This window comes from Arthrobacter alkaliphilus (assembly GCF_021483235.1).
GTDB lineage: Bacteria > Actinomycetota > Actinomycetes > Actinomycetales > Micrococcaceae > Arthrobacter > Arthrobacter alkaliphilus.
In genome coordinates, this window is sequence record NZ_JAKEEC010000031.1 from 1 (window position 1) to 47,700 (window position 47,700).

Genomic DNA, 47,700 nt, shown 5'->3' on the forward strand with positions numbered 1-47,700 from the left:
ACCGCACCCTCCTCCAGGCAGACAGCGAACCGGCCCGGCTCGCCGGGTACGGGATCGTCCCGGCCGCGTGGGCCAGGAAGCTGCTGGCCGGGAACCCCGGTAACGCAGACACCCGGCCCAGCCGGACAGAGCCCGGTCAGACCGAATCCGGCCAGCCCCAGCCAAGACAACGCCGCGCAGGACCGGACCAGGCATACCAGCCAAGTCGACCGGGTGAAGACCAGCCACACCAGCCAGGCCGGTCAGGTCCAGACCAGACAGGACCGGACGAACCCGGCCAGCACGGTGGGGAGCAGGATTTCATGGTCTGGCTCCGGCGCCTCTTCACTGCCCCAAAAACCGGGGAACTCCTCGCAGCGGACTCAAGGGCACGGTTTTTCCCGCCCGGGATGCGGCGCTTCATCCAGGCCCGGGACGACACCTGCCGCACCCCCTACTGCGACGCGCCCATCCGGCATTTCGACCACATCATCCCCTGGCACCAAGGCGGCGCCACCAGCCTGGCCAACGGGGCAGGCCTGTGCGAAGCCTGCAACCACACCAAAGAACTCCCCGGCTGGACAACACAAACCCGCCCAACAAAAACCAGCACAGCACAAACCCACCCCGCCACACCGCACGTCCTCGAGATCCGCACCCCCACAGGACACCACTACCGCTCCACGGCCCCTTCCCTGCCCGGAACGCCTGGACTACCCGGAACATCCGGACTGCCCGGTACACCCGAAACACTAGGTATACCCCTGAACGGCGGCCCACCCGGCGGCCCGGCACCGGAAACCGTGGACCTGTACTACTGGAGCCACCGGCAGTACTGGGGGCGCCATCCGGACCTGCGTAAGCCTGCCTAGGTGCGTCTGCTGTTCCTGCCGTTCGGCGCATTTATCACGCGCGCCTCGCCAAAATCAGGCCCGCAGCAACCCCGTCGTCCGGTAAGGAATGACCTCGCGCAGGAACATGCTGGTGGAGGTCCGCACGATGCCCGGGCACAGCCGGATCTCTTCGGACACCCTGTACAGGTCGTCGGGGCTCGTGGCAACCACGCGGATGATGAGGTCGGTATCGCCAGCCGGCGCGTGGCATTCGAGCACTTCGGGAATGTCGCGCAGGGCGGCGATCGCCTCATTCAGCCGGCTCTGATCCAACTCCGCGCTCACCGCGGCCGCGACGCCGCGGCCCAGGGCGGAGGGCAGCACGCGGCTGCTGTGCGGACGCAAAGCGCCCGACGCCGACATGCGCTCAAGGCGCGACTGGACCGTTCCGCGCGCCAAGCCCAAGCGCTGGGCGAGGACCATGATCGGCACCCGGGGGTCGTCGTCGAGCGCTGCAAGGATCCGCTTGTCCGTTGAGTCCAGTTCCTGCATGACGGCCACCTTCTGCCTAGTCGTCGAAGATCGGCTGGTCAAAATGACCAGCCGATCCCCATTCTTCCGGACAATTGCTGCCGAGGACCACTGTGACCCTGCCGCTTTCCGCCGACGAGGACTACTATCGCGCTGGAACGCTTGTCCAAAGAGAGAGGGTAGTGATGACTGCATCAGAAGGCGCGAATTATGCACCTGCTCCTATGCCGCAGCCGGTAGTCGGGCCAGGCGAATTCGTGTTCGCGGCGGTATGTCTGGACCACGGCCACATCTACGGAATGAGCGAGGGGTTGATCGGAGCCGGAGCCACGCTTAAATGGGTCTTTGACCCCGATCAAGCCAAGGTTGAGGCCTTCAGGCAAAAGTTTCCCCAAGCCATGGCCGCTTCCAGCGAAGCGGAGGTACTCGAGGATCCCGAGGTGCGGTTGGTGGCCGGTGCAGCGGTACCCTCCGAACGTGCGGATCTGGGTCTCCGGGTAATGGCTGCCGGCAAAGACTATTTCACCGACAAAACGCCGCTGACCACCCTCGAGCAACTTGAGGCCGTCCGTGCGGCATGTGCCAGCACCGGCCGCAAGTATGCCGTGTACTACTCAGAGCGGCTTCACGTTGAGGCCGCGGTTCTGGCCGGACAATTAATTGAGCGCGGCGCCATCGGCAAGGTGCTTGAAGTAATCGGCCTCGGACCACACCGCATCGGCGGCTTGGATACGCGTCCTGACTGGTTCTATGAACGTGATAAGTTCGGCGGCATTCTCTGCGATATCGGTAGCCACAATTTCGAACAGATGCTCTACTTCACCGGGGCTTCAGACGCGGAGGTCGTCAGCGCCTCCGTGGCGAACTATGCGCATCCTGAGTACCCGGAGTTCGAGGACTTTGGGAATGCTCAAATCGTGATGGACAACTGCACCACCGGGTTCGTGCGGGTCGACTGGTTCACGCCTCACGGCCTGCGAACGTGGGGCGATGGCCGAACGATCATTCTCGGCACGGACGGCTACATCGAACTCCGTAAGTACATCAACATCGGCACCGACGAGGGCGGCGGCCATGTGTTCCTGGTCAACCGCGAGGGCGAACAGCATATCAATGCAACCGGCCGGGTGGGCTACCCGTTCTTCGGGGCTTTTGTACGCGACTGCTTGGACCGCACGGAAAACGCCATGACGCAGGAGCACGCCCTCAAAGCAGCAGAAATCAGCGTGAAGGCGCAGTTGGCGGCAAGAGTTCTTACGCCCGCCAGATGACGGGCTCTTGAGCCTGCGAAAGGAGATCAACCATGGCTGACGCATCAGGGGTCCTGCGCATCTCGCCGGTCATTCCGGTGGTGACCATCGACGATCCCGAGAACGCCGTACCGCTGGCCCGCGCACTGGTGGCTGGCGGCGTGAGGATCATTGAACTCACGCTTCGGACCGATTCCGCGCTCACAACACTGAAACTCATTGCCGAGGAAGTGCCGGAGATCCTGGCGGGCGCAGGCACCATCCTCACCCCGGGCCAAGCCGAAGCGGCCGTGCAGGCCGGAGCGCAATTCCTGGTCAGTCCCGGCTTCACCCCCGCCCTGCTCACCTCGATGCTGTCGCTGGATGTCCCGGTGCTCCCGGGGGTCGCCACCGCGGGGGAGGTCATGGCGGTCATGGAAGCCGGGCTGGACGCCATGAAATTCTTCCCCGCAGGGCCTGCGGGCGGACCTTCCTACCTGGCCGCCATTGGCGCACCGATCCCACACGTTCAGTTCTGCCCCACCGGCGGGGTCACCCAGGCCACGGCACCGGACTACCTCAAACTGCCCAACGTGGCCTGCGTGGGCGGCAGTTGGCTCACCCCGGCAGACGCCATCGCAGCCAAAGACTGGAATCGGATCAGCAGGCTGGCCGAGGAAGCAACCTCCAGGGTCCAATCGGCAAAGTGACCATTCGCTGTTCGTCTCCTGCTGAGCAATTGGTCAGATTGACTAGTCACGCCTGAGTCCGTTGCGCCAGCTGCAGTGTTCCTGCTCAAATTGTGGCAACAAGGGGAAAGGCTACCGCCGGAACCCGCAGGCTAAGGATTCCCCGGTACACCACCCGGCCACCCGAAATACCGTCCCGCAAGGACGCAGCCGCTGAATGACTCTTGTTCACAGCATTGTCTTTCCGCACCCGCCGGCGTCGCCATGAAGGGCGGCCGGCACCACCATAAGAGCCCCTGAGCCACCGAACGCGTTGCGGTAGCTGAGGGGCTCTTGTGCTGCCCGGGTTGTGCTCAAAGAGGTTGTGCTCAGAGAGGCTGAATCCACACGGCGACATAGTCGTACTCGTCTTGAGCGACGGCCGTCCGCTCGAGCTCCACCGGATCGCCGGCTTCGAGCGCCCTGTACCCGCCCGATTGCTGGATGACCGAGAAATGTCCAAAGCATTTCTTCCCATCAGGAAGAACAAGTTCCCCCCAACCTTCCTCGGCTTTCCAGAAGGAAACGGTCGCCGTGACTCGAGCTGAGCTCAACGTTGATCCTTTCTTTGGAAACTAAAAGTATGTAATTCCATAAGTAAAGTCCCAGGTGCGGTTAAGGCCAACGAGGTCTGCTGGATCCTGCAGGGACGCGCGGCGGCGCATAGTCTTGTGCCATGACTTCCGCTGGCCGTTTCGCACCGAGCCCCTCCGGCGAACTCCATGTGGGCAACCTGCGCACCGCAATCCTCGCATGGCTCTTCGCGCGTTCCACGGGCCGCGACTTCCTGCTGCGCGTGGAGGACCTCGACCGTGCGCGGGCCGGAGCCGAGGAAGTCCAGCTCCGCGACCTGGAAGCCATCGGCGTGACTTGGGACGGCGACATCGTGCGCCAAACGGGCCGTACCGCGCTATATACAGCGGCCATCGAGCGCCTGACCGATGCCGGGCTGACCTACGAATGCTTTTGCACCCGGCGCGAGATCCAGGACGCACCGTCCGCCCCGCACGCCCCGCAAGGCGCCTACCCGGGGACGTGCAGGAACCTGTCGACGGCGGAGCTTGAGATCCGCCGGGCGTCCCGGCCGGCTGCCATCCGGCTCCGCTCGGAAACGCGCGAATGGACTGTGGAGGACCGGTTGCACGGCTCTTACACAGGCGTCGTGGACGACTTTGTGCTCCGGCGGAACGACGGCGTCACTGCCTACAATTTGGCCGTAGTGGTCGATGACGCGAAGCAAGGCGTGGACCAGGTGGTCCGCGGAGACGATCTCCTGTCTTCCACACCCCGCCAGGCCTATCTGGCCTCCCTGTTGGGCCTGCCTATCCCGGAATATGCCCACGTCCCCCTGGTGCTGAATCGCGACGGCGCCAGGCTGGCCAAGCGCGACGGTGCGGTGACGCTCGGCGAGCTTGCCGCCGTCGGGTTCTCCGCCGGCAAGGTGCGGGACGTGATCCTGGAATCACTCGGGTTGCCGGGAGGGCCGCTCGGCGAGGCCTTGGGTAGATTTGATCCGGCCCACTTGCCACGCGGGCCTTGGATCTGGAACGGCATTCAGCAATCAACCCTTCGGAAAGGGGCCTAAGTGCTCGCCTATGTGCTGACCCGCTACGGCGGCGCCGACGCAATGGAGCTGCAGGAGGTTCCCAAACCGGTTGCCGGTCCTGGTGAGGTCCTGGTCAGGGTGTTTGCCGCAGGGCTCAACCCCGTGGACTATAAGCAGCGCGAGGGAGCGGTGCGGGTGATCACCAGGCCGAGGCTGCCATTGGTGGCCGGAAGCGAACTGGCCGGGATCGTGGAAGCTGTTGGCCCGGACGTCACCCGCTTCTCCACGGGAGACCGGGTGTTCGCCCGCGTGGACAAGACCCTGCTGGGCGCCTTTGCCGAACACGCGGCCGTCCATGAGGACCTCGTGGCCCTCATGCCACGCTCGCTCAGCTACACCGAGGCCGCGAGCCTTCCCTTGGCGGGCCTGACTGCGTTGCAAGCATTGCGCGATGAGCTCAAGGTCAGGCCCGGCACCAAACTGTTCATCTCCGGAGGCGCTGGAGGAGTGGGAACACTCGCGATCCAGCTGGCCAAGTACTTTGGCGCCGAGGTGACCACGACTGCATCTCCCCGTGGGGAAGGGCTGGTGCGGCGGCTCGGGGCTGACGCCGTCGTCGACTATACGAAGGAAAACCTGGCCGAAGCACTCAGCGGCTTCGACGCCGCGCTGGACCTCGTGGGCGGCGAGACGCTGGACCAGACATTCAAGATCCTCAAGCCGGGCTCGAAAGTGGTCAGCATCGCCGGGATGCCCGAACCGCAGACGGCCTTGAAAGACCTTGCTGCCCCGCCATGGATCACCGCTCTGTTCTGGGCTGCAAGCTTCGGCATCCGGAGCCGTGCCAGGGAAGCGAACGTCAAATACCGTTACCTGTTCATGCACCCCAGCGGCGAGGACCTGAAATTCCTGTCGCGCCTGGTTTCCGACGGGAAACTGCAACCCGTGGTGGACAGCAGCTATCCGCTCGAAAAGATCGCCGACGCCTTCGCCGCGCTGGAGCAGGGACGCGCCAAGGGCAAAATCGTGGTGACCATGGATGCCCGCGGCTAGGCTGTGCGGGTGGATGCACAGACGATTGCCCCTGGATTCGAACCGGTAGCCGAACTCTTCGGCCGTTTCCTCAGCGAGGACCCGCAATATTCAGCGCAGCTCGCGGCCTACCACCGCGGCGTCAAGGTATTGGACATCAGCGGCGGACCGCACAGCCGCCCGGATTCCGTCACCGGTGTGTTCTCCTGCTCCAAGGGGGTATCCGGGTTGGTCATCGCGCTGCTGGTCCAGGACGGCTTCCTGGACCTCGACGCCGAGGTGGTCAAATACTGGCCGGAGTTCGGCGCCGAAGGAAAGGCCTCGATCACCGTGGCCCAACTGCTCTCCCACCAGGCCGGGCTCTTGGGGGTCGAAGGCGGGTTCACCCTGGCGGAATACAACAACTCCGAGCTGGCCGCCGCCAAACTCGCGCAAATGCGACCGCTCTGGAAACCCGGAACCGCGTTCGGGTACCACGCCCTGACCATCGGTGTCTTCATGGAGGAGCTTTGCCGCAGGATCACCGGATCCACCCTCCAGGAAATCTACGAACAACGCATTCGTTTGGTCACGGGCGCCGATTTCTTCTTGGGGCTGCCTGAATCTGAGGAGCCGCGCTACGCCACCCTTCGCTGGGCCCTGGATCCTTCCCTTCCCTGGATTGATCCCGCGAGCCATTTCGGCCTCGCGGTGAACTCGACGGCGGGCGAGATCCTTGACCTGCCCAACATCCGCGAGGTGCGGGCCGCCGGCCTGAGTTCCGCCGCCGGGGTCGCCAGCGCCGAAGGCATGGCCCGCGTTTACGCCGCGGCACTCACCGGACTTGCTGCAGACGACGGCCGTCCCGCCGTCGCTCCCCTCCTTAGCGAGGAGACGATCCGGGCCGTGTCGTCCGAGCAGGTCTTTGGTATCGACAGGGTCTCCGGAGAGACCAGCTGCTTTGGAACCGTGTTCATGAGATCGCATGCGCGCTCGCCCTACGGCAGCTACCGCGCGTTCGGTCACGACGGCGCCAGCGCATCTTTGGGGTTTGCTGACCCTGTGTATGAGCTCGCTTTCGGGTACGTGCCGCAGCAGGCAGAGCCGGGCGGTGTCGGCTGCCGCAACCTTGAATTGAGCACCGCTGTGCGGAAGGCAGTAGCCGGGCAGTAGGAATTATCGAAAGGGTAACGCGCCGCTTTCAGCATGGCCCGCCTATCAATGGCCGGGATTCTGCATATTGCGCAGGACCGCGGCGCGTCCCTCCCGTCTAAAGCCTGGCGTTAGACGCGGGATCGTCCTTGTAGGAAGTGGAAGATCAGGACGATCACGGCAATGACCAAAAGCAGGTGAATGAACCCGCCGCCGATATTGCCAATAAAGCCGAGAAGCCAGAGAACAGCGATAATGATGGCTATCCAAAGCAACATGACGGTCTCCCTTTTGTTTACGAATGGAAATGCTGATTCCACGCTCCGCAGGTCTGCGACCTGCGCAGATATCGTTGGTGCCCTCACTTTATGCCACGATCGGGTTCCTGTTAACGGGTAAGCAATAAGCGATAGTTGAATTCCATTTCACTAGTCCCGGTCGGGGAACTTATCCGCTCATCAATCGCTGCCGGTGCCTGAGTTCCTTTGCCCAGTTTCTCGTCTGCGACTGCCCTAAAGGTGAGGCGCCGGCGTCGAGCTCTGCGATGAGCGGACCCGATGCCTTGAGCGCGAGTCCCAAAACTCCTTCCGCGGCGCGCTCCGTCAGCCCCAGATTGCGGGCCCAAGCGAGGAAGTGCTTCCTCGAGATACCGCTCTTCTTGCCGCCAATGCCGAGCGCGAGCGTCTTGTCGCCGTAGACCACTGTGGAGGGGATGTCGTAGACAGGGGCGATCGTGTACTCGCCCTGCGGCTACTGAACCATGGACACGTTCTTGGCATGGAGATCGCCGTTGCCGCTGAGCCAAGCGAAAGCCAGCTGGATCGCCAAGTTCCGCAAGGCCGGCAAAGGTGCGGCACAATGCGCCGCGAGAGCCAGGCAGACTTCGTCGAACGGCACGCTGTACTTATCGGCCGGATATAGTCCGAGCACCTGGGCGCCATCCTCGACGGCGAGCCGCACCGCCGCGGCATCCGCTCCGGTGAGGCGATCGAAACGCTCCACGAGCAGCCCGGGCCGCCCGCCGACGTCGTGCACCAACTGCACGGAACTCACCGGGATCCGCAGCCTGCGCGCAAAGCGGAACATCAGGAACTCGTTTTCCACTACGAACGGGAATTCGGGGGCATTGAGTTTGAGGATGTAGCGCTTGCCTGCCTGCGCCACCGGGAGCGAAATCATCCCCGCCGACAACTTGTCCTGCACTCCCGCCAACGCCACAGGATCGATGAGGCCTGAATCGCCAAGCAGCGCATCGAAGTCGAGCGGCAGCTTCGAATCGAGCACGACGGCGGACCCTCCCTCCGTGGGCGGCTCGCCGTGGGGAACCGTCTGGACATCGCCCACGGCATCCCCGCCCGCCCCCATGAGAAGGGCGAGCTCGTCGTCGGCGCTGGCCTTGACCGCGCGGCGCAGGGAGTTCAGGCGGCGGCCTTCCGGGAGGAGACCGGTGAAGTATGGCGGAACCGCGCCGCTCGGGGTGAAGACCGCTTCGGTTGTCAGCGGGAGCGTCGTGGCGACGGCAGGACGGCCCGATTCGAGGTACCGGGGCAGGTAGCTGAACTTGGTGCCGCCTTCATGGCGCTCGATGCGGGCGGCCAGGATCCCTCGCTTGTACACGTCGGCGATGCGATGGAATGTCATGGCTGGCTGTAGGCCTTGCCCGCGGACTGCACTGCGAGTTCGAGGCCCAGCGTCCCAAGCACGGCGAGTAGGGGTTCCAATTGGACCGTGGTTTTCCCTTGCTCCACGAAACGCACGAACCGCTCCGAGACGCCGGCGAGGTCGGCGAGGTCGGACTGGCTCAGGCTGAGGGAGCCGCGGCGGGCGCGAACCGTGGCGCCGAGGGACTCGGTGAATTCCTTGGGGGACATGTCCATCCTTCCTCGTGCCCGGAGAGCATGCGCGCGCTTCGGGGGATACGCGAGCCGTGAGTGTGATCGGTACGTTCGTGCCGGTTTCTTCATTTTGCGCCTCGAACGGGCGAGGATCAAGTGCCCGAGGCGGGAAATCGGTACGTTCGTGCCGGCGGGCTCGCAGCCGACATCGTGGGTGCGGGCCGTCAGCTGCGCTCCGGCACGCCGGTTTGGGGCCACCACCCACGAATTCGGCTAGCTGCGGACAATGGCGGGGTTCCGCTTGGCCCACCACAGCAGGCCGATGTATGTCAGGTCGAACACGCTGCACAGGGCTCCGACGCCGAAGATGAAGAACGAATTTCCCAGGATCCCGAAGCTGATGGTCGGCGCCAGGGTACCGATCCACTTCGCCACCGCGATCACCATGGATTGGCCCCGCAGTCCGCGGCGGGCAACGAACATGGCGATGAACAGGCCGGACATGAGGAGATTCTGCAGGAAGGCCGCGTACTTTGAGGCCGGATCCCAATCGAACTCGGCGATGAAGAGCCATTGCACGGTGAAGGACGCAAGGAGCAGGAGGACTGACCATCCAACGAACAGCGGGCGCGTAACGAAGCCGGGGAGCTCCCGCCTGCCGAAGCGAAGGAAGGTGTACACGATCACCATGTCCGCCAAAGCCCAGGCAATGTTGATGATGCCCTGCACGGAGAGCCTCGTGCTGAGCGAGTGGAGCGCGTAAATGACCTCCCACGCGATGTTCAGGCCCAGGGCCGCCGCCGGGATCGCGTAGCTCTTGTCCCGGAAGCCGACCAAGATCGCACAGACGTAGACGGTGGTCCAGGCGACTCCACTCAGGATCGTCAGGAACAGATTCAAGGTTCTTCCTTCCGCGTTGCCCTTAGACTCGGCCCAGGACGTCGATGTCTTCGAGGAAGTCCTGGTGCACTTCCTCGCTGACAGTGGTGCGGGTGTCGGCGATTGCGTCGAGGTAGTCCTGGGTGACCGGCCCCTTCCGAGCATCCGACGCCGGTGCGGAGCCCCCGGAGGGTGACGCCCCGACGTCGTAAACTGCCTTCTCCAGGGCACGCTGCGAGGCGCTTCGCGCCGCGTACTCAATATCCGCGGGCGAGAAGCCTTCCGTGCGCGAGACCAGCAAGTCCACATCCACGGAGTCCACCACGCTCGCCGGGATGAATCGCTGCCACATGGCCTCGCGGGCGTGGACGTCGGGCAGGCCGATCGGTATGACGTAGTCGAAGCGGCCGTGGCGCAGGAACGCCGAATCCAGTGCGCGGATGAAGTTCGTGGCGCACACCAGGAGGCGGCCGGGCTGTTCGCGGAAGGCCGGGATGATCTTGAGGAGCTCGTTGGTGACGCCCTGCAGCGGCGACGGCGGCTCGCCCGACCGCTGGGCGGCGATCTCCTCCACCTCGTCGATGAAGACGACGGCGTGCTCCAGTTCGGCGATCTCCAGGAACGTCTCGCGCAGGGCGCCCGCCAGGCCCTTAGGATCCGAGGCAAGCCGGGACGGGAAGACCTCCACGAACGGCCACTCGAGCCGGGAAGCGATCGCCTTCGCGAAGGTCGTCTTACCGGTCCCCGGAGGGCCGAAGAGCACGACGGCGCGCGGCGGCACCACGCCGAATTGATCGGCAAGGTCGGCCTCGGCCAGGGGCAGAACCAAGCGACGCTCCAGCAGTTCCTTCTCGCGCCGCATCCCGGCGACGTTCTCCCACAGGTCCCGGGCCAGGATGCGGCCGCCGAGCTGGCTCAACGGCTCCAGCTCCTGGCGCTGCACCGGGATGGTCCGCTCAAAATAATGCAGGTTTTGCTTGAGCTGGAAGCCGCGGCCCAGGAACGCTTCGACGCGGGTCTCGGACTCGGGCATGAGCGCCGAGAGCTTGTTCAGGCCGAGCGGAGCCATCCGGTTTTCGACGGCGGCCAGCAGCGAGGTGCCGATCCCGCGTCCGCGGAACTCGGGCAGTGTAGCCAGGAACACAATCCAGCCTTGGTCATGAGCCGCGCGTCCGACGGCGGCACCCACCACCTGATCGCCCTGCACCGCCACGACGGCGTGGTCCTTCTCGCACGACGCGAGGACCTCGGAGAGCGCATAGACCGGATCGACATTGTCTGCCTTGAGCGACTCCCACAGATGGAGGATCCCGTCCATGTCGGACGAATGGAAGTCCCTGATGCGCCAATTGCTCATGCCCGCTCCTTGCTGGATCGCCATCGATTGCCTGCTGTTGAGCATAGGCGAACCGGTGAGGGAGCGGGGGTTGCGCGGGCGTTGCGTTACGCGGCTACCCCGCTTACGCGGCTACCCCGCTTACGCGGCTACCCCGCTTACGCGGCTACCCCGCTTACGCGGCTACCCCGCTTACGCGGCTACCCCGCTTACGCGGCTACCCCGCTTACGCGGCTACCCCGCTTACGCGGCTACCCCGCTTACGCGGCTACCCCGCTTACGCGGCTACCCCGCTTACGCGGCTACCCCGCTTACGCGGCTACCCCGCTTACGCGGCTACCCCGCTTACGCGGCTACCCCGCTTACGCGGCTACCCCGCTTACGCGGCTACCCCGCTTACGCGGCTACCCCGCTTACGCGGCTACCCCGCTTACGCGGCTACCCCGCTTACGCGGCTACCCCGCTTACGCGGCTACCCCGCTTACGCGGCTACCCCGCTTACGCGGCTACCCCGCTTACGCGGCTACCCCGCTTACGCGGCTACCCCGCTTACGCGGCTACCCCGCTTACGCGGCTACCCCGCTTACGCGGCTACCCCGCTTACGCGGCTACCCCGCTTACGCGGCTACCCCGCTTACGCGGCTACCCCGCTTACGCGGCTACCCCGCTTACGCGGCTACCCCGCTTACGCGGCTACCCCGCTTACGCGGCTACCCCGCTTACGCGGCTACCCCGCTTACGCGGCTACCCCGCTTACGCGGCTACCCCGCTTACGCGGCTACCCCGCTTACGCGGCTACCCCGCTTACGCGGCTACCCCGCTTACGCGGCTACCCCGCTTACGCGGCTACCCCGCTTACGCGGCTACCCCGCTTACGCGGCTACCCCGCTTACGCGGCTACCCCGCTTACGCGGCTACCCCGCTTACGCGGCTACCCCGCTTACGCGGCTACCCCGCTTACGCGGCTACCCCGCGGCCGCGGCGAGCGAACCCGTCCGGGCTTCGTGGAACTCCTGCCGCTGCCGGCCGAGTCCATCGACCTCGAGCTCCACCACGTCGCCCGACTGGATATACGGGAAACGACCGGACAGTGCCACGCCTTCCGGGGTGCCCGTGAGGATCACATCGCCGGGCTCCAGGACCATGAACTGGCTGAGGTGGTGGACGATGGTGCGGACATCGAAGATCATGTCCGAGGTGTTGGACGATTGGCGGATCTCGCCGTTCACCCAGGTCCGCAGGCCGAGGTTGCCGGCGTCGAGCTGGTCGGCCGGAACCAGCCACGGGCCAAGGGGCGTGGACTTCGGCAGGGACTTGCCTTTGGTCCATTGGCCAGCTGCACCCGGCAGTTGGTAGTCGCGCTCGGAGAGGTCGTTGGCCACCACATAGCCCGCAATGCACTCCGCAGCCTCGTCCGTGCCTGAAAGGTATGACGCTTCCCGGGCGATGACGATTCCGAGTTCGACCTCCCAGTCGTACTTTTCCGACGACGGCGGGATGGGCGCCGCGTCGAACGGGCCACTGACCGTGTTGCTTGGCTTCAGGAACACCACGGGTGCTTCCGGCGGCGTTGCTCCGGACTCGGCCGCGTGTGCGGTGTAGTTGAGGCCGATGCATACAACGTTGCCGGGGCGGGCGATGGGCGAACCGATCCGGAGGCCTTCGACCGAAATCCGGGGAAGATCGCCGGCAGCAAGGGCTTCCCGGGTGCGGGCGATGCCGTCCGCCGCGAGGAACTCTCCGTTGACGTCCTTCGTCAGCGGGACAAGGCTGAAGTACTTTTCTGCCTGGCCGGCGTCCTGGGTGATGACCACCGGCTTTTCATTGCCGGGAGTGCCCAGCCGGGCGAATTTCATGTTCATGTATTCCTCCGTGCTTTGGCTCTGGCGTCCGAACTCTAGTCTGCTGTCGTCCTCCATAATCCGGAAATGTGACCCAGCCACTACGCAAACACCGACGGCGGCGCCTGGGTTCCATGCAAACGGAACCCAGGCGCCGCCGTCGGGCACTTGGTACTGAAGGGCTAGATCCTGTCCTCGGCGCCGGCACGAGGCAGGTTGGCCACTACCGGCGAGCTGCCGGTGTAACCGTCCCGGGCTGCGGCGATTTCATGGATTTGCTTGCGGCACATGTACCAACCCACCACAATGAGTGCGCAGGCGATGGCTGTGACCAACATGGTGAGCGGGGAATCGATGAACACCATTACCAAGACGCCGACGAGGAACAACAGCGAAAGGTAACCCGTGTAGGGTGCGCCGAACATCCGGAAAGACGGGCGCTTCAGCCAGCCCTTGTCCGCCCATCGCTTGAGCTGGAGTTGGCAAAGGACGATCGTGGCCCACGTGACGATGATGCCTACGGAAGCGACGTTCAGGACGATCTCGAAAGCGTCGGACGGTACGAGGTAGTTCAGCGGCACGCCCAGCAGGGAAACGCCGGCCGTGATGGCGATACCGCCGTAGGGAACGCCTGCCTTGTTCATGCGCTGTGCGAACTTCGGAGCGGAACCAGCCACGGACATCGAGCGCAGGATGCGGCCCGTGGAGTAAAGCCCGGCATTGAGGGAGGACAGGGCAGCGGTCAGGACCACGAGGTTCATGATGACGTCCACGCCCTGCACGCCGATGTGGCCGAAGAACGTCACGAACGGGCTGACACCCTTGACGTAGGAGGTGTACGGGAGCAGCAGCGCCAACAGGATGACGGAACCGACGTAGAACACGGCGATGCGGACCACCACGGAGTTGATGGCCTTGGGCATGATCTTCTCGGGGTTCTCCGTTTCGCCCGCCGCGGTACCCACGAGCTCGATCGAGGCGTAGGCGAACAGAACACCCTGCATGAGGATGATCATGGGCAGGATCCCGTTGGGGAAGACGCCGCCGTGGTCCGTGAGGAGGCTGAAGCCGACCTCCTGGCCCGGTACCGGCGTGCCGAAGATGACGAAGTAGGTACCGACGAACAGGAAGGCCACCAGCGCGGCCACCTTGATGAGCGCGAAGTAGAACTCCATCTCACCGAAGACCTTGACCGAGACCAGGTTCAGGCCAAGCACCACCAGGAGCGCGATCAGCGCCCAGGCCCACTGCGGCACGACGCCGATCCACGGGACATATTTGCCGAAGAAGTTCATGTAGAGCGCCGCGGCCGTGGTGTCCACGATGGTGGTGGTTGCCCAGTTGATCCAGTAGAACCAGCCGGAGACAAACGCAGCCTTCTCACCGAAGAACTCGCGGGCGTAGGAGACGAAGGAGCCCGACGACGGGCGGTGCAGGACGAGTTCGCCAAGGGCGCGCAGGATCAAGAAGGCAAAGAAGCCGCAGACCGCGTACGCGATGACGAGGGAGGGGCCCGCTGCGTTGAGGCGGCCGCCGGCGCCCAGGAACAAGCCCGTACCGATCGCACCGCCGATTGCGATCATCTGGATCTGGCGCGGCTTCAGGCTCTTGTGGTAGCCCTTGTCCTCGGCGTGGAGGAGCGTTTCGGTGGAGTGCGCCTGGGGAGGGACCGTATGGTCGGTGATGGGTGCATTGGTCATGGGAATCCTTAGGGGTGTCCTGTTGGGGAGGGGTCCGGATCTCGCCGTCCGGCTTTTTCGTCCGGGCGTGCAGGCCCGACGGTGGCAGGTTGGTGCCGCCGTCGTCGGACCTTCTGCCCGGCTCAGCCTAGTTGCTGAGGTTGGCCAGCCGTTCCGGGCGGAGGAGCTCATCGAGCTGCTCCGAGGTCAGCAGGCCGTGTTCGAGAACGAGTTCGGCAACGCCGCGTCCGCTTGCCAGCGCTTCCTGGGCGATGGCGGTGGCGGAGGCATAGCCGATGTGCGGGTTGAGGGCGGTCACGAGTCCGATTGACTGCTCAACGGTCAGGCGTAGCCGCTCGGTGTTCGCGGTGATGCCGCGGATGCAGCGTGACGTGAGTGTGCGGCACGCGGCTTCCAAATGGGAGATGCTCTTGTGGAGGCTGTGGACAATGATTGGCTCGAAGGCGTTCAGCTGGAGCTGTCCCGCCTCCGCGGCCATAGTGACTGTGACGTCGTTGCCGATGACCTCATAGGCCACCTGGCTGACCACTTCCGGAATTACCGGGTTGATCTTGCCTGGCATGATGGACGATCCCGACTGCACGGCCGGCAGGTTGATTTCGCCCAATCCCGCCCGCGGCCCGGAGGACAGCAAGCGGAGGTCGTTGCAAATCTTGGAAAGCTTGACGGCGACGCGCTTGAGCACGCCGGAGAGGTGCACGAACGCGCCAACGTCCTGGGTCGCCTCGATGAGGTCGACCGAGGTGACGAGGGGCAAGCCGGTGATCTCGGCCAAGTGCCTGCAGGCTGCTGAAGCGTATCCAACGGGGGCGTTCAGTCCGGTCCCGATGGCGGTGGCGCCGAGGTTGATCTCGTGGATGAGCAGCTGGGACTCGGCCAGCCGGGCCCGGTCCTCGCCCACAGTCACCGCATAGCCGCCGAATTCCTGGCCGAGGGTCATGGGGACGGCGTCCTGCAGCTGCGTGCGGCCCATCTTGACCACCGTGCGGAATTCCTGGCCCTTCTCCGCGAAGGCGACCTGGAGTTCCTGAAGAGCATCCAGAAGGCCCTGGACCGAGAAAATGGTGGCCAGGTTGACGGCGGTGGGGTAGACGTCGTTGGTGGACTGGCTCAAGTTGACGTGGTCGTTCGGGTGCAGCCTGGCGTAGTCACCCTTGGGGTGGCCGAGGATTTCCAGGGCCCGGTTGGCAATCACCTCGTTGGCGTTCATGTTGGAGCTGGTCCCGGCGCCGCCTTGGATAACGTCCACCATGAACTGCTCGTGGAGCTTGCCGTCCAGGATGTCCTGGCAGGCCTGCTCGATGGCGTCCGCACGTTCGTCGTCCAAGAGGCCAAGTTCGCGGTTGGTGTGGGCCGCGGCGAGCTTGACTGCGGCGAGGCCGTTGACGAGGTTGGCGTTGCTGGACAAGGGCTGGCCGCTGATGGGGAAGTTTTCGATGGCACGCAGCGTATGCACGCCCCAGTAGGCATCCGCGGGGACGTCGCGGTCACCGAGGAGATCGTGTTCCGAGCGGAACTCGGTCATTGTCGTGGAGGGCACGGCAGTAGTCATTGCTGGTCCTTTGGTCTTCGGTGCTGGTTTGGCTGCGTCAGTTGGATGCGAGGAAGTCCGCGGCGCGGAGCACGCCAACAGGGTGGCCGCCGCCCAGCACGGGCGCGCTGGCAAGGGCGGCGAGCTGCCCGGCGTCGAGCCCCAATTCCTCAAGGACGCTGACGGTGACAGGCATGCGGGCGCGGTCGCCGCCGTCGGAGATCTTGATGGCGACGCCGGTGCCGTTCCGCAGGCCGACGAGCTGCAGGCCCTCGAAGCCGTCCTTGGCGAGCAGCCCTGGAACCGTACGCATGATCGCCGTGACGTCGCGCCCCTCGCCGGCCACCATCTCGGGGTAAGCGCGCATCGCGTGTGCCACCTGGCCTTCCGCGTCCGTGTTGTCCGCCGCCGCCAAGCGGCCATAGGCCCGGGCAATGCCATGCAGGCTGTGGGCGAAGAGCGGGGTGCCGCAACCGTCGGTGCTTACCGCGATCGCGTCTTCGCCCGTGAGTTCGGTAATGGTGTCCTTGACGAGGACTTGGAGCGGATGTTCGGGATCCAGGTAACCCTGCACGGGCCAGCCGTTGATCACGCACGTGGCGGCCATCGAAGCGTGCTTGCCGGAGCAATTCTGCGCCAGCTGGGTTGGTTTGCCGCCGCTGCGGAGCCATTCTTCGCGTTCGGCGATGCCGTAAGGAAGGTCAGTGCTGTTTTCCAGCGCGCTCTTGTCCAGTCCGTGCATGTCGAGAATGCGTGCGGCGCCGTCGAGGTGCATTGCTGCTCCGGAGTGGCTCGCTGCGGTGAGGGCGAGGAGGTTCTCCGGAAGCTTGAGTCCAGCGCGGATCATGGCGACAGCCTGCAGCGGCTTGAGGGCGGACCGCGGGTAGAACGCGGCGTCGGGCTCGCCCGCTTGGAGGAGTGTTTCGCCGTCGGGCCCGACGGCGATCAGGGAGCCGTAGTGGACGCTCTCGACCAGGCCGTCGCGGGTTTGTTCGGCGAGGGGGACGTGGCGCGGAGTGGGCGGCGTCCCAACCGGGGCGGCCGCGGCGCTTTCGGGCAGAGCATTGTGCGTTGCATGCGGGGTGGGCATGTCTTCCTTCAGTTGGTGGATCATTTGCTGAGGATGGTGTCCAACGCAACGCTGACGGCGCTGAGATGGTCGGCCATGGCAGCTTCGGCGGCGCGGGCGTCACCGGCTTCGATGGCCGCGACGATGCGGAGGTGTTCATCGTCTGAAACATGTTGGCGGTCGGCCACCATGTTCAAGGTTTCGGATTGATGCGCCAAGGCTTCCCGGATGTCTGCGACAACGCTTTCGAAGACCTTGTTGCCACTTGCCCGGGCAATGGCAGAATGGAGACTGGCGTCGAGGCCGACCCAGGTCTCAGGGTCGGTCTCGGCTGCCATTGAATCCACGATTTCCTTGAGGTGTTCCAGTTCTTCCGGGCTGCGGCGTTTCGCGGCCAGACCGGCAGCCGGGACTTCGATGTGAGGCCGTGCCTCGTTGAGGTCGCGTGCCGAGTACTGACCGAGCGTGAGGTCATTGGCCACCCGGTCCGCGACAACGAACGTTCCTTTGCCGGTCTTGGTGACCGTCAGCCCGAGCGCAGTGCATGAACGGAGCGCCTCACGGATCACCGAACGGCTTACCCCGTACCGGGCGGCCAGGGCGGCCTCGGAGCTGAGCTTGGCGCCGACTTCCACGTTCCCGCCTTCGATGTCCTGGCGGATGGCACCGAACACCGCTTCCGCGGCGCTGAAGCGGGCGAGTGGCCGGGCAGGCTGTCCGGCTGTCCGGCTGTCTGACAGGTTCACGCTATGAATATGGCACGGGTCACAAGGCAGTGTCAAGATTCGGCCGGCTTGTTGCCGGAGCATAATTGCTCCCATGACCAACCGTCGTCCGCGCGGGGGATGGGATTCAGCGAAGCAGAGTGCACCGCCTATCACGGTGGAGGTGCCGGTCCTCGGCGTCGGGGCAGGACCCTTGGACTACGAGGACTTGGCACGGTACGTGTTTGCCTTGCGCAGGCCGCAGGGATTGCACATGACGCTGTTGCACCTGGGCGCCCTGGATGACTTTTGCCGTGATGTGGCCGATTGGACCAAAGGCAACACCAGCACGGAGTCTGCCCTGTCCATGACTGTCGGGTGGCTTGACGCCCTTCCGGTGCTGGAGGCATTCTCCGGGAGTGCGGAACGGCTGATCGTCCTGGGCAGGGGCGGAGTGTGCGGGCTCGAAATAGACGTGCCCGCCTCTGTGCGCGACTACCAGGTCTCCCTCGTGCGTGCGCTTCATGACCTTCTGGATGAACTGCTTGTCGATAACATCGACGATTTCATCCTCAGTTCCCCTGCCCTTGGATTCCGCTCGCCCCGCTGGATACCCCACGTGGCTGTGGGGAGGCCGATGCACCGGGGCAGCGGACCGTGGGAGATTGGAACACTGGCGGTTGCGTTCGGCGGGTCGCGAATCAGGAACCGCAGGCTTTTCCCGCAATTGCCGTAGGGGATGGGATCCCCTTCCCCCGCAGACTCGCCGGGCTATATGGTCGACACGATGGTCTGAGAACCCTGAGGCCACACGAGCGGCGTGGTGGAGGATTACCCCTTGGTCAAGATCCGCATGATTGTGCCCGCAAATGTGCGTCATCGCTCAGGGGGAAATATCTACAACGAAAAGCTGGCTGAAGCCCTGCGCGGCCTGGGCGCGGAGGTCTCGGCGAGCAAGGTCGACGGCGGCTGGCCCGCGGGAACTGCCGCAGACCGCGACCGCTTTGCCGATGCACTTGCCGGAGGCGACCAGGCCATCTGCATTGTCGACGGCCTGATTGCCTCGAGTGCACCCTCGGAAATCGAGGCCGCAACCGCTGCCGGGCGCCGGGTCTGGGTGCTGCTCCACATGGCACCATCAGGGGAGGACCAAGTCGAAGTGAAAGCGCTCGCCGCCGCGACAGGTCTTCTCTGTACGGGTTCCCGTACGGCCGCGGCAGCCAGGAGCCTCGGGCTGGGCAATGTGCATCTGGCCGCTCCGGGAGTGGATCGCCCATCGAAAGCACAGCGAAGTCCGCGGGACCGTGGAGCGGCACCGCATTTCATCATGGTGGGCGCCCTGCTCCCCAATAAGGACCAGATCTTCTTTGTCGACGCGCTGGCCCGCATCAAAGACTTGGCCTGGACTGCGGCGCTTGTCGGCTCGACAAAAGCGGACCCGCCCTACTCCGCAGCCGTTAAGGAGCGCGTCGCCCGGAATGGCTTGGAAGGACGGGTGGAAATAGCAGATGAGCTTTCCGGGCCGGCCTTGGAGGCGCAATGGCTCCGTGCCGATCTCAGCCTGTTGATCTCACATGCGGAGTCCTTCGGCATGGTGGTCCAGGAGTCCTTGGCCCACGGCATACCGGTAGTTGTCCGCAAGGGAAGCGGCGCCATCGAAGCGCTCGGAACCCACGGTGCCGGTGAAGCCGTCGATCTCAGCGCCGGAGTCGGATCGTTGGAGGCCGTCCTTCGGAGGTGGCTGGGCGACGCCGGCCTGCGGGAAAGGTGGCGGGCAGGAGCTGAGGCGGCCAGCAGGGCGTTGCCGCAATGGGAAGACACGGCACAGGAAGTCCTGGGCGCCGTCGTGCCCTCCTGATTCGCCCGCCCCTTTAAGGACCCCCTACAGGTGCTGGATACCCGCCCGCTGCATCGCGTCCCGGTAGGTTTCGATGTTCTTTGCAAGGAGTTCCTGCTGCTTCGCCTCGGACAGGGCAAACGCCCGTCCGCCGAGTGCGCTGGCCTTGTAGACCTTGATCCCGTGCTGCCGGAGCGGCGAGTGGTAGGTCTTCTCGAAAAGTGCCAGGAACGCGGCGGCCTCCGCACCGTGGGCGACGACGGCGGAGACCCGCTTGTTGATCTTGAGGAACTGGCGGAACGGGCGGAGCCCGTCGGTCTTTTCCTGCGCGCTCAGTGCCGGCGGCAGCTCGGCGTCGCGAACCCAGGGGTAGCAGTTCCACGGCATGACGTAGCGGGGGTCCAACTCGGCTGTGTCATAGATCAGCTGGGCACGCCGGGCGGCGTCGTCGTCGTTGAGGTGCGATACGAAACCCGAGGCGGGGGCCCGGCCGGGGCTGGTCTGGAGGGTGATGATCCGGCACTCATCTTCGTCATGCACCGGATCGATGTAAGGCACAGTGGAACCGGGCCGTTTAGCCATCAATTCGTCGCATAACTGCGTTACGGCAGCAATGTTGGGCTCCTGAAGCAAGGCCCTTTTTTCTTCCCAGTCAATGGTCACGTTCTCTCCTTCGGCAGCGCGGCGTCCAGAATCGGCGTCGCTTGCCACTTTACGCCGTCGCCTTCGGCGTCGCTCACGCTCCGAGTGTCGGGCCGGCTAGAGTCCCTTGAGCTTCTGCATGTCGCGCCGGTCCTTCTTCGTGGGCCGTCCCGCGCCGCGGTCGCGCTGGGGCAGTCCAAGGGCGGGCGCGGCGGGGCGCTCCGGAGTGTGGTCGGTGAAGCAATGGGAAGCTGCTTCGGCCCCGACCCTTTTCGCGATGAGCCTCCGGACCTCGAGGATGCGCTCGAATCCGGGCTGCCGCACCCGGATTGTGTCACCGACAATCACGGATTGCGACGCTTTGACTGGGTTGCCGTTGATTCGCACATGCCCCGCCCGGCAAGCGGTCGTGGCCGCTGAGCGGGTCTTGTACGCGCGGATAGCCCAGAGCCAGGCGTCAATGCGCACATTGGCGGTCTTTGTTGCTTGGGCGGAAGGCGGAGGGCTAGACATGATTGCGAACGATTATAGTCGGCGCGCTGCCTCGTCCGTCGTCCGCAAAGCCGGTTACCGGCGTCGAAGTTCCGCGTACTCGAGGTGGGGGACCACCGAACCTGCGTCGCGCTCGAGGAAATTGGTGCCGGGCGCCACGATCTCGTCAATGGCATCCAGCACGGCTTCGTTGAGGACGACGTCCGCGGCCTTGAGGTAGTCGACCAGATGGTCCTCTGTGCGTGGACCGATAATCACGCTGCTCACGGCCGGATGGTTCAGGGCGAAGCCGACGGCAAGCTGGATAAGGGTGAGTCCGTGCCGTTCGGCCACGCGGCCCAAGGCATCGGCCGCCAGGAGCTTGTTCCGGTTGAACGGTGCCGAGACGTCGAAGCGCCCGGGAACGGCTGACGCGCGGGAGCTGGCGGGCTGGGGGACTCCCACTCGGTAGCGTCCGGAGAGCCAGCCGCCGTCGAGCGGTCCATAGCTGAGCACGCCGAGGTTGTACTGCTGCGTGATGGCAAAGACGTCGCGTTCATTCGCGCGGACCACCAAGGAATAAGGGACCTGGTCCACCACCGGCGGTATGAGGTGGTTCGTCGTGGCAATCCACTGTGCCTCCACAAGCTGCGACGGCGTGAACACCGAGGTTCCGTAGTAGAGGATCTTGCCCTGCCGGATGAGGTCATTGAGGGCGGTGATTGTTTCCAGGACATCGGTGTTGTAGTCCGGGCGGTGCGCTTGGTAAAGATCGATCCTGTCCGTCTGCAGGCGGTTGAGGCTTCCTTCCACGGCTTTCATGATCCAGCGCCGGGAATTGCCTGCATGCGCGGGATTCGGCCCCATTTGTCCGTGGAACTTGGTGGAGAGGAAAACGTCATCCCGCCTGCCATGGAGGGCCCGGCCAACAATTGCCTCCGACTCACCCTGGGAATAGATGTCCGCGGTGTCGATACTTGTGATGCCTGCATCGAGGGCAGCATGGATTATGCGGACGCTTTCTTCGGCCCCAGTGGGTGCCGAACCCGTTCCGAGGTTGAGGGTTCCCAGCGTGAGGGGGCTGATCAGGGCGCCTGTGCGTCCCAGGGTTCTAAGCTCGCTGAGGCTCATCTCCGGCTTCCTCCGTGAAGAATCGAGGCTGTGCAATGGATTGACACGACGCTACACAGGTCTGGGCCGGGGCACTCGAAAAACGTACAAATTCTTCGCTTTTCGTATTGCGGGGTAATAAACACAGCGCAGGACAAATTAAGAATTGACTCAAATCGACACCCGAATACACAAATATTGCCGATATCGGCGTCCAGTGAATTAGTAGGAGGGCAGGGACCAAACTACAGAGAAAGGAACCCGCCATGACCCACGTTACGGTGGATGGAGCCGCCTCGATCAAGCAGGCGTTCGCGCAGTTTCCCTCAGGCGTGGCGGCCTTCAGTGCCATGGTCGGCTTCGCGCCGGAGGCTCTGGTGGCGTCGAGCTTCACAGTGGGAGTATCGCTCGAACCACCCTTGGTGATGTTTGCGGTGCAGAACTCCTCCACCACATGGCCCAAGCTCCGGCTCGCCCCTCGGCTGGGGGTTTCCATTTTGGCGCAAGGCCAGGAAGCCGTGTGCCTGCAGCTCTCCTCGCGCACCCAGGACCGGTTCGCGGGCCTTGCGACCTCGACGAGCGACACCGGCGCTGTGTCGATCGACGGCGCGGCTCTGGTCCTTGAATGCGAAGTGGTCTCCGAAACACCCGCCGGCGACCACGCGATCGTTGTCCTCGAAGTGAAGTCCGTTGAGATCAACCACAACGCTGAGCCCCTCATCTACCACGGGGCCGGGTTCAGGCAACTGGCCGCATAACCTTGACCCCCGGCCAGGACCGACTAGGCGCGGGGGCGGGCCCCGGCAGAGGCCGTCACGCGGGCGGGAGATACAGCCTTGCCGCCATGTGCCTCCGCGGCCCGTTCAGCTTCGCGTGCTGCTGCCCGGGCATCAGCCTCGGCGACGGCGGCGGCCCACTCGCTGTTCAGGACGGGAGGATCCTGCTTCACCGCAACCACAAAGGGATGTTCCTTCGCCTGGGTTGTGGCCACGGCCGTTGCTGTGGCTGCGATTCCGGCCTTGACCTCGCCGGGCTTCGGCCAGGTCCGCGGGTCCACCAGCGCCTTCCAAGGCACGTTCCGTAGGGCAGACAACGACGCCGACCACAGCACCTTGGTGGTTCCGACGATCCCAAGACGCGGTTTCGCGGGCGCGAAGCCTGTGCCGGACAACCCGTCTGGGTCCTCCGTCGATTCGGAATCCGACGCCGGGACCGGGGCGCGTCGAGGCCTCGGGGGCAGGTGCACAACCGGCACGGCATCGCGTTTCGGGAAGATCCCGAACATCGCGAGCAGGATGATCCACAGCAGTTTCGCGACGCCGGCCAGCACCAAGGTGACCACCATCAGGAAGCCCAAGACGATGGACATCAGCAAAGCCACCCCGAGGGTTCCAAAAAAAGTCAGGTTGAGGCCAAGTGTTGTTGGATCCTCCACGTAGCCTCCTCAAGAGCCAGAGTTGTGGGGTGGACGCCGCAACCTCAGGTCTGCGGGCATGTCATCTAGCCTAAGGGCGGATTGTTAATGAATCATCCGCCAAACTCCGGCTCGCCGAGGTTGTTTCAAAGCTGTTATCTGCTGTGACAGAATTTGTTGCCTGGCACACTTCTCTTCACGATAGGGCTTCAATGCCACTCGATCCGGCCCCCCTGCGACTAGGCGCTTGCCCATGTTTGTCCGGAGAGCAGTACACCGAGTGCTGCGCACGCTTCCATCGAGGGGACGCCGACGCGCCAACAGCCGAGCAACTCATGCGTTCGCGCTACTCGGCCTTTGTTCTCCTGGACAGCGATTACCTGCTCCGCACCTGGCACCCCGACACCAGGCCTGACGCGCTGGACCTGGACCCCCACATTGAATGGCGCAGGCTGGACATCCTCGCCACGCGCCGAGGCGGCCCCCTGGACACCGAAGGGACGGTGGAGTTCGCGGCGCACTACCGTTCCGACGGCGAACGCGGAGTCCAGCGTGAAAACAGCCGCTTCCGGCGCATCGACCGGCGCTGGTACTACCTCGACGGCGACGTCGGCTAGACGCGCCCCCGCCGGCCGGCAGCAGGCCTCAGCGGTACTTCCGGCGCAGGTTCTCCTTCGGGGATGCGCCCGGGCTGGCGTTGGCGATCCATGGACCCGTTCCCTCGGATTGGTCAAGGATTCCGGCCTCAAGCCAGGCATAGTCGCCCGCGAGCACATTCGCGGACAACTCATGGTCGATGTCGTCGGTGTTCCGCCACAACTGCTCGAAGTATCCGTCCACGCGAATCCTGGCCTGCTCGCAGTAGGCTTCGGCGAGTTCGTAAGCCGCCGCACCCTGCTCCGGCGCCGTACGCAGCAGCATCTCGGCCCGTGAGCAGCACGCCGCCATGGCAAACAACTCGGCCCCGATGTCCACGATCCTGCCCAGGAAAGCTTGCTTGTATTCGAGCCTCGCCTGCCAACGGCCCATGCCGTAGAACGTCTGCCGGGCGAGCCGGCGCGAAGCCCGCTCCGCATACCTCAACTGTTTGGCGAGGCGCCCGAACTCACCGTAGGACCGGGGATCCATACCCGCTCCGGCCACCAGCTTGGGCAGCCATTTGGCGTAGAAACCTGAGGCGCCGACGGCGGCACGGGCCTTCGCCTGCAGGCTGGCGTCGGCGGAGGCGAGCTCTCCCGCCGCCGCAAGGTGGGCATCCACGGCTTCCCGGGCAATCAGCAGGCGCATGATTTCGGACGAGCCCTCGAAGATCCGGTTGATGCGCATGTCCCTCAGCAGCTGCTCGGCGGCCACCGCCCGTTCCCCGCGTGCCTCCAGCGAATCCGCCGTCTCGAAGCCGCGGCCGCCTCGGATCTGAACCAGCTCATCAGCCACCGTATAGCTCAGCTCAGTGGACCAAAGCTTGGCCAGGGCGGCCTCGATCCGCACATCCTTCTGGCCGGCATCAGCCAGCTCGGCAGACAGTTCAAAGACAGCTTCAAGGGCAAAGGTGGTGGCCGCGATGAAGGCGATCTTCTTGCCGACGGCCTCATGTTTTCCGATCGGACGGCCCCACTGGGTGCGGGCGTTGGACCATTCGCGGGCGATCTTCAACGACCACTTGCCCGCAGCCACGCACAGGGCCGGGATGGAGAGGCGTCCCGTGTTGAGCGTGGTGAGCGCGATCTTGAGCCCTTGGCCCTCGCGGCCCAGCCGGTTGGCTGCCGGTACGCGGACTTGGTGGAACCGCGTCACGCCGTTCTCGATGCCGCGCAGGCCCATGAAGGCATTACGGTTCTCGACCGTGATGCCGGGGGAGTCCATTTCCACGACGAACGCCGTAATCCCGCCCTTGAGCGCCGTGCCGTCGGCGGCCGCACGGGCAGGAACAACCGCCATGACCACAACCAGTTCGGCGATCACGCCGTTGGTGGTCCAAAGTTTGACGCCGTCCAAAACGTACGACTCGCCGTCGTCGCTTGGCACCGCGGTGCAGCCCATCCGGGCGGGGTCGCTGCCGACGTCGGGCTCTGTCAGCAGGAACGCCGTGATGGCTCCGGCCGCGCAACGCGGCAAGTACTCCCGCTTTTGCTCGGGTGTGCCGAACACTTTGACCGGCTCCGGTACGCCGATGGACTGGTGGGCCGAAAGCAATGCGCCAAGGCTCGGATGGACTGATCCCACCAGCGCCAGAGCCCGGCCGTAGTAGGCCAGCGACAGGCCGAGGCCGCCGTACTCCCGGGGAATCTTCATGCCGAAAGCGCCCAACTCGGCGAGGCCGGCGAGGTATTCGTCCGGGATCTTGGCATCGCGTTCGATGGTGCCGCCGGACATGGTGGCGCAGAATTCCGTCAGCTTCGCCATGAACTCTTCGCCACGCTCGACGTCGTCGGCCCGTGCCTGGGGCCACGGATGGATCAGCCCCAGATCGAAATTTCCCAAGTACAGTCCCTTGGCGAAGCTCGGACGACTCCATTCAGTATCCCGGGCGGCCTCGGCGACGGCGCGTGCTTCCGCGGCCGAAACGTCGCTGCTCCTGTTGTCAGTGGCGGAGGTCATAGGAGGACTCCTCTTGCCGGTTGTACCGGTTCGAGCCCTGGATCCGCCTCGGGTGGTGGACCCTTCAGCTGTCCCTCAATGCTACTCGCGGGTAGGTACCTGTGCTAGGGGCGGTTTGGGACGGGAATTCGACTGGCAGTTCCACTTTTCCGGCCTGGTGGACCAGCTGGTCCCACGCAAAATTGATGCCGTGAACCAGGCCGCCCAGGACGTTCTTCACGGTGTACCAGGCCAAGCTGCCGGCTCCGAGCAACGCAAGCGCGGCCATCGCGGCCAGCGCGATGAAGGTTGCCAGAACCAGGCCAAGGATTAGTGTTCCCGCGAAGACGTAAGTGCTGGTGTCTAAGGTCGTCAAGTCGAACTGCATTGGGTCCCCTCCGCAACGCTGCTGCCAAAACCGACGCCGTAGCGTCGGCGTCGTTGGTGTCGACATTAGGGGCGGTGCTGACCGTTCAGCCAGCCGCGACACCGGCGCCGCGACTGTTGATATCTGATCGAAACCGTACCGGGAGGTAGATCACGGAAGGGTTGCGGTGCACCCTGCGTTAACCTTGTACGGGGCAGTTTTCGGGATTTCCGCTGCCAGCAGGTTCCGCGGCGGCTGAAGGAGAGTAAGTGTCCCGCTCAGCAATGTCCTCGGCCGAAGCTATCAGTGCGCGGCTCAGGGACCTCGAACTCCTGACCAAGGGGCCCGCGTGGGCCCTTACGCGCTCGGCACCCTGGGTCATTGCGGTGCTCCAGGCATCCTTCACCCGCACAAGGCCGCAGCTTCCGCTCGAAGAGTTCCACGCCGACGTCGACGCTTTCCTTGAGCAGCTCCGTCGCCAGGAGCCCGGGCTGGGCGGACAGGCGAGCGGGAAGGCCTTCGCTGACGAGTGGACGCGCAAGCAGTTCCTGACCCGCCGCAGCCAGTCCGGCCAGATCGTCTACGAAATCACCGAAGCCGCCGCCCGGGTCCTGGCGTTCCTGGACAGCCTGTCCAGCGACCGTTCCACCCTCAACGGTTCCCGGCTCGGAACCCTGCTCGGCGACGTCGAGAAACTCGCCAACGAGACGAACCCGGACCAAAGCGCCCGGCTGGAATCCCTCGAGGAGGAGATCCAGGAGCGTCGGCAGCTGATCGAAGACATCAGTTCCGGCGACTTTGACGGTCTTTTGGATGATGAAGAAGCCGTCGAAGCGGCCGGGAACATCCTGGACCTCGCGGCGAGCCTGCCGGCCGATTACAAGAAGATGCGCGACCGCATCGAGGAACTGGTAGGCGAGCTCCGCAACCAGATCATCGAAGAGTCGCTCAGCAAGGGTGCCACCATGGCGCAGGTCCTTGAGGCGGATAAACGCTTGCGGCAGAGCCCCGAAGGCCGTACTTTCCGCTCCTTTACGGCCTTCCTTGAGGACCCGCAGCAACAGTTGCGCTTCCGTTCGGCGATCGGCGACGTGCTGAGCCGCCAATTCGCGGATGACCTCAGCCACGAGGACCGGGAAACCCTCAAGAACCTCGTGGCGGAACTGCGCGCGCAGCACAGCCAGATACAGCGCATCTACGGCCGCCTTTCGGAGAGCCTCAACAACTACATCCAGAGCGATGATATCCGCCAGTCCGTCCGGCTCCGGCAGGTCCTGCGCGAAGCCGAACAGGCCATCCGGTCCATGCCGTACGAGCGCGACCGTCCCGGCCTGGTCCGGGGACCGGTGCTGTTCAATGCAGGATTCGAGTCCCTCGCCATGGTCAAGCTCTTCGATCCGGACGAGTTCGCGGCGCCGCCGAAGCTCGCCGAACCCATTGCCTTCAGTGATTCGGACCGGGTCCGTTCGCTGCGCTCCGCGAAGGCAAGGCCCGGCGTCGTCCGCTCTGCCATGGCCGGCGCCGCCACACTGGCGGACGCCTGGGCGAACGTCCCCGAGGAAGACCGGCACATCAACACCGTCCGGGCCCTCCTGTCCGAAGCGCTGCACGCTGGTGCTGCATTCGACCGGGCCGCCTGGGAAAACATTGACTTCGAACAGATCGATGGCAGCACACGCACCGCGTACCTGCCGCTCGTGACGCTGACTCCCAGTGACGCTAAGGATTCCGATGACTGACGCCCACCCCACCGAGCATGCCCCCTCTTCGGAGCAAGGAGTGGGCATAACGCATCATGTCCACTCCGAGCCCTCCTTGGTTGGACATGCGGATTCGTGGACCGGAGCGGAAGACGGACATGCTCGTCCTGAGGTGCCGACGGATGGACATGTCCCTTCGGATCCGTTCCGCGTCACGCCACGCGACACCTTCGTTGACGGCGCGGCGTTGTTCCCGGGCGACACGGGCGTGCTGCCCATGAAGGTCCGCCAGGCCCTGGTCCGGCTTCTCAAAGGCCCGTATATCGACGGCGGCCGCGACGAAAAGCTCTGGACCACCCTTCTGGACAACCAAGTGATTCTCCGCAGCCGGCTCTCCGAGCTGTTCCTGAGCATGCAACTGGACCATGAGCGAAAGATCGCGGTGCTCCGTCCCGTCGATCCCGAAGCCATCGGAGGAAGCACCCGCTCGAGCATCCTTCGTCAGCAACGGGCGTTGAGCAGGGTCGAAACCATCGTGCTTCTGCGCCTGAGGCTCCTCCTCGACCGCCACGTCACAGCCCAGACAGACCCCGTGATCACCCGCGAAGAAATCGCCGAACTCGTGGCGCATTACCAGCCGTCCGGCCAACAGGACGCCCTCCGCGACGCCGACGTCGTCAACCGCACCATCACCAAGCTCCTGGCCCGCCAGCTCCTCCTGCCCACCGGGATCGAGGACACCTTCGCGATCTCCAAGGCCCTCCCGCTGGCCCTCCCGTTCGAAAACATCGGCGACATCCCAGCCCAGATCGAAGCCCTGGTCGCCGTAACCACCGACGAATCGGGCACGGAACCCCTCATCGAACTCACGGAAAACGACGACGACGGCGACGCCGACCGCAGCGACGACGCCGAGGAGGCGGATGCCGCCGTCGTGATCGACGGGCGAGGTGACGGCACACCCGCCGAAGCAGCCGATGCCGCCCAGGGAGTGGCATCGGGCCTGTCGGAGCCGCGCGCTGAGCTGATCGAAGATCAGCTGCGCGGCGGAGGGGCGGGGGCGGCATCGGCTGCGGAGGCAAAGGCAACCACAAAGAACGCAACCACAACCACAACTGACGAGACCAAGGAGGCAACCAGGTGACCATTGCGACGATGCTTCCGATCGGGGAGCTCACCAACCCGGGCCAGATGCGCCTCGCCTTGGTCCAGGTGGTCAACTGGGGCACGTTCCATGGCGCCCACACCATGCACGTGGACCGCAACGGCACGCTGCTCACGGGCAATTCGGGCGTCGGCAAGTCCACGTTGTTCGATGCGATGCTCCGGGTGTTCGATGCCCGTCCGCGTTCCAACGAGGCCGCGGCGCAACGGGCCGGCGGGGCTGTGGAGGATAAGAGGACCACGTTCACGTACATGCGTGGAAAGGTTGGCGACAAGGCCGTGGGTGAGGGCTCGGCGAGTGCCTTCCAGCGTCCCGGTGCCACATGGTCGGCCGTCGCGCTGACGTTCGACAACGCTGTCGGCACCAAGGTGACCATATCGGCACTCTTCGACCTGCCGAAGAACGGCACGGAGTCCAGCGTCGGCCGGTTCTATGTGATTGACAACAAGCCCCTGGATCTCGGCGCGATTGAGGGGATCGCGGAGAAGCGCTTCACCAAGGGTGCGCTGGAGACCATCTTCCCGGACGCCCAGATCTTCGACGTCCACAAGGCCTTCGCGGAGCGTTTCCGCCGGCTCCTCGGTATCAACTCGGACCAGGCGCTCCCGCTTTTGCGTGTGATCCAGGCCGGCAAGGGGCTGGGCGGCAGCGTCAACACCTTCTTCCGCGACCAGGTGCTCGACGCGCCCGCGACGCTGGCTGCTGCTGACGACGTCGTCGAGGAATTCAGCAACCTCATGTCCATCAGGCAGCGGCTGGAGGACGTTCGCCAGCAGCGCGACCAGCTCGCCCCGGTGCCCGGGATGAACAAGGAATACGCCCAGTCGTTGCTGGAGGCCAACCGGCTCCGGGAGCTCAGCGGCGAGGAATTCGACGCGTACAAGCAGCAGCTCTCGGTCACGGTCCATGCCAAGACCCTGGCCCGATTCAAGGACCTTGCCCAGGCGAAGGCAAAGGAGCTCAGCGCGGAGCGAAGCGTCCGGGACGCGCTCGCCAAGGAGCTTCGGCAGCTCGAATCGGATTACAACAACCAGGGTGGTAACGCGATTTCGGCGATCGAGCAGTCGCTCGAAAATGCCCGGGTCGGCCTCAAGCTCCGCCAGCAGGTGGAGGAGTCGGCCCGCCAAGCATTGGCCGACGCCGGCCTCAACCTTGAGTGGACGGCTGAGGGTTGGGAGCAGGCGCACGAACAGGCGGCGAGCCGTACCGCCGAGCTCAAGGACGATTCCGAAGCACTGCGGGAACTCCGCTTCGAAGCTTTCGACGGCCACGCCACCAAGAAACGCGAACTCGCCGCTGCCCAGCAGGAACTCGTCTCGCTGAAGACGCGCAAGTCCCTGCTGCCGCCGTCGAGCATTGAAAACCGCGCCGCGATCGCCGCTGCCACCGGCGTCGCGGAGGACCGCATGCCGTTTGGAGGCGAGCTCATAGACCTCGCCGAGGGTGAGGAACAGTGGCGCCCCGCGGCCGAGCGCGCCCTGCGGAACCTCGCCACCACTCTGCTGGTTCCCGGCGAGCACTTCGCCGCCGTCACGCGCTACCTGAATGACAACACAGTCCGCGGCGCCCTGCGTGCGGTGGATGTCTCCAAGCCGCTCCCGGGCGGGGCTTTGGCTGTGGAGGACGTGTCCGACGGCGACTTGCTGACTAAGTTGGACATCCTCACGGTGGGTGCGAACGCCGATGCCGGCCAGTGGATCCGCGAGCGGATCGCCGTCGATTTCGCCTACCCGTGCGTGGAAGATCCTGACGAACTCGCGAAGCTGGACAAAGGCCTGAGCCTGGGTGGCGTCGTCAAGCGCAACCGTCACACCGTGGAGAAGGACGATCGCTTCACGAGCAGGCAGGACTACGTCCTGGGGTTCGATAATGCTTCCAAGCTGGAGCTCGTGGCAGCCCGCGTGGGCGAGCTCGAAAACGAACTTCTGAAAGCCGCGGAACTGGCCCAAAGCCGCGAGGATTCCCACCAAGGCATGACCCGCCAGCTCGAAGCCCTGCGCCGCATCGCCGACGACGAGCGTGGCTGGGAACAGGTCTCTGCAGCAGTGGCGGCCGAGGAACTCGCGAAGATCGAGCAGCGACTCAAGGATGCCCTGGCGGCCCAGGCCGACTTGGAACCCTTGCGTGCGAACATAGAGGCAGTGCGCGAAAAGCACCAGTCCTCCACAGGGTCGGCGGCGGTTTTGCAGAGCGAATACAAGACGCTCGACCAGCAGATGACCACGGCTGACGCCCTCCTCGATGCCGCACGAAAGCGCCTCGACCAGGCGCCGCCGTCGGAAACGACCGTTGCTGCCCTTGAGCCTTACTTCAGCGCATTCGGCGAGGTGGGTGAGCTCCACGAACTCGACACCCTGGCTGCCGAAGTCCGGAGCAAGCTGTTGGCGGAACTGCATGCCACCGAGTCGCGCGGGCAGGCGTTGGCCGAGCGGTTGACGCGCATGTTCGAAGGATTCGTGCGCGAGTGGGGCACGGCGATTTCCGCGGACCATGGGACCTCGATTGGCGCGGCTGGCGAGTTCGAATCCCGATACCACCAGATCGTCAACGAGGGCTTGCCGGCCCAGGAAGCTGAATTCCGGCAGTTCTTCAACCAGCGCACGCACGAGTCATTCAGCACGCTCCTGCACTTGCTCGATGAGGAACGCCGCGCCATCACCAGCCGCATCCTGCCCCTCAACGGCATCCTGTCCGAGGTCAATTTCCACGAGGGCAGCTTCCTGGAACTCGACATCAAACAGACGCTGCCCGCCACCGCGAAGCAGTTCAAGGACGCCATCCAGAACGCGTTGAAGACCCGGCATTCACGTCCGTCCCGCGCTGTCTCGAGTGCCGGCGTCGCGCCCGTGGCGGACGACGACGTCGAACTCACCAACCGCTACAAGTCCCTCGAGACCCTCGTCAAGCGGCTGGGCTCGCAAACCCCCGAGGACCGCCGGTGGCGCGCCGAGGTGCTGGATGTCCGCGGTCACCTGTTCATCCAGTGCAAGGAGCACCGATCCGTCGCCGGGCCGCGCGGGGGCAAGAAGACCGAGGTGTACATGCATGCCGACACGGGTTCCATGTCCGGTGGCGAGCGGCAGCGTTTCACGGCGTTCATCATGGCTGCGGCGCTCAGCTACCAACTGGGCATTGCCGAGCAAGGTTTCACGACGTATGGAACGGTGATGATGGACGAGGCCTTCGTGCTCGCCTCGGAGGAGTTCGCCGGAGCGGGCATCAAAGCGCTCCACGAGTTCGGTTTCCAGCTGTTGCTGGCCGCCCCCGAGAACGTCATCGACCTATCCCGGCATCTCGGCTCCGTTACAGAAATCCTGCGCGACAAACGAACCAACCGCTCCGGCGTGCTCACGGCCCCCGTGATCGGCGGATCCGGCGTGCCCGGCGCCTGGCGTTCAGAGGCCAACCCCGTGGACATCGTGCTCCGCTAGCCCGGATGCCCGGACACTTGTGGCGGGTTTTTCCCGGACGCCCGGTCACTTGTGGCGTGTTTCCCCCGGACGCCCGGTCACTTGTGGCGTGTTTCCAAGGAACGCCCGCTCACCTGACGTGAGCGGGCGTGCTCCCGCGAGGGGCTACTTTCCCTGGACCCGCCCAAGAAACTGGGCGGTCCGCGACTGCAGCCCGGCGATTTGGCGAACAACGACGGCGGCCGGGTCCGGATTGATTTCGTTGACCGGCGGCTCCTTGCGGACGTTGGCACAGCAGCCGAAGTCGGCGCAGATCAACGTCCCCACGGTGTTGCCGTCGCGACCTGACTGGCCTGCGCGCTTCGCGACCCAAAGATAGACATCGTCTTTGGAAAACACGTCGCGGCACAGTTCGCAAAGGACCGACCGCTTCTTGCCGGAGCCTCCCTCAGGCGCGCGGAGCATGACGCCGGTGAGGGAACCATTGTTCGGAAGGACGAGGTAGCCCCGCAGCGGCATCTTCTCGTCGCGCCAGCCAAGGAATTCGAGGTTGTCCCAATCGAGGGAATCGAAATCCTTCGGGAGGTTGAGTTTGGCGGCCTCCGAGCGGCTCGCATTGATGAATGAGGAACGGATTTGTTGAGCGGTGATTTTCTGCACGGCGAAGTTCTTTCAGATCGAGTGGGCTCCGAAGAGAGGACGCGGGCGTCTGGCGATCCGAGGGCACGGCAAAGGGACCTCTGCTTGCTTCAAGTGCAGGGGCGGTGGGCTTAGTTTCCCCGACCGCCGAGCGGGATGGCCGACGCAAAGGGCGCTGCAAAGCAGGCCGATACGGCCACCTCGCCAACCATGGCAGCGCCAACGTGTGCAGTGCGCATGCTCATCCTCTCGATCTTCGCCGATTTCGCGGCCCTGGCGCGGTCCGTTGAATCAACCGGCTCCGCCATCTTTGCAAACCCTGTCCTCGGTGTCCAAACCTTTGACTGGAAGGGCCATGCGTGAGCTGTCGCCGCGTGGCCAAGCGATGCGAAATTAATTACGCGCCATAAACGTTTCGTAATTGTCCAAAAGGTAGGCTAACCTAACTTAGGTTCGCATCACTTACCTAAGGAGTCCCGTGGCTTCCCGCCCCTCACGCCGTGCCCTGCTAAAGACCGCAGGTGCAGCGACCGCAGCCGTTGCCGCCGTCGCACTGTCCCTCACCGCTTGCTCCACCGGTTCGACCACCGGCTCCACCACGGCCGGTTCAGCGACGACGTCGGCGACAAGTGGCCAGTTCCCGGTCACCATCAAAAACGTCTTCGGTGAAACCACCATCAAGTCGCAACCACGCCGCGTAGTGACCGTCTCGTGGGTCAACGACGACGTTGCCTTGGCCCTCGGCGTCGTGCCCGTCGGAGTGCCGAAGAATGCCTGGGGCAACAACGACAAGGGCTCCACCCCATGGAAGGACGCCGCGCTTGAGAAGCTGGGCGCCGGCTTTGGGACTTCAAAGGCGCCGGTCCAGTTTTCCGAGACAGACGGCATCAACTTCACCGAGGTGGCAAAGCTGGCACCGGACGTCATCCTCGCTGCCTACTCCGGCCTGAAGGAAGCCGACTACAAGAAGCTCTCCGAAATTGCCCCCGTGGTTGCCCAGCCGGAACTCGCCTACGGCACGCCGTGGCAAGAAGCTACCACGATCATCGGCAAGGCCCTGGGCAAGGAATCCGAGGCCAAGAAGCTCGTTTCTGATACCGAAGCAACCATTAAGAACAAGGTTGCCGCGTTCCCACAGCTCTCCGGCAAGTCCTTCATCTACGGCAACCTCGAGCCTGCCAAGGGCGACGGCGTCAACGTCTACACTGCCAACGACAACCGTCCGCGTTTCCTGTCCGAAATCGGCATGAAGCTTGCCCCCGTCGTTGAGAACGCCACCAAGGGCTCCAAGGAGTTCTACGTCCCGTGGTCAGCCGAAAACGCGAACGAGCTTTCCTCGGACGTCTTCGTAACGTGGGTGCCGGACGCGAAGACCACGGACCAGATTAAGCAGGACCCCCTGTTGGGCCAGATCCCCGCGATCAAGAAGGGGGCCTTGGTTGCCGGCTCCGACAACACACTCACCCTGGCGATCTCCGCATCCTCGCCACTGAGTCTGCCGTGGGCGTTAGACACGTTCCTGCCTCAGCTGGCCAAGGGCGCCGACGCGGCCGCCAAGTAGCGCTACCCCACCATGGCACAGAGTACGACGGCGGCGGGTCCACTTTCCGCGCGTGGAACAGGGCGCGAACTGGCAGCTCATGACCGCAAAAGCGATCCAAAGGGGCATCAACTGCCAGTTCGCGCGTACCGATGCGCCGCCTGGCTGATGGTCGCCGTCGTCGTGCTTGCGCTCGTTGCCGGTGCCTCCCTCGCGATAGGCGCACGGGGCATGTCCATCGAAACTGTGTGGCAGTCCCTCACCCAGTTCAACCCTGACGACGGCAACCACGCCGTGGTCCGCGCGCGCATCCCACGTACGGTCCTGGGTTTGGTGGTTGGGGCTGCCCTTGGCCTTGCGGGTGCCGCGATGCAGGGAGTCTCCCGCAACCCCCTGGCGGACCCGGGCATCATGGGCGTCAACGCCGGGGCGGCACTGGCGGTGGTCGCCGGGATCCACCTTTTCGGTATCTCGGGGGCGAGCGGCTTCATCTGGTTCGCTTTCGCGGGCGCCGCCGCGGCTGCCGCCGTCGTCTATCTGATTGCGTCGATGGGAAGGGACGGCGCGACGCCGGTGAAACTCGCCTTGGCGGGCGCCGCGTTAAGCGCCGGACTCTACTCGTTGATGAACGTCATCCTGGTTTCGAGCCAGGACACCCTGGACCGCTTCCGCTTCTGGCAAGTGGGCGGCATCGCTGGCAACGACTGGTCCGTCCTCGTCGCCGGACTGCCGTTCCTGCTGATTGGGGCGACGATCGTCCTGGTAAGCGGCCGGATCCTCAACAGCCTAGCCCTCGGCGACGACATGGCCCGCGGGCTCGGACACAATGTGCCCTTGGCGAGGGGCGTGACCGCTCTTGGAATCGTGCTGCTGTGCGGATCGGCCACGGCGATGGCCGGTCCCATTGGGTTCATCGGCCTCGTGGTTCCGCACGCAGTGCGCTTCTTCACCGGCCCGGACTATCGCTGGATCCTGCCGTTCTCGATGGTTCTCGCACCGGCACTTCTCCTGGTTTCGGACCTGGCCGGCCGGGTGGTGCTTCTTCCGGGCGAAGTCCCCGCGGGCATCATGACGGCAATCGTCGGTGCTCCCGTCTTCGTGTGGCTCGTCCGCCGAGGCAAGGGGACGTCGCTGTGAGCCCAACTCCCTGGCGGAGACTGAACCGGACCGCACTTCTTGGCGCCGGCGTCGTTGTCCTCTTTGCGGTGGCAGTGCTCCTGGGCAGCTACACCGTCACCATCCCCGACTTCGTCAAAATCCTCGCTGCCCACCTGACGGGCGGCGAGAAGATCCCGGGCGCAAGCTTCATCGTCATGGAGAACAAACTGCCCAGGGCCGTGCTGGGGATCCTGATCGGTGTGGCGTTCGGCCTCTCGGGCGGGCTCTTCCAGACGATGCTCCGCAATCCGCTCGCGAGCCCGGACATCATCGGCATCAGCTATGGGGCGAGTGCGGCGGCAGTCTTGGCCATCGTCGTCTTCGGGGCGTCCGGCGCCGTGGTGTCGGCTGCCGCGCTTGCCGGCGCGATCGGCGTCGCACTCGTCATCTACGTCATTTCGCGAGGTGACGGCCCGGGCAGTCGGCGCGGGAACGCGGCAGGCAACCGGCTGATCCTCGCCGGCGTCGGCGTCGCGGCGGCACTGGGCGCGGTGGTGAACTTCCTCCTGACCCGCGCTGATATTCGGACAGCTTCCGAGGCGCTCATCTGGCTCAACGGTTCGTTGAATTCGGCCAGTTGGGAACGCGTGGGCATCCTCCTCGCCTCGCTCGCAGTGATTGTTCCCGCGTTGGCCCTTCTCGCCGGACCCCTGCGAATGCTCGAACTCGGCGACGACGCTGCCGCCGGGCTGGGGATCCGGGTGAACGTGGTGCGATTCGGCCTGGTGATCGCCGCCGTCGCGCTTGCAGCAGTGGCGACGGCGGCGGCGGGACCTGTTGCCTTCGTCGCCTTCCTTGCCGGTCCGATCGCCCGGCGGATTGTCGGGCGACCGAACCTCCCGGCGTCGGCTTTCACGGGAGCCTTGATCGTCCTCGCGGCCGACTACTTCGCGTACAACGTTGCCCCGATTGTCCTGGCCGGCACAGTCCTGCCGCTCGGCGTCATTACCGGCGCCCTAGGTGCCCCATTCCTGCTGTGGCTACTGGTTACGTCCCACCGAAAGGAAGCTTGACATGGCACAACTGAGCGCAGGCAGCCTGACGCTCCAATATGAGCAGCGGCGGGTCGTAGAAGGACTCTCGACGCAGATTCCCGAAGGCAACGTAACTATGATCGTCGGCGCCAACGCCTGCGGGAAATCCACGCTGCTGCGAGGGCTGTCCAGGCTCCTGAAGCCGAGCGCGGGCGTCGTCACGCTGGATGGCAAGGACATCCACTCCCGCCCGGCCCGCGAACTCGCCCGAACTCTCGGCCTGCTTCCGCAGCACCCCGTTGCGCCGGATGGCATCACCGTGCGCGAACTCGTGGGCCGCGGGCGCTATCCCCACCAAGGATTCTTCCGAAGCTGGCGGACCGGCGACAAATCGGAGCATGACCTGGCCGTCCAACGCGCGCTTGAGACCACGTCAACGCTTGAGCTCGCTGAACGGAACGTCGACGAACTGTCCGGCGGACAGCGCCAGAGGGTGTGGATTGCCATGGCGCTCGCGCAGGAAACCGAGGTGCTGCTCCTCGACGAGCCCACCACCTACCTTGACCTGGCACATCAAGTGGAAGTGCTGGACCTGCTAACCGACCTCAACCGCAGCCGGGGAACCACGGTTGCCATCGTGTTGCACGACCTCAACCTGGCAGCCCGATATGCGGACCATGTCATCGCCATGAAAGCCGGGGCAATCGTTGCCGAGGGTCCAGCTGAAGTCGTGGTCACCGAGGATCTGGTCCGCGAGGTTTTCGGCCTCGAGTCCCGGGTGGTTCCCGATCCGCTGTCCGGCACGCCGCTCGTTCTCCCGATAGGACGGCACCACACTGCAGCCCCGCCTTCCGACATCGAATTGGAGTTTGTCCCATGAACGCCGACACCACCGTGCAGAACGCAACCACGGAGCCAATGACCCTCGCGTTCGATGTCACGGTCACCGCAGTCCAGGATCTGAGCCCCAATTTCCGCCGCATCACCTTCGGAGGCTACTGCCTGCGGGGATTCGGCGTGTCAGGGAGAACCTTGGACCTGCGCATCAAACTCATGATTCCCTCGCTCGACTCCCACGGACGCCCCCTGCCGTTGCCCTCCTTTAACACCGGCGACGCAGGGTGGTACCAGGAGTGGTTGGCGATGGACCCGTCGGTCCGTGGTTCGATGCGGACCTACACCGTGCGAAACGAGAGGCTTGACTCCGTCTACCCTGAGATCGACGTCGATTTCGTGATGCACTTCGATGACGGTGCGGTTGAGACGACAGCCGGCCCCGCAGTCAACTGGGCGCTGGCGGCGAAACCGGGGGATTCCATCACCATCATCGGCCCCAACAACCGTGCAGCCCACTGCATCACCGCTGAAACATACTCCGGCATCGAATGGCGTCCCGGCCTGGCACAGAGGGTCCTGCTTGCCGGCGACGAAACGGCGGTTCCCGCCATCGGCGCGATCTTGGAGTCCTTATCTGCGGGAATCACGGGTCATGCCTTTCTTGAAGTACCCGAGGCCGGCGATTTCCAAGACCTGGCCACCGACGCCGACGTCGAAATCACCTGGCTCGCACGCGGCGCATCCCTCGGCCGGTCCCGGCCTCACGGCGAGCTGCTGAAGCAGGCAGTCCGCGGAGCTGTTCCTGTGCCCGGATGGGTGGGCATCACCCCGCTCGACGGTGCAGCCGGCCCCGAACCGGAGGAGGTGAACGTGGACGAGGATCTCCTCTGGGAGACGCCGCTGCGCATGGATGCCGCAGCCATCGAGGCGAGCCGTAACCCGAACCTTCCCGCGGGCGCTTTGCCGTTCTACGCCTGGATCGCGGGCGAAGCAGGGGTGGTCAAGGACCTGCGCCGGTACCTGGTCCGTGATGTGGGGATCGACCGGAAGCAAGTAGCGTTCATGGGCTACTGGCGCAAGGGGAAAGCTGAACTCTAGCCCGCCCCCGGGCGTCGAATTAACCTGGGCTTTGCCGGCGGGCAACCGGGCGGGGCTACTCTGGCGTCGTGGCTGGGAACCTGCTTCATGCTGACCAGAGCGGACGACGGCGGTTTGTTGCCTTGGGCGATTCCTTCACCGAGGGCGTGGGGGACCGGAACGAGGCCCTACCGAACGGTGTCCGGGGCTGGGCCGACCGCGTCGCCGAGAAACTGGCGAAGGCCGAACCTGGCTGGGAATACGCCAATCTTGCCGTGCGGAGCAAGCGGCTCCGGCAGGTCATCGACGAGCAACTGGACCGTGCCCTGGCCATGGAACCGACGCTCATCACGCTGTATGCCGGCGGTAACGACATCCTGGATTTCGGCACGGACATGGACGTGCTCATGGCTGAGTACGAGGGACTCGTGGCCCGCCTCGCAGCCACGGGAGCCACGTTGGTCTTGTTCACGGGGTACGACGTCAAGGTCTCGGTGGTGCTGGAACCCTTGAAGAGGCGGAATGCCCTCTACAACGAACGAGTCCGCGAGCTGGCCGCCAAATACGGGGCCGTGCTGGTGGACTATTGGTGCCTTGACGCTTACCACGACCGACGCATGTGGGCCGCCGACCGTCTCCATATGTCCAAAGCCGGACACAAATACATGGCGTCGCAGGTCCTGGACCACCTCGGGGTCCCGCACAAGTTCTCGCCCAAGGACTGGGAACCGCCGCAGCGCCTCAAGCTGCGCGACTGGGAACGCCGTCAGCGCCGGTGGGTGAACGACTGGGTGTTGCCCTTGTTCGGCCGGAAGCTTCGGGGCGTCACGCTCGGGGACGCCCTTGGCCCACGCTGGCCGGAACCCGTGAAGGTCCCGCGGAAAGCCGGGCTGCGAAAAGTTGCGGAACGCCAAGCCGCTGCGGCTGCCTCGGCTGAGGCCGGCGCTGAGTCCGGCGCCAACGCCGGTGGTAAAGCTCAAGGCGAAGCTCAATACAACGGGGGGACATGATCATGGCCACGGAGACACCGCTGCGATTTGTCGCCGTCGGAGATTCTTTCACCGAAGGCGTCGGCGACACTGACCTCCGCCTCCCCAACGACTGCCGCGGCTGGGCAGACCGCGTGGCCGAGGAACTGGCGAGGCACCGGCCGGAGACGCGCTACGCCAACCTGGCCATCCGCGGCCGCCGGCTGAAGCAGATCGTCGCCGAACAACTCGAGCCGGCGCTCATGATGGCTCCCACGCTGGTCAGTTTCCACGCCGGCGGCAACGATCTCCTGGGCGCGCGGCTGGACATGCGCACCCTGGTGCGGGGCTTCGAGGACGCTGTCGCCCGGATCAAGCGAAGCGGTGCCCAGGTCCTGCTCTTCACTGAATACAACGTGCCGCTTTCGCCGATCCTGGAGCCGCTCAAGCTGCGCACGGCCGTCTTCAACAAACACATACGGCGGATTTCCGCAGCCTACGGAACCCTTCTGGTGGACCATTGGTGCTTCGAGAAGTACCAGGACCGGCGGATGTGGGCTCCGGACCGCTTGCACATGTCCGGGACAGGACACGAATACATGGCCAAGAAGGTCCTGGAGGTGTTGGGCGCCGTCCATTCGCTGGGCTCGCCGATGCTTGGACCGCTGCACCCGCGGAGCCGGGCCGAGATAATGGCCGACGACGCCGCGTGGCTCAGGCGCGATGTGGCACCTTGGCTTTCGCGTCGCTTCAGGGGAGTTTCAAGCGGGGATCACCTGAGTGCCCGCTGGCCGGCCCTTATGCCGGTCGTTTCGTTGGAACGGCTGGGGACGGCCGCCGAGCCAGTCCGGCTTTGAAGTGGGGCAGCGTCACGCCTCGGACGTTCAGCCGCGCTAGTCCAGCAGATTTTCGAAGCCCTTGGCTGCCGAAGTGACCGTGAATTCAATGATCTCGAAGTCGGCTACACCGTTGACGTAGAACGGATCCGTCGCCAAGGAAGCGTCCAGTGTCGCACGATCGACGTTGGACAAAAGCACACCCCCGATGGCTGGAACGCGACGACCGGACGCAACGAAAGTGCCGTCGTCGAACGCTTTTTTGACCCACTCCATATGGGCGGGGCGGTGGAAATCGACGATCTCGTCGGGAACTTTGTACGTCAGCGAAACGACAAACATGCCGCCCAGCCTACAACGCGGAGGGCGGCCCATCGGGTCGCCCTCCGTAGCGGCAATGACCTACGGCAGCAGTTTGACTGCGGAGTTCCAGTTGTAGTTGGGGTGGGCGTCGCTGATCTGAAGTGTCATGACGAGCAGTTGGAAGGCTTCGAGCTCGCGCGCGCGGCGCAGCGGTCCAACGTTCACGGGCCGCAGCCCGGCATCCTTAATGAAGTCGACGACGGCGGACGCCGCCGTGGCGTCGTCGCCCGCCACCAGGACGTCGAGGGTCTGGCCGCTCACTTCGCCGGCAGCGAGGGTGGCCGCGAAGACGGTGTTGAAGGCCTTGACTACCGACGCTCCCGGGACCAGAGCCTGGAGTTCTTCGGCCGCCGAGCTGCCGGCGGGGACGGTGAGGGAATCGAAGGTCTCGAAATTCACGGGGTTGGTGATGTCCACGATCGTCTTGCCGTCGAGCGCGGATCCATAGGAAGAAAGGACTTCCTTGGCGGCGCCGAACGGGGTGGCCAGGACCACGATGCTGCCTTCCGCCGGGGATCCCGTGGTGCCGGAGGTTCCGTTGACCGTCGCGGCAAGCGCAGCAGAGGAGCTTGCGTCGCGGCTGAGGATCTGGACGCTCTTGCCTGCTATGGCCGCGCGGGCCGCAATGCCGGATGCCATGTTGCCGGTACCGATGATGGTGATGTCAGCCATTGTTGTTTCCTTTGCTTGGGTGCAGAGCGGTTCACGAATTTGCTTGAAGCTTCAACAGAAATGGTAAAAACCGCTAGTTGAAGTGTCAAGTATTGATTTCCTTCTAAGATGAATCCATGACCGAACCGCGTTGGCTCAACGCCGACGAACGCCGTGCCTGGCTGGCCCTGTTGAGTATCAACACCCTGCTGCCGGCCGCCCTGGACACCCAACTGCAAGCGGCGGGCAAATTGTCGCTCTTCGACTACAACGTCCTCGCCATGCTGTCCGAAGCGGAGGGGCGTTTCCTGCCGATGAGTGAGCTCGCCGCCCGCACCAGCGCTTCCCTGTCGAGGTTGTCGCACGTCGTCACCAAGCTGCAGAGACGCGGATGGGTAGAGCGCGAAGCGCACCCCGGCGACGCCCGTGTCACGGTGGCGCACCTGACGGAGTCCGGCATGAACACCATCGTGTCCCTCGCGCCCGGCCACGTGGGTGCCGTCCGTGCTTTGATGTTGGATGCCATGAGCGACGACGACGTTGCCGATCTCGCGCGGATCGGCGAGAAGATCGTGGCCCGCCTCGACGACAATCACTGGATCCTGCGCGAACGGTGAGCCGGGACGGCGGCCGCGCCACTGGGCAGCAGGCGGGGCGTCGCCGCCGCTGCGCAGCGGGCGCAGTGTGACGGCCGCCCCCCAGTGATGAAAGACTGACGCCATGGATTTTTCTGCCCGGTATGTGGCATTGGGTGACTCGTTTACCGAAGGACTTGGCGACTCCGACCCCTCGCGCCCCAACGGGGTCCGGGGGTGGGCGGACCTCGTTGCCCATCAATTGGCTCAAAGCAACGAGGGTTTCGGCTACGCCAACCTGGCCATCCGCGGCAAGAAGCTCAGGCAAGTCATGGCTGAACAGGTGGACGCCGCCGTCGCGCTTGAACCGACGTTGGTGACCTTGTACGCGGGAGCGAACGACATCTTCCGGCCCAAAGTCGATATCGACAGGCTCATGGAGGACTATGAGGCAGGCATCGCGAAGCTAAGCGCAACCGGTGCCACGATGCTTCTCTTTACGGGCTTCGATGCCCGCAGTTCCAAGGTCTTCGGCACCATGCGCGGACGCACCGCGATCTACAACGAGTTGGTCCGGGAAATCGCCGAAAACCACGGTGCGCTGCTGGTCGACTACTGGCGCTTCAGCGAATACCACGACTGGCACATGTGGGCGCAGGACCGGATGCACATGTCCACCGCTGGTCATATCAACATGGCCAACCGGGTACTCGCCGTCCTCGAGCACGAAGGGTCCCTTGAGGTTCCGCCGGCTGTTCCGCAACCGCAGCTTGCGCGGGTGGAAGCGTTGCGGGCCAACGCGCGTTGGGCCCGTGAACACGCCGCCCCGTGGGTGGTCCGCCGCGTTACGGGCAAGTCCTCAGGTGACGGCCTGAGCCCGAAGTACCCGCAGCTCATCCGGCCCTAACTGTTCTGGCCGGCGCGGTTCCGGAAACCCGGCGTGGCGAGCAGTCCGCCGTCGTTCTTCACCGCAAGTACGTCCACGTCCCAGCGCGCGGTCGCTAGGGTGAGCGTCGCGGCGCCGCCGGCCATGATGGCTGTGGCCAGGACGTCGGCCGTGACGATGTCGGAAGCTGCCACCGAAACCTGCCTGAACCCTTCGTCCGGCTCCCGCTGGAGGCCAGCGGTCCAGATGTGGTGGCCGCGTTCGCCCGTTCCGGAGGTCGCGAGTGCGTGCTTGCCTGCGCTGCCGACGGGAAACGCCGTCAGGAGCGCCGTCCGATCCTCGGGGTCGACGATCCCCGCCAACCACGGCCTCGGGCTTCCCGGCGTCGGCGATCCGCCCACCAGGACGTCTCCGCCCGCGTTGAGGCACCAATCCTCCAAGCCAAGGGCGGGCAGCGATGTTCCGGCTTCCCGGATCGCATGGGCCTTGACGACTCCCGCCAAGTCCACGACGCCGTCGGGCCGTTCCGCCGTAAAGGCACCTTCCGTGAGGGTGCGCCATTCGCTCGCCTCGACATACAGCCGCCGCATGTCCGCCGAGGCATCCGTCAGCGTCAGCTCGCCCCGCGCCATGGCGCTCGCCTCCGAGCCGGGGCGGTAGAGACTAAACGTTTGGTCAAGCCTGTTGAACAACTGCTCGACGACGGCGGTGGCCGCCTCGAGCGCTTCCACAACGGATGGGGAAGCCGTCCCGGGAGCAGACGGAACGGCGAGGCTAACCACCGTGCCCATACTGGTGAAGGTCCGGGAGCGAAGGCGGGGCTCCGCGCCGTGCCGTCCGGGCAGGCTTGGATCAGAAATGGGCTGCATCGAGGGCTGCCTGGAGTGACGTTAAATAGGCCTCGCTGGTAAAGGTGGCCCCGCCGATTGTCTGCACGTTCGCCGACTGCGCGCTCAGCACCTCTGATCGCAGAAGGGGCGCCGCCCGGGCGCTGATCTGTACGGATCGTTGCTCCTGGTCGGTCAGATGAAGGGCGGTGACATCCGTGATCACGCCGGCCTTGATGGTTACCTGGACCTGGACGGTTCCGAAGCGGGTCTGCACCGCGGTTCCTGTGTAGGTGCCGCCGGCCTTGGCGGTGGCTCCGCCCGCCGTCGAGCCCGTACTTGTCCCGCCTGTGGTTCCGGGCGCCGTCGAGCCCGTACCGGTGCCGCCTGTGGTTCGGGGTGCGGAGGTGGTTACCGCCGATGCGTTCGATTCCGCCACGTGCGTGCCCGCCTGCCAAGCGGCCAGGAGGATGGCGCCCGACGCCAACGCTGCTGAAATTCCTGCCCTGAGTCTCACCAGTCAAACCTTTCGTAGTGGAGTTGCTCCTCCCGCACGCCTGACCTTTTTGCCTCAGCCAGCACTTGGCGGGCCCAAGCGGACGGGCCGCAGATGTAGACATCCGCGTCGGCGATGTCCGGTACGAAGTCCGGTAGCCGCGAGTTACCGGCAGAAGCGGGCAACCAGGCGCCCTGAGGATCCGCTGACCGCGGGCCGGTCAAATGGAAGAGCGTGGCACCGCGCTTCCGGCACAATTCAAGGATCTCGTCGCCGAGGAACAGCTCATCCGTGCTGCTGCCGCGCAGAAGGACAGTCGCGCGGCCGGGCGCGAAAGGTGTGGATTCCAGGAGGGCACGGAGGGGAGTGATCCCGATTCCTGCGCCGATCATCACGATGTGTTCCCGGCTCCGGGCCGCCGTGCTGAAGACCCCGTAGGGACCCTCGATGGCCACTTTCGTCCCCGGCTTCAGCGAAGCCAGCCGGGCCGAGCCCGCACCCAGATTCCGGACAGTGATCCGCAGGGTGGGCTGTTGGGCGGGCTGTCCGTATGACGTGCCCGACGGCGGGGTGGTCGGCTCCGCGGACAAGCTGAACGGATGCGCCTGCCACCACAGCCCGGGAGCGAGGAAACGCCATACGAAGAACCGGCCGCCGTTTCCCGACAGCTCGTTCAGCCGCAGGCCGCTCATTTCGATGCTGAAGACACCCGGCGCAAGCGGCACCACGCGCCGCACCGTCAGCTGGTGCCGGAAGGTGGCCATCACTGGCTGGGCGACACGGAACCAAACGAGCGCCGAACCTGTTCCGATGCAGAGCAGCAGCCAGTACCAGCGCTGCCACGTCCCTTCGGCGAACAAACCGCCCACACTGAACTGGTGCGGAAGGGCTGCTGCGACCGCGAGGTAGGTGAGTAGGTGAACGAAGTACCAGAACTCGTACGGAAAACGGCGTCGAACGGCTACCAGCGAGGTGACCACCACGGCAATGAACAGCGCCAGTGAGACGAATGCCAACCACATATCGGGCACCAGCACCCAGAGCGAAACGGCCTCGCTCACGGGGTTTAGGCCCTCGGCCATGCCGTAACCAGTCGCGACGAAAAGTCCGTGCGCCAGCAGCAGGTAGAGAGCCGGCTTGCCTAGCTTCCGGTGGAATTCCAGCGCCCTGTCATGCCCGACCGTACCGTCCACAAAAGGCAGGCGTGCTGCGAGGAGGAGCATCAGGAAGACCAGGTCCATGCCCGCAAGTCCGGCAAGGATCCCGACGGCGGTGACCGCCTGGGCGCCGTCCGCGACGGACGACACCCCGCCGTCGGCGAGCCACAAACCCAGCGCCGCTGCGAGGGAAACCCACAGCGCAACGGTGAGCATGTCCGTTCGGAACATGCGTCGGCGGTGCTGCGCAGTGAATCGTCCCGTGGCCGGATAGCGCCGTGCGGGCTGACCCTGGGACATGCCCTTCGGTTGGTCCGCAGAGGCGAGGAGGTGCGTCTTCATGTCTCAAGATTGACGCCTCAACCTTTCGTTACGCTGTGAAGGAACTGGCCCGCGCTTATGAGTTGGGCGGCTGTCCTTATACACCCGATTGGCCTTAATTTCCCACAGCCCCTAGACTTATTAGGCGCTAGGTGGCGTGGAGCGTGTGCAATTGCTCCGGTTGGCGGTGACTGTTGGCAACAACAGGAGATCTGCGGGCCGGTAGTTAGGGGCTCAAGTTGCGCGCATTCCAGTATTCGCCCAGTATTCCGGCCTGTTGACCGGACCCACTACCTTCGCCGCGGCGGCGACCATTGGCTGGTTTCAGTCGAGTGATCCAATCCGCGGGAACTACCGAAATCGATGTGGACTGGTTGCGAACGTTGCCTATTGCACGGGAGGCAGGAACTCTGCCGACCGTTTCATTTTATTTTTTTAGGAGAGTCGTCATGGCAGCACACTGCCAGGTGACCGGAGCCGAGCCGGGCTTTGGACACAGCATTTCGCACTCGCACCGCCGCAACAAGCGTCGGTTCGACCCCAACATCCAGAAGAAGCGCTACTGGGTTCCGTCCCTGCGCCGTAATGTCACGCTGACCCTGTCGGCCAAGGGCATCAAGACCATCGACGTTCGCGGCATCGACGCAGTCGTCGCCGAAGTTCTGGCTCGTGGGGTGAAGCTCTAATGGCAAAGGACAAGGACGTACGTCCGATCATTAAGCTGAAGTCCACCGCGGGAACCGGTTACACCTACGTGACCCGCAAGAACCGTCGTAACGACCCGGACCGCCTGGTCCTGAAGAAGTACGACCCCAAGATCCGCCAGCACGTCGAATTCCGAGAGGAGCGCTAAACATGGCTAAGAAGTCCAAGATTGCTCGCAACGAGCAGCGCAAGGTCATCGTTGAGCGTTACGCTGCGAAGCGTCTCGAACTGAAGAAGACCCTGGTTGACGCCAACGCGACTGACGAAGCACGCGAAGAGGCTCGCCTCGGCCTGCAGAAGCTGCCCCGCAACGCCTCCCCGATCCGTCTGCGTAACCGCGACATCATCGACGGCCGTCCGCGCGGTACCTTCCAGAAGTTCGGTATCTCCCGTGTTCGCTTCCGCGACATGGCTCACCGTGGTGAGCTCCCGGGCATCACCAAGTCTTCCTGGTAATCCAGAAGCACTAGAAGGGCCGGCAACCGTTTGGTTGCCGGCCCTTCTTGCGTTTGAGGCATCGGGATCCGGGGCTCTGAGGCGGCGGGTATCCCGGTCCGCGATTAAGTGGTGCAGCACACATTGTTGGATAACGACGGCGTCGGCCTCTTTTTGCGCGGAATGGGCCGTTTTGCCCCGGATTACCGCGGTTATTGCCCGCTTGAGGGGTGATTTGCGTGGGGTGCTGGGGGTGTGTAGAGTAGATCGAGTCGCCGCCGCTGAAGCGGAAAAGTTGCGACCGACTCCCTTTCAAATGGAAACCATTTTCTGGTTCGCTTTGGTGTGTTCCGGTGTGGTTTCCGGGGTCGTGGATCGTGTTTTGTCCGGTGTGGTTCCTGGTTTCGGGAGTTGTGCGGGACAGGCGGGTCTGGTAAGTTTGGAAAGTTGCTCCGGAGCGATCTTGGCCGTGTGGTTGGGTGGTGCCGGGTGTGTCTGTTGTTTGAGAACTCAATAGTGTGCCAAGTTTGTTGATACCGATTTTTTGATTGGTTGATTTTGCTGGGCTGCCGCGCACCCCCGTGTGTGGTGGTCTGGTTTCAGCTGGTTTCAGATTTTGCAGCTGTCTTTTGCCGTTATTTCCGGTGGGGATGGTTGT

51 protein-coding genes and 1 pseudogene are annotated in these 47,700 nt (G+C 64.6%); 26 read left to right on the plus strand and 26 right to left on the minus strand.

What is annotated here, in order from left to right; translation table 11 throughout:
- The coding region (locus L0B83_RS17180; protein WP_234759769.1) for an HNH endonuclease at positions 1-851 on the plus strand (851 nt) is incomplete at its 5' end.
- Positions 852-905: 54 nt separating this feature from the next.
- Here the strand turns inward: L0B83_RS17180 and L0B83_RS17185 are convergent.
- A complete protein-coding gene (locus tag L0B83_RS17185; RefSeq protein WP_234759770.1) occupies positions 906-1,364 on the minus strand; it encodes an Lrp/AsnC family transcriptional regulator in 459 nt (152 codons plus the stop codon).
- 164 nt (positions 1,365-1,528) lie between these two features.
- On the opposite strand from L0B83_RS17185, the gene L0B83_RS17190 reads away from it, so the two are divergent.
- Positions 1,529-2,614, plus strand: a complete 1,086-nt coding sequence (locus tag L0B83_RS17190; RefSeq protein ID WP_234759815.1) for a Gfo/Idh/MocA family protein — start codon at positions 1,529-1,531, stop codon at positions 2,612-2,614.
- Positions 2,615-2,646: 32 nt separating this feature from the next.
- Entirely contained in the window at positions 2,647-3,282 is a 636-nt protein-coding gene (gene eda, locus L0B83_RS17195) for a bifunctional 4-hydroxy-2-oxoglutarate aldolase/2-dehydro-3-deoxy-phosphogluconate aldolase (protein WP_234759771.1), read from the plus strand.
- Between the two features lie 347 nt (positions 3,283-3,629).
- On the opposite strand, the gene L0B83_RS17200 is transcribed toward eda, so the two are convergent.
- Positions 3,630-3,854 (minus strand): cold shock domain-containing protein, encoded by a 225-nt coding sequence (locus tag L0B83_RS17200; RefSeq protein ID WP_234759772.1) that lies wholly within the window; start codon positions 3,852-3,854, stop codon positions 3,630-3,632.
- A 122-nt stretch (positions 3,855-3,976) separates the two neighbouring features.
- Between L0B83_RS17200 and gluQRS the strand changes: the two genes are divergently transcribed.
- From gluQRS to L0B83_RS17215, 3 genes are read left to right on the plus strand one after another with little or no spacing between them, the layout of a single operon-like run.
- Positions 3,977-4,885 carry a tRNA glutamyl-Q(34) synthetase GluQRS gene (gene gluQRS / locus L0B83_RS17205; RefSeq protein ID WP_234759773.1) on the plus strand — a complete coding sequence of 303 codons (909 nt, stop codon included), beginning with the start codon at positions 3,977-3,979 and terminating at the stop codon, positions 4,883-4,885.
- The gene (locus tag L0B83_RS17210; RefSeq protein ID WP_234759774.1) at positions 4,886-5,899 is read left to right on the plus strand and encodes an NADP-dependent oxidoreductase; all 1,014 of its coding nucleotides are present in this window, start codon (positions 4,886-4,888) and stop codon (positions 5,897-5,899) included.
- 9 nt (positions 5,900-5,908) lie between these two features.
- On the plus strand, positions 5,909-7,030 hold the full coding sequence (locus tag L0B83_RS17215) for a serine hydrolase domain-containing protein (protein WP_234759775.1): 1,122 nt from the start codon (positions 5,909-5,911) through the stop codon (positions 7,028-7,030).
- Between the two features lie 110 nt (positions 7,031-7,140).
- Here L0B83_RS17215 and L0B83_RS17220 read toward each other — a convergent pair whose 3' ends face one another.
- From L0B83_RS17220 to L0B83_RS17270, 11 genes are all read right to left on the minus strand, one after another.
- On the minus strand, positions 7,141-7,287 hold the full coding sequence (locus tag L0B83_RS17220) for a lmo0937 family membrane protein (RefSeq protein WP_234759776.1): 147 nt from the start codon (positions 7,285-7,287) through the stop codon (positions 7,141-7,143).
- 169 nt (positions 7,288-7,456) lie between these two features.
- Positions 7,457-7,711 carry a hypothetical protein gene (locus L0B83_RS17225; RefSeq protein WP_234759777.1) on the minus strand — a complete coding sequence of 85 codons (255 nt, stop codon included), beginning with the start codon at positions 7,709-7,711 and terminating at the stop codon, positions 7,457-7,459.
- A 48-nt stretch (positions 7,712-7,759) separates the two neighbouring features.
- Entirely contained in the window at positions 7,760-8,650 is an 891-nt protein-coding gene (locus tag L0B83_RS17230; RefSeq protein ID WP_234759778.1) for a type II toxin-antitoxin system HipA family toxin, read from the minus strand.
- On the minus strand, positions 8,647-8,880 hold the full coding sequence (locus tag L0B83_RS17235) for a helix-turn-helix transcriptional regulator (RefSeq protein ID WP_234759779.1): 234 nt from the start codon (positions 8,878-8,880) through the stop codon (positions 8,647-8,649). Before L0B83_RS17235 ends, L0B83_RS17230 begins: the two co-directional genes overlap by 4 nt.
- Before the next feature lie 237 nt (positions 8,881-9,117).
- Positions 9,118-9,744: a transmembrane-type terpene cyclase gene (locus tag L0B83_RS17240; protein WP_234759780.1), complete on the minus strand. Its 627-nt coding sequence runs from the start codon at positions 9,742-9,744 to the stop codon at positions 9,118-9,120.
- 22 nt (positions 9,745-9,766) lie between these two features.
- A complete protein-coding gene (locus L0B83_RS17245; protein WP_234759781.1) occupies positions 9,767-11,080 on the minus strand; it encodes an ATP-binding protein in 1,314 nt (437 codons plus the stop codon).
- A 944-nt stretch (positions 11,081-12,024) separates the two neighbouring features.
- Positions 12,025-12,921, minus strand: a complete 897-nt coding sequence (locus L0B83_RS17250) for a fumarylacetoacetate hydrolase family protein (RefSeq protein WP_234759782.1) — start codon at positions 12,919-12,921, stop codon at positions 12,025-12,027.
- A gap of 161 nt (positions 12,922-13,082) precedes the next feature.
- Positions 13,083-14,600 carry an amino acid permease gene (locus tag L0B83_RS17255; protein WP_234759783.1) on the minus strand — a complete coding sequence of 506 codons (1,518 nt, stop codon included), beginning with the start codon at positions 14,598-14,600 and terminating at the stop codon, positions 13,083-13,085.
- A gap of 127 nt (positions 14,601-14,727) precedes the next feature.
- The gene (gene aspA, locus L0B83_RS17260; protein ID WP_234759784.1) at positions 14,728-16,152 is read right to left on the minus strand and encodes an aspartate ammonia-lyase; all 1,425 of its coding nucleotides are present in this window, start codon (positions 16,150-16,152) and stop codon (positions 14,728-14,730) included.
- A gap of 37 nt (positions 16,153-16,189) precedes the next feature.
- Complete coding sequence (locus L0B83_RS17265) at positions 16,190-17,221, minus strand: asparaginase (protein ID WP_372461214.1); 1,032 nt, start codon at positions 17,219-17,221, stop codon at positions 16,190-16,192.
- Between the two features lie 20 nt (positions 17,222-17,241).
- A complete protein-coding gene (locus L0B83_RS17270; RefSeq protein ID WP_234759786.1) occupies positions 17,242-17,946 on the minus strand; it encodes a FadR/GntR family transcriptional regulator in 705 nt (234 codons plus the stop codon).
- A gap of 73 nt (positions 17,947-18,019) precedes the next feature.
- Here L0B83_RS17270 and L0B83_RS17275 point away from each other — a divergent pair, with 73 nt between their 5' ends.
- Positions 18,020-18,640 (plus strand): hypothetical protein, encoded by a 621-nt coding sequence (locus L0B83_RS17275; RefSeq protein ID WP_234759787.1) that lies wholly within the window; start codon positions 18,020-18,022, stop codon positions 18,638-18,640.
- A gap of 84 nt (positions 18,641-18,724) precedes the next feature.
- Positions 18,725-19,762 carry a glycosyltransferase family 4 protein gene (locus L0B83_RS17280; protein ID WP_234759788.1) on the plus strand — a complete coding sequence of 346 codons (1,038 nt, stop codon included), beginning with the start codon at positions 18,725-18,727 and terminating at the stop codon, positions 19,760-19,762.
- Positions 19,763-19,786: 24 nt separating this feature from the next.
- Here the strand turns inward: L0B83_RS17280 and L0B83_RS17285 are convergent, their stop codons facing one another.
- From L0B83_RS17285 to L0B83_RS17295, 3 genes are all read right to left on the minus strand, one after another.
- Positions 19,787-20,404 carry a uracil-DNA glycosylase family protein gene (locus tag L0B83_RS17285; RefSeq protein WP_234759789.1) on the minus strand — a complete coding sequence of 206 codons (618 nt, stop codon included), beginning with the start codon at positions 20,402-20,404 and terminating at the stop codon, positions 19,787-19,789.
- A gap of 96 nt (positions 20,405-20,500) precedes the next feature.
- Positions 20,501-20,896 (minus strand): RNA-binding S4 domain-containing protein, encoded by a 396-nt coding sequence (locus L0B83_RS17290; RefSeq protein WP_234759790.1) that lies wholly within the window; start codon positions 20,894-20,896, stop codon positions 20,501-20,503.
- Positions 20,897-20,950: 54 nt separating this feature from the next.
- Positions 20,951-21,985, minus strand: a complete 1,035-nt coding sequence (locus L0B83_RS17295) for an aldo/keto reductase (RefSeq protein ID WP_234759791.1) — start codon at positions 21,983-21,985, stop codon at positions 20,951-20,953.
- Between the two features lie 245 nt (positions 21,986-22,230).
- Between L0B83_RS17295 and L0B83_RS17300 the strand changes: the two genes are divergently transcribed.
- Positions 22,231-22,722 (plus strand): flavin reductase family protein, encoded by a 492-nt coding sequence (locus L0B83_RS17300; protein WP_234759792.1) that lies wholly within the window; start codon positions 22,231-22,233, stop codon positions 22,720-22,722.
- A 23-nt stretch (positions 22,723-22,745) separates the two neighbouring features.
- On the opposite strand, the gene L0B83_RS17305 is transcribed toward L0B83_RS17300, so the two are convergent.
- On the minus strand, positions 22,746-23,399 hold the full coding sequence (locus L0B83_RS17305; RefSeq protein WP_234759793.1) for a hypothetical protein: 654 nt from the start codon (positions 23,397-23,399) through the stop codon (positions 22,746-22,748).
- Between the two features lie 191 nt (positions 23,400-23,590).
- Here L0B83_RS17305 and L0B83_RS17310 point away from each other — a divergent pair, with 191 nt between their 5' ends.
- A complete protein-coding gene (locus L0B83_RS17310) occupies positions 23,591-23,995 on the plus strand; it encodes a YchJ family protein (protein WP_234759794.1) in 405 nt (134 codons plus the stop codon).
- A gap of 28 nt (positions 23,996-24,023) precedes the next feature.
- Here the strand turns inward: L0B83_RS17310 and L0B83_RS17315 are convergent, their stop codons facing one another.
- Positions 24,024-25,976 carry an acyl-CoA dehydrogenase family protein gene (locus L0B83_RS17315; RefSeq protein WP_234759795.1) on the minus strand — a complete coding sequence of 651 codons (1,953 nt, stop codon included), beginning with the start codon at positions 25,974-25,976 and terminating at the stop codon, positions 24,024-24,026.
- Between the two features lie 64 nt (positions 25,977-26,040).
- Positions 26,041-26,343, minus strand: coding sequence for a hypothetical protein (locus tag L0B83_RS17320; RefSeq protein WP_234759796.1), 303 nt, complete (start codon positions 26,341-26,343; stop codon positions 26,041-26,043).
- 248 nt (positions 26,344-26,591) lie between these two features.
- Here L0B83_RS17320 and L0B83_RS17325 point away from each other — a divergent pair, with 248 nt between their 5' ends.
- From L0B83_RS17325 to L0B83_RS17335, 3 genes and pseudogenes are all read left to right on the plus strand, one after another.
- A complete protein-coding gene (locus L0B83_RS17325; RefSeq protein WP_234759797.1) occupies positions 26,592-28,061 on the plus strand; it encodes a DUF3375 family protein in 1,470 nt (489 codons plus the stop codon).
- 133 nt (positions 28,062-28,194) lie between these two features.
- Positions 28,195-28,950, plus strand: a pseudogene (locus L0B83_RS17330) (DUF4194 domain-containing protein); the annotation flags it as partial.
- A gap of 212 nt (positions 28,951-29,162) precedes the next feature.
- Positions 29,163-32,618 carry an ATP-binding protein gene (locus tag L0B83_RS17335; RefSeq protein WP_234759798.1) on the plus strand — a complete coding sequence of 1,152 codons (3,456 nt, stop codon included), beginning with the start codon at positions 29,163-29,165 and terminating at the stop codon, positions 32,616-32,618.
- 144 nt (positions 32,619-32,762) lie between these two features.
- On the opposite strand, the gene L0B83_RS17340 is transcribed toward L0B83_RS17335, so the two are convergent.
- Positions 32,763-33,257 carry an FBP domain-containing protein gene (locus L0B83_RS17340; protein ID WP_234759799.1) on the minus strand — a complete coding sequence of 165 codons (495 nt, stop codon included), beginning with the start codon at positions 33,255-33,257 and terminating at the stop codon, positions 32,763-32,765.
- A 135-nt stretch (positions 33,258-33,392) separates the two neighbouring features.
- Between L0B83_RS17340 and L0B83_RS17345 the strand changes: the two genes are divergently transcribed.
- The 8 genes from L0B83_RS17345 to L0B83_RS17380 all read left to right on the plus strand — a co-directional run bounded on the left by L0B83_RS17345 (position 33,393) and on the right by L0B83_RS17380 (position 40,647).
- A complete protein-coding gene (locus L0B83_RS17345; protein WP_234759800.1) occupies positions 33,393-33,599 on the plus strand; it encodes a hypothetical protein in 207 nt (68 codons plus the stop codon).
- A 115-nt stretch (positions 33,600-33,714) separates the two neighbouring features.
- Positions 33,715-34,797, plus strand: coding sequence for an iron-siderophore ABC transporter substrate-binding protein (locus L0B83_RS17350; protein ID WP_234759801.1), 1,083 nt, complete (start codon positions 33,715-33,717; stop codon positions 34,795-34,797).
- Positions 34,798-34,809: 12 nt separating this feature from the next.
- A complete protein-coding gene (locus L0B83_RS17355; RefSeq protein WP_234759802.1) occupies positions 34,810-35,913 on the plus strand; it encodes a FecCD family ABC transporter permease in 1,104 nt (367 codons plus the stop codon).
- Entirely contained in the window at positions 35,910-36,947 is a 1,038-nt protein-coding gene (locus tag L0B83_RS17360) for a FecCD family ABC transporter permease (protein ID WP_234759803.1), read from the plus strand. The genes L0B83_RS17355 and L0B83_RS17360 overlap by 4 nt, the downstream gene beginning before the upstream one ends.
- 1 nt (position 36,948) lies before the next feature.
- The gene (locus L0B83_RS17365) at positions 36,949-37,788 is read left to right on the plus strand and encodes an ABC transporter ATP-binding protein (RefSeq protein WP_234759804.1); all 840 of its coding nucleotides are present in this window, start codon (positions 36,949-36,951) and stop codon (positions 37,786-37,788) included.
- Positions 37,785-38,843, plus strand: a complete 1,059-nt coding sequence (locus L0B83_RS17370) for a siderophore-interacting protein (protein ID WP_234759805.1) — start codon at positions 37,785-37,787, stop codon at positions 38,841-38,843. The genes L0B83_RS17365 and L0B83_RS17370 overlap by 4 nt, the downstream gene beginning before the upstream one ends.
- A 68-nt stretch (positions 38,844-38,911) precedes the next feature.
- Positions 38,912-39,832 (plus strand): SGNH/GDSL hydrolase family protein, encoded by a 921-nt coding sequence (locus L0B83_RS17375; RefSeq protein ID WP_234759806.1) that lies wholly within the window; start codon positions 38,912-38,914, stop codon positions 39,830-39,832.
- 2 nt (positions 39,833-39,834) lie between these two features.
- Positions 39,835-40,647, plus strand: coding sequence for an SGNH/GDSL hydrolase family protein (locus tag L0B83_RS17380; RefSeq protein WP_234759807.1), 813 nt, complete (start codon positions 39,835-39,837; stop codon positions 40,645-40,647).
- Positions 40,648-40,683: 36 nt separating this feature from the next.
- Here L0B83_RS17380 and L0B83_RS17385 read toward each other — a convergent pair whose 3' ends face one another.
- Complete coding sequence (locus tag L0B83_RS17385) at positions 40,684-40,968, minus strand: YciI family protein (protein WP_234759808.1); 285 nt, start codon at positions 40,966-40,968, stop codon at positions 40,684-40,686.
- Positions 40,969-41,028: 60 nt separating this feature from the next.
- Positions 41,029-41,661 (minus strand): NADPH-dependent F420 reductase, encoded by a 633-nt coding sequence (locus L0B83_RS17390; RefSeq protein WP_234759809.1) that lies wholly within the window; start codon positions 41,659-41,661, stop codon positions 41,029-41,031.
- 116 nt (positions 41,662-41,777) lie between these two features.
- Here L0B83_RS17390 and L0B83_RS17395 point away from each other — a divergent pair, with 116 nt between their 5' ends.
- Positions 41,778-42,257 carry a MarR family winged helix-turn-helix transcriptional regulator gene (locus tag L0B83_RS17395; RefSeq protein WP_234759810.1) on the plus strand — a complete coding sequence of 160 codons (480 nt, stop codon included), beginning with the start codon at positions 41,778-41,780 and terminating at the stop codon, positions 42,255-42,257.
- Positions 42,258-42,360: 103 nt separating this feature from the next.
- Complete coding sequence (locus L0B83_RS17400; RefSeq protein ID WP_234759811.1) at positions 42,361-43,122, plus strand: SGNH/GDSL hydrolase family protein; 762 nt, start codon at positions 42,361-42,363, stop codon at positions 43,120-43,122.
- Here the strand turns inward: L0B83_RS17400 and L0B83_RS17405 are convergent.
- From L0B83_RS17405 to L0B83_RS17415, 3 genes are read right to left on the minus strand one after another with little or no spacing between them, the layout of a single operon-like run.
- The gene (locus tag L0B83_RS17405) at positions 43,119-43,970 is read right to left on the minus strand and encodes an FAD:protein FMN transferase (RefSeq protein ID WP_308194016.1); all 852 of its coding nucleotides are present in this window, start codon (positions 43,968-43,970) and stop codon (positions 43,119-43,121) included. The genes L0B83_RS17400 and L0B83_RS17405 overlap by 4 nt on opposite strands.
- The gene (locus L0B83_RS17410; RefSeq protein WP_234759812.1) at positions 43,954-44,445 is read right to left on the minus strand and encodes an FMN-binding protein; all 492 of its coding nucleotides are present in this window, start codon (positions 44,443-44,445) and stop codon (positions 43,954-43,956) included. The genes L0B83_RS17405 and L0B83_RS17410 overlap by 17 nt, the downstream gene beginning before the upstream one ends.
- Positions 44,442-45,923 carry a ferredoxin reductase family protein gene (locus L0B83_RS17415; protein ID WP_308194017.1) on the minus strand — a complete coding sequence of 494 codons (1,482 nt, stop codon included), beginning with the start codon at positions 45,921-45,923 and terminating at the stop codon, positions 44,442-44,444. Before L0B83_RS17415 ends, L0B83_RS17410 begins: the two co-directional genes overlap by 4 nt.
- Before the next feature lie 428 nt (positions 45,924-46,351).
- On the opposite strand from L0B83_RS17415, the gene rpmB reads away from it, so the two are divergent.
- From rpmB to rpsN, 3 genes are read left to right on the plus strand one after another with little or no spacing between them, the layout of a single operon-like run.
- Positions 46,352-46,588 carry a 50S ribosomal protein L28 gene (gene rpmB, locus L0B83_RS17420; RefSeq protein WP_234759813.1) on the plus strand — a complete coding sequence of 79 codons (237 nt, stop codon included), beginning with the start codon at positions 46,352-46,354 and terminating at the stop codon, positions 46,586-46,588.
- Positions 46,588-46,755: a 50S ribosomal protein L33 gene (gene rpmG, locus L0B83_RS17425; RefSeq protein ID WP_003798558.1), complete on the plus strand. Its 168-nt coding sequence runs from the start codon at positions 46,588-46,590 to the stop codon at positions 46,753-46,755. Before rpmB ends, rpmG begins: the two co-directional genes overlap by 1 nt.
- A gap of 2 nt (positions 46,756-46,757) precedes the next feature.
- Entirely contained in the window at positions 46,758-47,063 is a 306-nt protein-coding gene (rpsN, locus tag L0B83_RS17430; RefSeq protein ID WP_028267656.1) for a 30S ribosomal protein S14, read from the plus strand.
- 10 nt (positions 47,064-47,073) lie between these two features.
- Here the strand turns inward: rpsN and L0B83_RS17435 are convergent.
- The coding region (locus L0B83_RS17435) for a hypothetical protein (protein ID WP_234759814.1) at positions 47,074-47,700 on the minus strand (627 nt) is incomplete at its 5' end.

What these genes read in the sequence shown, in the direction of transcription:
- L0B83_RS17185 (WP_234759770.1), bottom strand. Translation starts at nt 1,364, where the DNA reads ATGCAGGAACTGGACTCAACGGACAAGCGGATCCTTGCAGCGCTCGAC.
- L0B83_RS17190 (WP_234759815.1), top strand. Translation starts at nt 1,529, where the DNA reads ATGACTGCATCAGAAGGCGCGAATTATGCACCTGCTCCTATGCCGCAG.
- eda (WP_234759771.1), top strand. Translation starts at nt 2,647, where the DNA reads ATGGCTGACGCATCAGGGGTCCTGCGCATCTCGCCGGTCATTCCGGTG.
- gluQRS (WP_234759773.1), top strand. Translation starts at nt 3,977, where the DNA reads ATGACTTCCGCTGGCCGTTTCGCACCGAGCCCCTCCGGCGAACTCCAT.
- L0B83_RS17220 (WP_234759776.1), bottom strand. Translation starts at nt 7,287, where the DNA reads ATGTTGCTTTGGATAGCCATCATTATCGCTGTTCTCTGGCTTCTCGGC.
- L0B83_RS17230 (WP_234759778.1), bottom strand. Translation starts at nt 8,650, where the DNA reads ATGACATTCCATCGCATCGCCGACGTGTACAAGCGAGGGATCCTGGCC.
- L0B83_RS17235 (WP_234759779.1), bottom strand. Translation starts at nt 8,880, where the DNA reads ATGTCCCCCAAGGAATTCACCGAGTCCCTCGGCGCCACGGTTCGCGCC.
- L0B83_RS17245 (WP_234759781.1), bottom strand. Translation starts at nt 11,080, where the DNA reads ATGAGCAATTGGCGCATCAGGGACTTCCATTCGTCCGACATGGACGGG.
- L0B83_RS17250 (WP_234759782.1), bottom strand. Translation starts at nt 12,921, where the DNA reads ATGAACATGAAATTCGCCCGGCTGGGCACTCCCGGCAATGAAAAGCCG.
- L0B83_RS17255 (WP_234759783.1), bottom strand. Translation starts at nt 14,600, where the DNA reads ATGACCAATGCACCCATCACCGACCATACGGTCCCTCCCCAGGCGCAC.
- aspA (WP_234759784.1), bottom strand. Translation starts at nt 16,152, where the DNA reads ATGACTACTGCCGTGCCCTCCACGACAATGACCGAGTTCCGCTCGGAA.
- L0B83_RS17265 (WP_372461214.1), bottom strand. Translation starts at nt 17,221, where the DNA reads ATGCCCACCCCGCATGCAACGCACAATGCTCTGCCCGAAAGCGCCGCG.
- L0B83_RS17275 (WP_234759787.1), top strand. Translation starts at nt 18,020, where the DNA reads ATGACCAACCGTCGTCCGCGCGGGGGATGGGATTCAGCGAAGCAGAGT.
- L0B83_RS17290 (WP_234759790.1), bottom strand. Translation starts at nt 20,896, where the DNA reads ATGTCTAGCCCTCCGCCTTCCGCCCAAGCAACAAAGACCGCCAATGTG.
- L0B83_RS17295 (WP_234759791.1), bottom strand. Translation starts at nt 21,985, where the DNA reads ATGAGCCTCAGCGAGCTTAGAACCCTGGGACGCACAGGCGCCCTGATC.
- L0B83_RS17300 (WP_234759792.1), top strand. Translation starts at nt 22,231, where the DNA reads ATGACCCACGTTACGGTGGATGGAGCCGCCTCGATCAAGCAGGCGTTC.
- L0B83_RS17310 (WP_234759794.1), top strand. Translation starts at nt 23,591, where the DNA reads ATGCCACTCGATCCGGCCCCCCTGCGACTAGGCGCTTGCCCATGTTTG.
- L0B83_RS17315 (WP_234759795.1), bottom strand. Translation starts at nt 25,976, where the DNA reads ATGACCTCCGCCACTGACAACAGGAGCAGCGACGTTTCGGCCGCGGAA.
- L0B83_RS17320 (WP_234759796.1), bottom strand. Translation starts at nt 26,343, where the DNA reads ATGCAGTTCGACTTGACGACCTTAGACACCAGCACTTACGTCTTCGCG.
- L0B83_RS17345 (WP_234759800.1), top strand. Translation starts at nt 33,393, where the DNA reads ATGGCCGACGCAAAGGGCGCTGCAAAGCAGGCCGATACGGCCACCTCG.
- L0B83_RS17355 (WP_234759802.1), top strand. Translation starts at nt 34,810, where the DNA reads ATGGCACAGAGTACGACGGCGGCGGGTCCACTTTCCGCGCGTGGAACA.
- L0B83_RS17365 (WP_234759804.1), top strand. Translation starts at nt 36,949, where the DNA reads ATGGCACAACTGAGCGCAGGCAGCCTGACGCTCCAATATGAGCAGCGG.
- L0B83_RS17370 (WP_234759805.1), top strand. Translation starts at nt 37,785, where the DNA reads ATGAACGCCGACACCACCGTGCAGAACGCAACCACGGAGCCAATGACC.
- L0B83_RS17380 (WP_234759807.1), top strand. Translation starts at nt 39,835, where the DNA reads ATGGCCACGGAGACACCGCTGCGATTTGTCGCCGTCGGAGATTCTTTC.
- L0B83_RS17385 (WP_234759808.1), bottom strand. Translation starts at nt 40,968, where the DNA reads ATGTTTGTCGTTTCGCTGACGTACAAAGTTCCCGACGAGATCGTCGAT.
- L0B83_RS17390 (WP_234759809.1), bottom strand. Translation starts at nt 41,661, where the DNA reads ATGGCTGACATCACCATCATCGGTACCGGCAACATGGCATCCGGCATT.
- L0B83_RS17395 (WP_234759810.1), top strand. Translation starts at nt 41,778, where the DNA reads ATGACCGAACCGCGTTGGCTCAACGCCGACGAACGCCGTGCCTGGCTG.
- L0B83_RS17400 (WP_234759811.1), top strand. Translation starts at nt 42,361, where the DNA reads ATGGATTTTTCTGCCCGGTATGTGGCATTGGGTGACTCGTTTACCGAA.
- L0B83_RS17405 (WP_308194016.1), bottom strand. Translation starts at nt 43,970, where the DNA reads ATGCAGCCCATTTCTGATCCAAGCCTGCCCGGACGGCACGGCGCGGAG.
- L0B83_RS17415 (WP_308194017.1), bottom strand. Translation starts at nt 45,923, where the DNA reads ATGAAGACGCACCTCCTCGCCTCTGCGGACCAACCGAAGGGCATGTCC.
- rpmB (WP_234759813.1), top strand. Translation starts at nt 46,352, where the DNA reads ATGGCAGCACACTGCCAGGTGACCGGAGCCGAGCCGGGCTTTGGACAC.
- rpmG (WP_003798558.1), top strand. Translation starts at nt 46,588, where the DNA reads ATGGCAAAGGACAAGGACGTACGTCCGATCATTAAGCTGAAGTCCACC.
- rpsN (WP_028267656.1), top strand. Translation starts at nt 46,758, where the DNA reads ATGGCTAAGAAGTCCAAGATTGCTCGCAACGAGCAGCGCAAGGTCATC.